This is a genomic window from Roseibium album, assembly GCF_001404515.1.
Taxonomy (GTDB): Bacteria; Pseudomonadota; Alphaproteobacteria; order Rhizobiales; family Stappiaceae; genus Roseibium; species Roseibium album.
Map to the genome: position 1 here is coordinate 287,486 of NZ_CXWE01000006.1, position 57,157 is coordinate 344,642.

56 protein-coding genes (3 of these 56 running past the window's edge) are annotated in these 57,157 nt (G+C 56.0%); 29 read left to right on the plus strand and 27 right to left on the minus strand.

Translation table 11 applies throughout. From position 1 onward, the window contains the following. Positions 1-110, plus strand: partial view of an NUDIX hydrolase gene (locus LA5095_RS21065; protein WP_055118484.1) — the 3' portion only. It extends 637 nt beyond the left edge of the window; 110 of the gene's 747 nt are visible here — the last part of the coding sequence; its start codon lies off the left edge, out of view; its stop codon occupies positions 108-110. Positions 111-298: 188 nt separating this feature from the next. Then, positions 299-466 carry a 50S ribosomal protein L33 gene (gene rpmG, locus LA5095_RS21070; protein ID WP_029061434.1) on the plus strand — a complete coding sequence of 56 codons (168 nt, stop codon included), beginning with the start codon at positions 299-301 and terminating at the stop codon, positions 464-466. 533 nt (positions 467-999) lie between these two features. Here the strand turns inward: rpmG and LA5095_RS21075 are convergent. Continuing rightward, the gene (locus LA5095_RS21075; protein ID WP_029061433.1) at positions 1,000-1,371 is read right to left on the minus strand and encodes a response regulator; all 372 of its coding nucleotides are present in this window, start codon (positions 1,369-1,371) and stop codon (positions 1,000-1,002) included. A 135-nt stretch (positions 1,372-1,506) separates the two neighbouring features. Between LA5095_RS21075 and LA5095_RS21080 the strand changes: the two genes are divergently transcribed. Genes LA5095_RS21080 through LA5095_RS21090 form a run of 3 tightly spaced genes read left to right on the plus strand, consistent with a single transcriptional unit; the run spans position 1,507 to position 3,814 of the window. Then, positions 1,507-1,806 carry a DUF3572 domain-containing protein gene (locus tag LA5095_RS21080; protein ID WP_055118486.1) on the plus strand — a complete coding sequence of 100 codons (300 nt, stop codon included), beginning with the start codon at positions 1,507-1,509 and terminating at the stop codon, positions 1,804-1,806. Continuing rightward, the gene (locus LA5095_RS21085; protein WP_055118488.1) at positions 1,799-2,500 is read left to right on the plus strand and encodes a hypothetical protein; all 702 of its coding nucleotides are present in this window, start codon (positions 1,799-1,801) and stop codon (positions 2,498-2,500) included. Before LA5095_RS21080 ends, LA5095_RS21085 begins: the two co-directional genes overlap by 8 nt. 9 nt (positions 2,501-2,509) lie before the next feature. Further along, positions 2,510-3,814: a DNA polymerase IV gene (locus LA5095_RS21090; RefSeq protein WP_055118490.1), complete on the plus strand. Its 1,305-nt coding sequence runs from the start codon at positions 2,510-2,512 to the stop codon at positions 3,812-3,814. 6 nt (positions 3,815-3,820) lie between these two features. Here LA5095_RS21090 and LA5095_RS21095 read toward each other — a convergent pair whose 3' ends face one another. Next, a complete protein-coding gene (locus tag LA5095_RS21095; RefSeq protein WP_208992798.1) occupies positions 3,821-4,693 on the minus strand; it encodes a cell envelope integrity EipB family protein in 873 nt (290 codons plus the stop codon). 278 nt (positions 4,694-4,971) lie between these two features. On the opposite strand from LA5095_RS21095, the gene LA5095_RS21100 reads away from it, so the two are divergent. From LA5095_RS21100 to LA5095_RS21110, 3 genes are all read left to right on the plus strand, one after another. Further along, positions 4,972-5,436, plus strand: coding sequence for a RidA family protein (locus LA5095_RS21100; protein ID WP_055118491.1), 465 nt, complete (start codon positions 4,972-4,974; stop codon positions 5,434-5,436). Positions 5,437-5,490: 54 nt separating this feature from the next. Continuing rightward, a complete protein-coding gene (locus tag LA5095_RS21105; protein WP_055118493.1) occupies positions 5,491-6,267 on the plus strand; it encodes a glycerophosphodiester phosphodiesterase family protein in 777 nt (258 codons plus the stop codon). Between the two features lie 111 nt (positions 6,268-6,378). Continuing rightward, on the plus strand, positions 6,379-7,710 hold the full coding sequence (locus tag LA5095_RS21110) for a GNAT family N-acetyltransferase (RefSeq protein ID WP_055118495.1): 1,332 nt from the start codon (positions 6,379-6,381) through the stop codon (positions 7,708-7,710). A gap of 83 nt (positions 7,711-7,793) precedes the next feature. On the opposite strand, the gene LA5095_RS21115 is transcribed toward LA5095_RS21110, so the two are convergent. Continuing rightward, positions 7,794-8,402, minus strand: a complete 609-nt coding sequence (locus tag LA5095_RS21115; RefSeq protein WP_055119027.1) for a response regulator transcription factor — start codon at positions 8,400-8,402, stop codon at positions 7,794-7,796. 246 nt (positions 8,403-8,648) lie between these two features. On the opposite strand from LA5095_RS21115, the gene LA5095_RS21120 reads away from it, so the two are divergent. The 5 genes from LA5095_RS21120 to LA5095_RS21140 all read left to right on the plus strand — a co-directional run bounded on the left by LA5095_RS21120 (position 8,649) and on the right by LA5095_RS21140 (position 14,116). After that, positions 8,649-9,893, plus strand: coding sequence for a pyridoxal-phosphate-dependent aminotransferase family protein (locus LA5095_RS21120; protein WP_055119028.1), 1,245 nt, complete (start codon positions 8,649-8,651; stop codon positions 9,891-9,893). Positions 9,894-9,902: 9 nt separating this feature from the next. After that, complete coding sequence (locus tag LA5095_RS21125) at positions 9,903-11,102, plus strand: malate--CoA ligase subunit beta (protein WP_055118497.1); 1,200 nt, start codon at positions 9,903-9,905, stop codon at positions 11,100-11,102. After that, positions 11,099-11,989 (plus strand): succinate--CoA ligase subunit alpha, encoded by an 891-nt coding sequence (sucD, locus tag LA5095_RS21130; protein ID WP_055118499.1) that lies wholly within the window; start codon positions 11,099-11,101, stop codon positions 11,987-11,989. The genes LA5095_RS21125 and sucD overlap by 4 nt, the downstream gene beginning before the upstream one ends. Continuing rightward, positions 11,989-12,960: a 2-hydroxyacid dehydrogenase gene (locus LA5095_RS21135; protein WP_055119030.1), complete on the plus strand. Its 972-nt coding sequence runs from the start codon at positions 11,989-11,991 to the stop codon at positions 12,958-12,960. Before sucD ends, LA5095_RS21135 begins: the two co-directional genes overlap by 1 nt. 178 nt (positions 12,961-13,138) lie before the next feature. Further along, a complete protein-coding gene (locus LA5095_RS21140) occupies positions 13,139-14,116 on the plus strand; it encodes an HpcH/HpaI aldolase/citrate lyase family protein (RefSeq protein WP_055118501.1) in 978 nt (325 codons plus the stop codon). A 33-nt stretch (positions 14,117-14,149) separates the two neighbouring features. Here the strand turns inward: LA5095_RS21140 and LA5095_RS21145 are convergent, their stop codons facing one another. The 5 genes from LA5095_RS21145 to LA5095_RS21165 form a co-directional block, all read right to left on the minus strand. Beyond that, positions 14,150-15,004, minus strand: a complete 855-nt coding sequence (locus LA5095_RS21145) for a GNAT family N-acetyltransferase (protein ID WP_144436140.1) — start codon at positions 15,002-15,004, stop codon at positions 14,150-14,152. Between the two features lie 200 nt (positions 15,005-15,204). Continuing rightward, the gene (locus LA5095_RS21150; protein WP_144436141.1) at positions 15,205-15,576 is read right to left on the minus strand and encodes a hypothetical protein; all 372 of its coding nucleotides are present in this window, start codon (positions 15,574-15,576) and stop codon (positions 15,205-15,207) included. Between the two features lie 258 nt (positions 15,577-15,834). Then, positions 15,835-16,155, minus strand: coding sequence for an antibiotic biosynthesis monooxygenase family protein (locus LA5095_RS21155; protein ID WP_029066400.1), 321 nt, complete (start codon positions 16,153-16,155; stop codon positions 15,835-15,837). Positions 16,156-16,248: 93 nt separating this feature from the next. Then, a complete protein-coding gene (locus LA5095_RS21160; protein WP_055118507.1) occupies positions 16,249-17,460 on the minus strand; it encodes a trans-sulfuration enzyme family protein in 1,212 nt (403 codons plus the stop codon). A 30-nt stretch (positions 17,461-17,490) separates the two neighbouring features. Beyond that, a complete protein-coding gene (locus LA5095_RS21165) occupies positions 17,491-18,426 on the minus strand; it encodes a LysR substrate-binding domain-containing protein (protein WP_055118509.1) in 936 nt (311 codons plus the stop codon). Between the two features lie 122 nt (positions 18,427-18,548). Here LA5095_RS21165 and LA5095_RS32120 point away from each other — a divergent pair, with 122 nt between their 5' ends. Together LA5095_RS32120 and LA5095_RS32125 are read left to right on the plus strand one after the other, a co-directional pair. Further along, entirely contained in the window at positions 18,549-18,734 is a 186-nt protein-coding gene (locus LA5095_RS32120) for a YdcH family protein (RefSeq protein WP_082442853.1), read from the plus strand. A 36-nt stretch (positions 18,735-18,770) separates the two neighbouring features. Then, a complete protein-coding gene (locus LA5095_RS32125; RefSeq protein WP_082442826.1) occupies positions 18,771-18,968 on the plus strand; it encodes a hypothetical protein in 198 nt (65 codons plus the stop codon). A 115-nt stretch (positions 18,969-19,083) separates the two neighbouring features. Here the strand turns inward: LA5095_RS32125 and LA5095_RS21175 are convergent, their stop codons facing one another. The 4 genes from LA5095_RS21175 to LA5095_RS21190 form a co-directional block, all read right to left on the minus strand. Then, positions 19,084-22,182 (minus strand): efflux RND transporter permease subunit, encoded by a 3,099-nt coding sequence (locus tag LA5095_RS21175; protein ID WP_055118512.1) that lies wholly within the window; start codon positions 22,180-22,182, stop codon positions 19,084-19,086. A gap of 33 nt (positions 22,183-22,215) precedes the next feature. Continuing rightward, positions 22,216-23,310: an efflux RND transporter periplasmic adaptor subunit gene (locus tag LA5095_RS21180; protein WP_055118515.1), complete on the minus strand. Its 1,095-nt coding sequence runs from the start codon at positions 23,308-23,310 to the stop codon at positions 22,216-22,218. A 19-nt stretch (positions 23,311-23,329) separates the two neighbouring features. Beyond that, on the minus strand, positions 23,330-23,884 hold the full coding sequence (locus LA5095_RS21185) for a TetR/AcrR family transcriptional regulator (protein WP_055118517.1): 555 nt from the start codon (positions 23,882-23,884) through the stop codon (positions 23,330-23,332). 165 nt (positions 23,885-24,049) lie between these two features. Continuing rightward, positions 24,050-25,660: an EAL domain-containing protein gene (locus LA5095_RS21190; protein WP_208992799.1), complete on the minus strand. Its 1,611-nt coding sequence runs from the start codon at positions 25,658-25,660 to the stop codon at positions 24,050-24,052. A gap of 188 nt (positions 25,661-25,848) precedes the next feature. Between LA5095_RS21190 and LA5095_RS21195 the strand changes: the two genes are divergently transcribed. Further along, positions 25,849-26,745 (plus strand): sugar kinase, encoded by an 897-nt coding sequence (locus LA5095_RS21195; protein ID WP_055118521.1) that lies wholly within the window; start codon positions 25,849-25,851, stop codon positions 26,743-26,745. A gap of 142 nt (positions 26,746-26,887) precedes the next feature. Here the strand turns inward: LA5095_RS21195 and LA5095_RS21200 are convergent, their stop codons facing one another. Both LA5095_RS21200 and LA5095_RS32130 read right to left on the minus strand, forming a co-directional pair. Continuing rightward, positions 26,888-27,643, minus strand: coding sequence for a zinc metalloprotease (locus LA5095_RS21200; RefSeq protein WP_055118523.1), 756 nt, complete (start codon positions 27,641-27,643; stop codon positions 26,888-26,890). Next, positions 27,640-28,548 (minus strand): VPLPA-CTERM sorting domain-containing protein, encoded by a 909-nt coding sequence (locus LA5095_RS32130; RefSeq protein ID WP_082442825.1) that lies wholly within the window; start codon positions 28,546-28,548, stop codon positions 27,640-27,642. Before LA5095_RS32130 ends, LA5095_RS21200 begins: the two co-directional genes overlap by 4 nt. Positions 28,549-28,788: 240 nt before the next feature. Here LA5095_RS32130 and LA5095_RS21210 point away from each other — a divergent pair, with 240 nt between their 5' ends. From LA5095_RS21210 to LA5095_RS21220, 3 genes are all read left to right on the plus strand, one after another. Beyond that, complete coding sequence (locus LA5095_RS21210) at positions 28,789-29,754, plus strand: sigma-70 RNA polymerase sigma factor region 4 domain-containing protein (RefSeq protein WP_144436142.1); 966 nt, start codon at positions 28,789-28,791, stop codon at positions 29,752-29,754. Between the two features lie 400 nt (positions 29,755-30,154). After that, a complete protein-coding gene (locus LA5095_RS21215; RefSeq protein WP_055118529.1) occupies positions 30,155-30,640 on the plus strand; it encodes a RidA family protein in 486 nt (161 codons plus the stop codon). Between the two features lie 274 nt (positions 30,641-30,914). Beyond that, a complete protein-coding gene (locus LA5095_RS21220; protein ID WP_208992800.1) occupies positions 30,915-32,090 on the plus strand; it encodes an aq_1923 C-terminal domain in 1,176 nt (391 codons plus the stop codon). Between the two features lie 66 nt (positions 32,091-32,156). On the opposite strand, the gene LA5095_RS21225 is transcribed toward LA5095_RS21220, so the two are convergent. Together LA5095_RS21225 and aspS are read right to left on the minus strand one after the other, a co-directional pair. Continuing rightward, the gene (locus LA5095_RS21225) at positions 32,157-33,944 is read right to left on the minus strand and encodes an ABC transporter ATP-binding protein (protein WP_055118531.1); all 1,788 of its coding nucleotides are present in this window, start codon (positions 33,942-33,944) and stop codon (positions 32,157-32,159) included. A 120-nt stretch (positions 33,945-34,064) separates the two neighbouring features. Continuing rightward, positions 34,065-35,846 (minus strand): aspartate--tRNA ligase, encoded by a 1,782-nt coding sequence (gene aspS / locus LA5095_RS21230; protein ID WP_055118533.1) that lies wholly within the window; start codon positions 35,844-35,846, stop codon positions 34,065-34,067. Between the two features lie 195 nt (positions 35,847-36,041). Between aspS and LA5095_RS21235 the strand changes: the two genes are divergently transcribed. From LA5095_RS21235 to LA5095_RS21240, 3 genes are all read left to right on the plus strand, one after another. Next, positions 36,042-36,332: a hypothetical protein gene (locus tag LA5095_RS21235; protein ID WP_055118535.1), complete on the plus strand. Its 291-nt coding sequence runs from the start codon at positions 36,042-36,044 to the stop codon at positions 36,330-36,332. Positions 36,333-36,447: 115 nt separating this feature from the next. After that, on the plus strand, positions 36,448-36,603 hold the full coding sequence (locus LA5095_RS32925) for a DUF5993 family protein (RefSeq protein ID WP_173937385.1): 156 nt from the start codon (positions 36,448-36,450) through the stop codon (positions 36,601-36,603). A 12-nt stretch (positions 36,604-36,615) separates the two neighbouring features. After that, positions 36,616-37,203 (plus strand): disulfide bond formation protein B, encoded by a 588-nt coding sequence (locus LA5095_RS21240; protein ID WP_055118537.1) that lies wholly within the window; start codon positions 36,616-36,618, stop codon positions 37,201-37,203. Positions 37,204-37,219: 16 nt separating this feature from the next. On the opposite strand, the gene LA5095_RS21245 is transcribed toward LA5095_RS21240, so the two are convergent. Beyond that, on the minus strand, positions 37,220-37,846 hold the full coding sequence (locus tag LA5095_RS21245; protein WP_055118539.1) for a nucleotide-binding protein: 627 nt from the start codon (positions 37,844-37,846) through the stop codon (positions 37,220-37,222). 144 nt (positions 37,847-37,990) lie between these two features. Between LA5095_RS21245 and rnd the strand changes: the two genes are divergently transcribed. Further along, a complete protein-coding gene (rnd, locus tag LA5095_RS21250; protein ID WP_055118541.1) occupies positions 37,991-39,175 on the plus strand; it encodes a ribonuclease D in 1,185 nt (394 codons plus the stop codon). 22 nt (positions 39,176-39,197) lie between these two features. Here the strand turns inward: rnd and LA5095_RS21255 are convergent, their stop codons facing one another. From LA5095_RS21255 to LA5095_RS21270, 4 genes are all read right to left on the minus strand, one after another. After that, the gene (locus LA5095_RS21255) at positions 39,198-40,718 is read right to left on the minus strand and encodes a Ppx/GppA phosphatase family protein (RefSeq protein WP_055118543.1); all 1,521 of its coding nucleotides are present in this window, start codon (positions 40,716-40,718) and stop codon (positions 39,198-39,200) included. A 1-nt stretch (position 40,719) separates the two neighbouring features. Beyond that, entirely contained in the window at positions 40,720-42,930 is a 2,211-nt protein-coding gene (locus LA5095_RS21260) for an RNA degradosome polyphosphate kinase (protein ID WP_055118545.1), read from the minus strand. A 109-nt stretch (positions 42,931-43,039) separates the two neighbouring features. Continuing rightward, the gene (locus LA5095_RS21265) at positions 43,040-43,720 is read right to left on the minus strand and encodes an HdaA/DnaA family protein (RefSeq protein ID WP_055118546.1); all 681 of its coding nucleotides are present in this window, start codon (positions 43,718-43,720) and stop codon (positions 43,040-43,042) included. A gap of 11 nt (positions 43,721-43,731) precedes the next feature. Then, positions 43,732-44,817: an AI-2E family transporter gene (locus tag LA5095_RS21270; RefSeq protein ID WP_055118548.1), complete on the minus strand. Its 1,086-nt coding sequence runs from the start codon at positions 44,815-44,817 to the stop codon at positions 43,732-43,734. Positions 44,818-45,056: 239 nt separating this feature from the next. On the opposite strand from LA5095_RS21270, the gene purM reads away from it, so the two are divergent. Both purM and purN read left to right on the plus strand, forming a co-directional pair. After that, the gene (purM, locus tag LA5095_RS21275) at positions 45,057-46,139 is read left to right on the plus strand and encodes a phosphoribosylformylglycinamidine cyclo-ligase (RefSeq protein ID WP_055119033.1); all 1,083 of its coding nucleotides are present in this window, start codon (positions 45,057-45,059) and stop codon (positions 46,137-46,139) included. Then, on the plus strand, positions 46,136-46,783 hold the full coding sequence (purN, locus tag LA5095_RS21280) for a phosphoribosylglycinamide formyltransferase (protein ID WP_055118550.1): 648 nt from the start codon (positions 46,136-46,138) through the stop codon (positions 46,781-46,783). The genes purM and purN overlap by 4 nt, the downstream gene beginning before the upstream one ends. A gap of 27 nt (positions 46,784-46,810) precedes the next feature. Here the strand turns inward: purN and LA5095_RS21285 are convergent, their stop codons facing one another. After that, the gene (locus tag LA5095_RS21285; protein ID WP_208992802.1) at positions 46,811-47,650 is read right to left on the minus strand and encodes an amidohydrolase family protein; all 840 of its coding nucleotides are present in this window, start codon (positions 47,648-47,650) and stop codon (positions 46,811-46,813) included. A gap of 249 nt (positions 47,651-47,899) precedes the next feature. Between LA5095_RS21285 and LA5095_RS21290 the strand changes: the two genes are divergently transcribed. The 3 genes from LA5095_RS21290 to LA5095_RS21300 all read left to right on the plus strand — a co-directional run bounded on the left by LA5095_RS21290 (position 47,900) and on the right by LA5095_RS21300 (position 51,254). Then, positions 47,900-49,060 (plus strand): WD40/YVTN/BNR-like repeat-containing protein, encoded by a 1,161-nt coding sequence (locus tag LA5095_RS21290; protein WP_055118554.1) that lies wholly within the window; start codon positions 47,900-47,902, stop codon positions 49,058-49,060. Between the two features lie 243 nt (positions 49,061-49,303). Then, entirely contained in the window at positions 49,304-50,695 is a 1,392-nt protein-coding gene (locus tag LA5095_RS21295) for an aminotransferase-like domain-containing protein (protein WP_055118556.1), read from the plus strand. 151 nt (positions 50,696-50,846) lie between these two features. Beyond that, a complete protein-coding gene (locus LA5095_RS21300) occupies positions 50,847-51,254 on the plus strand; it encodes a DUF983 domain-containing protein (RefSeq protein ID WP_055119035.1) in 408 nt (135 codons plus the stop codon). 98 nt (positions 51,255-51,352) lie between these two features. On the opposite strand, the gene LA5095_RS21305 is transcribed toward LA5095_RS21300, so the two are convergent. From LA5095_RS21305 to ndk, 4 genes are all read right to left on the minus strand, one after another. Beyond that, complete coding sequence (locus LA5095_RS21305; protein ID WP_055118558.1) at positions 51,353-52,072, minus strand: hypothetical protein; 720 nt, start codon at positions 52,070-52,072, stop codon at positions 51,353-51,355. A 39-nt stretch (positions 52,073-52,111) separates the two neighbouring features. Next, positions 52,112-54,211: a molybdopterin-containing oxidoreductase family protein gene (locus LA5095_RS21310; protein ID WP_055119036.1), complete on the minus strand. Its 2,100-nt coding sequence runs from the start codon at positions 54,209-54,211 to the stop codon at positions 52,112-52,114. A gap of 113 nt (positions 54,212-54,324) precedes the next feature. Then, positions 54,325-55,437, minus strand: coding sequence for a YHYH protein (locus LA5095_RS21315; RefSeq protein WP_055118561.1), 1,113 nt, complete (start codon positions 55,435-55,437; stop codon positions 54,325-54,327). Positions 55,438-55,613: 176 nt separating this feature from the next. Beyond that, complete coding sequence (ndk, locus tag LA5095_RS21320; protein ID WP_029066429.1) at positions 55,614-56,036, minus strand: nucleoside-diphosphate kinase; 423 nt, start codon at positions 56,034-56,036, stop codon at positions 55,614-55,616. 268 nt (positions 56,037-56,304) lie between these two features. Between ndk and LA5095_RS21325 the strand changes: the two genes are divergently transcribed. After that, positions 56,305-57,157: the 5' portion of a DUF4344 domain-containing metallopeptidase gene (locus tag LA5095_RS21325; protein ID WP_055118563.1), read on the plus strand. It continues 17 nt past the right edge of the window; the window shows 853 of its 870 coding nt (coding positions 1-853); it begins with the start codon at positions 56,305-56,307; its stop codon lies beyond the right edge, outside the window. Then, positions 57,114-57,157, minus strand: partial view of a helix-turn-helix domain-containing protein gene (locus LA5095_RS21330; protein WP_055118565.1) — the end only. 1,024 nt of this gene lie beyond the right edge of the window; only the last 44 of its 1,068 coding nucleotides appear in the window; its start codon lies off the right edge, out of view — the gene reads right to left on this strand; it ends in the stop codon at positions 57,114-57,116. The genes LA5095_RS21325 and LA5095_RS21330 overlap by 61 nt on opposite strands.

Genomic DNA, 57,157 nt, shown 5'->3' on the forward strand with positions numbered 1-57,157 from the left:
TCCTTGCAGATCTCGAAGAGAGATTGTCCAGGGATCCCGATCTTTCACCAGCGACAGAAATCCCCTACTATTTTTTCAGGAAGGGTTCTTTCGTACGCGAAGTGATCTAGTGGGGCTATGCCTCACGGAACAGCCTTTTCGTAATGGGCATTTATTGGCTCGACGCCAAGCAAGCGCTTGACTTTCACGCTCCGATGAGTAGTTTGCGCGCTGATTTCAGACATTGGGGCAGATTCACCGCCAGCCAATCTGGCCACCCGAACCCTATGCCCGACAACCGAGAACAGGATCCAAGGCCATGGCCAAGGCGACAACAATCAAAATCAAGCTCACCTCCACGGCGGACACCGGCTTCTTCTATGTCACCAAGAAGAACTCCCGCACGATGACCGAAAAAATGGTCAAGAGGAAATACGACCCGATTGCCAAGAAGCATGTCGAGTTCAAGGAAGCAAAAATCAAGTAAATCCGGGCGTTTCCGGTAAACCAAAAAACCCGCCATTGCCGGCGGGTTTTTTTGTTGAAAAAATCGATCTTTAAACCGGTGACAGAGACAATCTCGCTATTGTCACGGGCATGATCCTGGTTTTGCGAAGCAATGAGATAGTGGTCGGCGGGAACACGGCATTCGAGGAGGCCACTCTTCGGCCGGTTCCCTGCCGACCTACCCCACGGACCCAGGAGATGCGGCGGACCTGAGCACTCCGAGGGGAAACTTTTGTCATACTTAACGTAAGGACAAAAAAGTTAACGTCAAAGACGCGATCAGAAGCTACTCTAATCTGCGGTCACACTACCCTATTGGAACCTGATTGCAATAAATTCCGCAAAATATGCACAGATACAATGATATTTTAGTAAATTCGTAACCTTAACGTGAAGCAGGATCACCTAATCGAAAGACTACCCTTGAGGACTACTGAAGCCTTGAACACCCCTTGATTGTACCAGATCTTCAAGTTTGTTTGCCGGTAAAATTGTCTGGCCCGGAGAAGACAATCAGGCTTCGCCGAGATATCCCCGCACGGTTTCCAGAAATTTCGCGACTGAAATCGGCTTCGAAATGTAAGCCTCACATCCGCCCTGGCGAATGCGCTCTTCGTCACCTTTCATGGCAAACGCAGTCACGGCAATGATCGGTATCGAGGAAATGGTGTCGTCTTCCTTGATCCACTTCGTCACTTCCAATCCAGACACTTCCGGCAATTGAATATCCATCAGAATCAGGTCCGGGTGGTGATCACGGGCAAGCTGCAGCGCTTCTATACCGGTTCGGGTCTGCAGCGTATTGTAGCCGTGAGCTTCCAGCAGATCATGAAACAGTTTCATGTTCAGCTCGTTGTCTTCCACGATCAATACGGTTTTTGCCATATAGTCCGGTCCTTTGCCCGGCGGTTCGCCGGTCCCACTCTCTCTCGACGCAATTTTCTATGCGGTAGAACGCCACCCCCGTCCGCAGTAGATTTGTTGTAACCCGGAATCGTTTCAGAAAGGCAAAAAAACACAATGAAAAATATGCAAGGAAAGTCATTATCCGTTGAAGAAGCTCAAGGAATTGCCACTGAAGCTCTCCTCCAACTCAGTCGCGATCCGGAGCAAATAGGCCGTTTCCTGGCATTTTCGGGAATCGGTCCCGACATGATTCGAGCAGCAGCCAGCGAACCAGGCTTCCTTGCCGGTGTCCTGGAATTCTACATGATGGACGAACCGCTCCTGCTCGCGTTTTGCGAAAACTCAAGCATTCGACCAACCATGATGGCCGCAGCAAGATATGCGCTCGCAGGAGGATCTCCCGACGATGCCTGAACCGTCACCGGTCCTTCCTGAAGTCCTGGCGCAGATAAAGGGACTACCCGTTTCCAATCGCCCGTTGATCATCTGCGACGTGGATGAAGTCATCCTTCATCTCATCAAACACCTGGAGGTCTATCTGAATGAACGCGACCTTGTTTTCCTGAATCACGAGTATCGGCTAACGGGTAACATTGGTCACCGCAAACATCGTGCTGCGATCCCCGCCATTGAGGTCCGCAAGCATCTGTTGAATTTCTTTGACGAGGTCAGTCACAGGCAAGACATGGTTCAAGGTGCCGACGCTTCACTACAGGCCCTGGCAGAAACATGGGAGATCGTGTTGCTGACCAACCTTCCCGGTGGTCACAACAAACCGGCACGTGAAAAGTTGCTGTCAGGCATGGGCATCCCTTACCCCGTCGTCACGAATTCGGGACCCAAAGGTGGTGCCGTCGCAGCTCTCGCCGCTGGCCGCCCAACCCCTGTCGTGTTCATCGACGACAGTCCGACAAACCACTCCTCGGTTCATGCCAGCCTGCCAAGTTCGATCAAGATCCAGTTCATTGCGGACCACAGGTTCCGGGCTGCGACCGAAAAGGAAACACATATTGACCTGCTGACCGGGGATTGGCACGAGACGGCTGACTTCATCACGGCTATCCTTCAAGAAGCAGTCGAAACCGGTGGCAATCAACCGCAAAAGTGACACCTCAAAGTGACCGGACACCCAAAAGACCAGAAAGCACTCTGCCGGGACTGCGGTGCCAGGCCTGCTGCCTCCATTTCGCGGTGCTCGTCCTGCGGCAGTCCGCGAATGGTGTCACACGCCGAACTTGATCTTCTGGCGATCGCACATATCGATTGCGACGCCTTTTACGCGTCCGTGGAAAAACGCGACAATCCCGAGCTTCAGGATGTACCCTTGATTGTCGGAGGCGGCCAGCGTGGTGTTGTTTCCACCTGCTGCTACATTGCCCGTATCTACGGTGTGCGATCTGCCATGCCCATGTTCAAGGCCCTCGAGGCCTGCCCGGATGCCGTGGTCATCAAGCCGAACATGGAAAAATACTCCAGGGTCGGAAAGGAAATCCGGGAGCGCATGCGGGCATTGACCCCGCTCGTCGAACCGATTTCGATTGATGAGGCATTCCTGGACCTGACCGGTACTGAGCGACTGCACCAGGCTACACCTGCCGAAACACTGGCGAAATTCGTCCGCGGAATCGAAGCGGACATAGGCATTTCCGCCTCCGTCGGCCTTGCGCCAAACAAGTTTCTGGCCAAGCTCGCGTCCGATCTTGAAAAACCGCGAGGCTTTTCCGTTATCGGTGCCGAAGAAGCCGAAACTGTGCTGGCGCCAATGCCTGTCGGCCGTATCTGGGGAGTTGGCAAGGTGTTCCAGAAAAAACTGGAAAAGGACGGGATCAAGACCATCGGCCAGTTGCAGACAATGGAGGCCGCCGAACTCGCACGGCGCTACGGTTCGATCGGCCTGCGTCTGGCTTCACTTTCTCATGGGGATGACAGCCGGTTGGTGAAGCCGGAACGTGGGGCAAAGAGCGTCTCGACGGAGACAACGTTCAGATCGGATATCTCCAGCTTCGAAACGCTCCGCCCGATCCTGCGGAACCTGTCTGAAAAGGTGTCTTCGAGGCTGAAAAAATCCGACCTTTCAGGACGCGGAATAACACTCAAGCTCAAGACAGCCGATTTCAGGACCATCACACGCGCCCGGCATCTTGGTGACCCGACCCAGCTGGCAGACAAGATCTATGCAGCAGGAGAATCGTTACTCGAAAATGAGACGGACGGGCGCCGGTTCCGATTGATCGGTATCGGTGTCAGCGACCTGGAACCGGCCGATCGGGCCGATCCTGAGGACTTGCTCGACGTTTCAGCAGAAAGACGCAAGAACGCCGAGATCGCAGTAGACAAGCTTCGTGACAAGTTCGGCAATTCAGCTGTCGAACTGGGCCTTACGCATGCCGCCAGATCGTCAGACAAACCTCGAAAATCCTGACGCTTGCTATTGAGGACAACCGGTATCTTCGTGAAGTTCCAGCGCAGCCATCTTGCCCTTGATGGTGAAATCCCCGTAATCGAGCGTCAGGTGCCCGCTGACACCATTTTGAAAGAGCCAGAACGACAACTGGTAGACCGGTGTCAGTTCCCCGGTTGCATCTTCTGCACCCGGATCGAAATACGCCACTGTCACCGGCCAGTAGTTCAAACCTGCCAGGGGTGCATCCGGATCCTCGGTATCGGCTTTGACCGGGCTGACCGTTTTCGAGCCGATGACGGTTGTCGTTGCATAGACCTTCTCGCCGGATTCGGCGCCGTCGTAGATATCGGCGGAAATAAACGGAACACCGTTTTCAGCTGACTCCAGAATGGTCAGCAGATGCTCGGTCGGAAAAAGAACTTCGTGCCCGATCTCAAGTGACTTCTCGGAAGGCGCTTTCAGATTGATCGTCTTGGTCTGCGTCCCGGCGGTTGCCTTGCCCTTAGATTCCTCCACCAACTCCTGGTCCACAAAGGTTTTGGAAAGAAACTGGTAGCTCTCTGCCTGCGGCTCTTCAAAGGAAGTCGTCTGCAGATCGGTCACCTGTGATCCGCCGTCGGCATTTTGAAAGCGTGTCACAAAGCGAAAGTTGACGCTGTAGCCCTCGCAGGCGTTTCCGGTAAACTCGTAGACCATCCGGCCGCTCAAGCCGGAAATTCCGGAATTGTCTTCTTTTTCGCCAAGCTTCATGTCGTAGACCGCCTGGTGCGGAACCAGCTTGTAGCCAGCGGATTTGCCGACTGTTGCTCCGGAGGCCGTTCCCGAAACAAGGCACGTGGTGACAATGATTGCGAATGCAGGACCTGCCAAAGACCCCGACATGAGAATGCGCTGCATCTGTAATTCCTCAGTTTCACGCCAACGGTACAGCCACCGTCAGGGCCCTGGCAGTCATTATGCGATTATCTGCACCTTACGCCACAGCGAAAATCAGCAGGTAAACGAAAATCAGGAAAGGGTGACTTATTTCATAAAACCGGCGGTTAAGAGACCTTCGTGAAAACAATCCAATCTCCTCCACAGGTTCATTTTCAGATCCGTGACTGATTTGGCCTTGTCAGCATTTCCAAATTGCGCCAAGACACCGACACATCCATCCGAGCCGGAGCGAACCAATGAGCATCATCGAAAACCGTCTTAAGGACCTCGGAGTTTCCCTGCCCGAAGCAGCCGCACCGGCAGCGAACTACGTCCCCTTCGTGAAAACAGGAAACCAGCTCTATATCTCAGGACAGCTTCCCATGATGGATGGCAAGATACAGGTCACGGGCAAGCTCGGTGCCGATGTTGACCTTGAAAGCGGAAAGTCTGCAGCCCGGTTCTGTGCCATCAATCTTCTTGCACAGGCCAAGGCCGCGACCGGTAATCTCGACAAGGTTACGCGCCTTGTGAAAATTGTCGGCTTTGTGAATTCTACCGATGATTTCACAGATCAGCCTCAGGTCATCAATGGTGCCTCCGACTTCCTCGTGGAAGCGATGGGGGACAAGGGACGACACGCCCGATCCGCCGTCAGCGCGGCCTCCCTGCCCTTTGGCGTTGCGGTTGAAATCGACGCTATTTTTGAAATCGAAGACTGACCTGCCGCTTCGCAATTCCTCCATCGGCGCAGCCACCCGGACTGATCCTCATCCATGACAGCAGACCTCGAAGCCATTTTCGCCCGCCCGATTGCGCATCGCGGATACCATGATGCCGACAACGGCATTATTGAAAACACGCCGACGGCCATTACAGCAGCGATCGGGAAAAACTTCGCCATAGAGGTAGACGTCCAGGAAACGGCCGATGGCAAGGCTCTGGTCTTTCACGACTATACCCTGGACCGACTGGCCGAGGGCACGGGCAAGGTCATCGACCTGCCGTCAGGCGATCTCGCCGGGATCCACATGAAGACCGGCACCGACAAACTCTGGTTCTTGCAGGACCTGTTCGATCTCGTAGACGGAAAAGTCCCGCTTGTCATAGAGATCAAGTCCCTCATGCGGCGTGACGCGCAAGGCACATTCGTGCGCGATGTCACTGATCAGGTCGCCAGGTACCGTGGCCCGGCCTGCATCAAGACCTTCGATCCGGACATGCTGTCCCATGCGCGGCGTGCAAATCCTTCCGTTCTGCGTGGAATTGTGGCCGACGGGGCAGAGTCCGGTCCGGGCTATGCCCGCTATGGACGCACCGATCGCTTCATCCTGCGTCATTTGCTGCACGCTCCGCGCACGCGTCCGCATTTCATCTCTTACGGCGTCAAGGATCTGCCCAGAGCCGGACCCAGCCTGCTCAGGTCCTTGTTCAAGCTGCCGCTCATGACATGGACGGTCAGAACCAGAGACCAGCGCGAAACCGCTGCCCGCTATGCGGACCAGATCGTGTTCGAAGGCTTCGACCCGGACATCGACAACACCAGTCCCTGAACGGGCCGCTTTCTCCTCGCTTCAAACCATTGATTTTCGCTGCCCTCTTGCGATGCAAGGCAACAGCGCTACATTCCGAGAATGGTTCCCAAAATTGGCTGCTGTTGACGCATGAGTTCTTCCCATTCTGAGGAAAGCAAAGATCCGGACGCTGACGGCGGCGGACCGACCGCATCCCTGCGCATCCTTTCATCGCTGAAGGATGTTTCATCCGATGCCTGGGACGCAGTGGCCAATCCGGGGTGGAAGCTCTCGGAAAGCGGCGCTCTTGAGAAAACCGACCAATGCCACCTACCCGGTCAATCAACCGCTTCCGAACTTGCTTCCCTTCTTGGGTCTGAAGTTGAACCTTTTTCTGAAGATAAGTCTTTTAACCCATTCCTATCGCATAGCTTTCTTTATTCTCTGGAAGAATCGGGATGTGCTACAAATGCGACTGGCTGGTTGCCAAGACATATGCTTCTGGAAGACGAAACAGGCGCTGTTCTGGGAGCGGTTCCGGCTTACCTGAAAAGCCATTCTCAGGGAGAATACGTCTTCGACCACAGCTGGGCGGATGCCTTCTACCGTGCCGGCGGCGACTATTATCCCAAACTCCAGATTTCGGTCCCTTTCACCCCTGCGACGGGCCGCAGGTTTCTGATCGGACCCGGGATCAACCGGGAAGCCGGTCTGCAAGCGCTTGCCGCAGGCCTTGTACAGGTTTGCCAGCGCACTGGCGCCTCGTCGGTCCATGCCACCTTCCTTACAAAGGGAGAATGGGACGGTCTGGGCGAACTGGGTTATCTCCAGCGAACCGATCAGCAGTTTCACTGGGAAAATCACGGCTATGAAAGTTTCGACGAATTTCTGACCGATCTTGCCTCAAGAAAACGGAAGGCTATCAAGAAGGAGCGGCGCGAGGCGCTTTGTGCCGACGGCATAGAGGTGGAGTGGGTAACCGGACCGGATCTCACCGAAGCTCATTGGGACGCGTTTTACGGTTTTTACATGGACACGGGTTCTCGCAAATGGGGACGGCCGTATCTCAACCGGAACTTCTTTTCCCTGATAAATGATAGACTTGCGGAGCGAACGCTGCTGATTCTGGCCAAGCGACACGGGCGCTATATCGCGGGCGCTCTCAATTTCATCGGTTCGGAAACACTGTTCGGCCGTCACTGGGGATGTTGTGAAGACCATCCCTTTCTGCATTTCGAGCTCTGCTACTATCAGGCCATCGATTTCGCAATTGCCAACGGATTGAAACGTGTCGAAGCCGGGGCACAGGGTGCCCACAAACTTGCGCGCGGATATCTGCCGGCAACGACCTACTCCGCCCACTGGATCGCCCATGAAGGGCTGCATCAGGCTGTCGCTGACTACCTGGAACAGGAACGTTTCGCGGTGGAGCGCGAAAACGAGGCGCTTGCAGACCAGGCGCCCTTCAAGAAAGGTGACTGAGCGGGTTCAGACAATCAGGCAGCGCAATTTGACGCTCCGGAAAAACTGGCACCAAGCCCCGTTCGAACGACTGGCTTCCTAACCTAGTCCCGATCCTTCATGCCGGCAGTCTGGGAAGAGTAATAATAGACAATCGCCTGCGCGCGGTTTTTGACCGATAGCTTTTCGTAGATATTCGAAAGGTGGAACTTGACCGTGTTCGTCGATATCTGCAGAGATTTCGACAATTCGCGATTGGACATGCCGCTCGACAGAGCTTCCAGGATCACTTTTTCCTTCCGGGAGAGACTATAGATCGGATCCTGCTGCATCTGGCGAACGTCGATAAACGGAAACACCATTTTTCCGGCGGCCACGTCAACACAGGTTTCCACCAATCCCTCAATTTCACCGGATCTTGGTGCGAATCCAGCGGCACCGGCCTGCATCGCCAGCCTCGGCAAATCTCCGGCGGCATCTCCGTAAACGACAAATCGCGGCGCGGCTTCGTTTTCCCGCAGAACCTCGATCAGCTTCGCGCCACCAAGGGCCGGCAGGTTCCATTCGACGACGCCGACCTGCACCGGCACGCGCATGACCGTTCCAAGAAACCCTTCAGCTGTTGCGGACGTTGCCACGAGCGAGAAACGGGTGTCCTTGTCGAAAATCTCGGACATTGCCGACAGAACCAAGGGATTGCTGTCCGCGAGCATGATGTTTATCGGAGAGCCGGGATTTTCAACCAATTGTTTTTACACCACTATTGAAAACAAACTACCCAAACAGATAGCTGATTATCTGGTAGAATTACCATCTATTATCCGAATGAGTAGGTTTTTTCCCATTCGATTAGATGTCCGAAAGCAGTAGTAACTTCCATTGCGCAAACACGCAAGCCGAGGTTTTCCTAGGGGAACATGGGCCACCGGCTCAAACGATCAGCGCGGAGGAAACTGCAGATGCCGACAGAGATTTTTCCCCAACTGGACATTCCCGAAACCCTTGCGGCTGGCCCAGGGCCAGGTAACACAGATGCCCGCGTGCTTCATGCCTTCGCACGGGCCGGTGTTGCTGATCATATGCACGCTGACGTCCTGCGGGGCATGATCGAGTGCAAACACATGTTGCGTGAAATCTGGGGTACCACCAACACCTATACCTTTGCCATCGCAGGTACGGGCTGGAGTGGTCTGGACGCGATGTTCTCAGCGATCATGCCTGGAGACAAGGTTGTTGCGTTTTCCAACGGCACATTCTCCGGGATCGATGCCTTGACCCTTCGCATCAAGGCAGCAACTCCTTGCGAACTGGCCGCCGATCCTCTTGATCCCTGCCCGGCGAGCGTCGTCGTCATCAATGTGCCACACGGCCAGCCGGTAACCGGCGAACTGGTGGAGGAAGTCCTCGACGAACACCAGCCAAAATGGGCATTCATGGCGCATTGGGAAACCGGTTCCGGCCGTGTCAACGATCTGCGCGGCTTTTCGGATGCCTGCATACGCCATGGTGTCATGGGGCTTGTGGATGCGGTATCCTCTCTTGGGGTAGATGATTTTTCGATCGATGACTTTCCGGGTGTGGCAGGCTGGGCCTCCTGCCCTCAAAAAGGTCTGTGCTGCCTGCCACTGACCTATGCACCCGTCAGCTTCCGCGACACGTACATCGAAACGCTCAAGACAACCGGTGCCTATACCTACGTGCACAATCCCATACTTGAGGCGCGGCACTGGGGAATTGTTGACGGGGCAGATGTCGACAAGGGAACGTATCACCGCACGCATTCCGGTTACGCCGTTGCAGCTTTCCATGAATCGCTGCGCCTGACCCTGCAAGAGGGCCTTGCGAACCGGGCAGCTTCCTACCGTCTCCACGAAGCAGCCCTGCGTGACGCCGTTGCCACTCTGGGCTGCAATGTGACGTCCGACATGACCAGTCTGGTCGTTCTCAACCTGCCGGACCATCTGGCTGGCCGCGAGATGGAACTGGTACAGAACTGCCGTGCGGAGGGTTTCGGCATCTGGCCGACACTTTCGGCTCCGGTTCAAATTCGTATCGGCATTTTGAACCAACTGAATGCCGGGGCGATCTGGGACATTGCCAACCGCTTTGCCGAAGCCATGCGCAAGCTTGGGGCCGACGTCGATCCGGAGGCTCTCGAAACCTCGCTACACAAGCATTACGGCACATCGGTCGCGGCACAATAGGAGGCCGGAATGGACATCCATGAGTATCAGGCGAAGGAAATTCTCGCCAAATTCGGCGTCGAGGTGCCGAAGGGGGCCCTGGCCTACAGCCCGGAACAAGCCGCCTATCGCGCGCGGGAACTCGGTGGCGACCAATGGATTGTAAAAGCCCAGGTTCACGCCGGCGGGCGTGGTCTGGCAGGTGGTGTGAAAATCTGCCAGACGCAGGACGAAATCCATGATGCCTGCGACAACATGTTCGGGCGCAAGCTGGTGACGCACCAGACCGGTCCGGAAGGCAAGGATATCTACCGGGTCTATGTGGAGACCACGGCCCAGATCGAGCGAGAGATCTATCTTGGGTTCGTGCTCGACCGCTCCAGCCAACGTGTCATGATTGTCGCCTCTTCGGAGGGAGGGATGGAAATTGAGGAAATATCCTCCACGCGGCCAGAAAGTATCGTTCGCTCCACCGTGGAACCTGCTGTCGGCCTTCAGGAATTCCAGGCCCGGGAAATCGCGTTCGAACTAAAGGTCGAACCGGGACTCGTGCAGCACATGGTGCGCACTCTGCAGGGGTGTTATCGCGCGTTTCTCGATTTCGATGCCACCATGGTGGAGGTCAACCCGTTGGCCATCACTACCGACAAGCGCGTTGTTGCCCTCGACGCCAAGATGAGCTTCGACGACAACGCACTCTACCGGCATCCCCAGATCAGTGAATTGCGCGACAAATCGCAGGAAGACCCGCGAGAGAGCCGTGCAGCGGATCGCGGCCTGTCCTATGTCGGGCTGGACGGCAACATCGGCTGCATCGTCAATGGTGCAGGTCTTGCGATGGCAACGATGGACACGATCAAACTGGCCGGAGGAGATCCGGCAAACTTCCTCGATATTGGAGGTGGAGCCTCGCCGGAACGCGTCGCCAAAGCGTTTGGCCTCGTCCTTTCCGACAAGAATGTCCAGGCCGTCCTGGTCAATATCTTCGCCGGGATAAACCGCTGCGACTGGGTCGCCGAAGGGGTTGTTCTGGCGCTGAAAGAACAGCAGATCGATATTCCCGTGGTGGTGCGCCTTGCCGGCACGAACGTGGAAGAAGGACAAAAGATCCTGGCCAAGTCCGGCCTGCCGATCATCCGGGCGACCACCTTGATGGAAGCTGCCGAGCGCGTTGTAGGCGCCTGGCAACGGGACCTGTCGCAAGGCACCAGATTGAGGGCCGCGCAATGAGCATTCTAATCGACCGTGACAGCCGCGTCATCGTGCAGGGTATTACCGGCCGCATGGCGCGCTTTCATACCAAGGACATGCTGCGCTACGGCACAAATGTCGTCGCCGGCGTTGTTCCCGGCAAGGGTGGCGAAACCGTGGAGGGCGTGCCCGTTCATGACACGGTGAAACAGGCTGTCGCTGCCACTGGCGCCGACACAAGCCTTGTTTTCGTACCGCCTCCGTTTGCAGCAGATTCGATCATGGAAGCGGCCGACAGCGGTGTCCGCTACTGCGTTTGCATCACGGATGGCATCCCGGCGCAGGACATGATCCAGGTGAAACGGTACATGTACCGGTATCCTCGCGAAAAACGCATGGTTCTGACGGGGCCTAACTGCGCCGGTACGATCAGCCCGGGAAAGGCGCTTCTGGGGATCATGCCCGGCCATATCTACCTGCCCGGACATGTCGGCATCATCGGACGGTCCGGAACGCTCGGATATGAGGCAGCAGCCCAGTTGAAAGACAATGGCATAGGTGTGTCGACCAGCGTCGGTATTGGTGGAGATCCGATCAACGGATCGTCATTCAAGGACATCCTGGCCCGTTTCGAACAGGACGACGACACGCATGTGATTGCCATGATCGGGGAAATCGGCGGGCCGCAGGAATCGGAAGCTGCCGAATACATACGGGACAACATTTCCAAGCCCGTCGTGGCATATGTCGCGGGCCTGACCGCCCCGAAGGGCCGGACAATGGGGCACGCCGGTGCAATTATCTCCGCTTTCGGCGAAAGCGCTTCCGAAAAGGTCGAAATCCTTTCATCGGTCGGCGTCACGGTTGCCGAGAACCCGGCTGTCATCGGCGATACCATTGCGCGTGTTTACAAGGAAGCAGCATGATGACCAGACCCACTGTTCTTGTGACAAGACGCTGGCCGGCAGCCGTCGAAGCTGTCCTGAGCGAGCGTTACGACACGGTCCTCAACACTTGCGACGTTCCCTTGTCTCCTGCCGAGATCCGCAGGGCACTCAAAACCTTCGACGCGGTGCTGCCCACAGTTACCGACAGGTTGGATGCCGAAGCACTGGATGTGCCGGACGCCAGAACGAGGATTCTGGCAAATTTCGGCTACGGCTATGCCCACATATGTGAACCGGCGGCGCGGCAGCGTGGACTGACGGTAACGAACACGCCGGACAACCCGTCGGAATGCACCGCGGATTTTGCCATGATGCTGCTGCTCATGGCCGGGCGGCGAGCGTGCGAAGGCGAGAGGAACCTTCGTGCCGGTAACTGGTCGCGATGGTGCCCGGACCACCTGATCGGCACCAGGGTCAGCGGCAAGACGCTCGGTATCATAGGATTTGGGAATGCCGGGCAGGAACTGGCGCGCCGCGCCTACCACGGTTTCGGCATGAGGATCGTGGTTCAGGATGAAGAAAGGATCGATCCCGCTATCCTGGAACAAGTCGACGCGACACAGGCAAAAGATGTCGATGACTTGCTGCCACTTTGCGATTTCGTTTCGCTCCACTGCGCGGAAGCCCGCTCGAACGAACCTCTCATCGGTGCCCGCAGACTGAACCTGATGAAAGCGGATGCGTTCCTGATCAACACGGCCCGGGGCGACCTTGTCGATGAAGCGGCACTTGTCCATGCCCTCATTTTCGAAACGATCGGAGGCGCCGCTCTCGATGTCTTTGTCAGGGAGCCCCGGATCAACGCCGACCTGCTGAATTGTGACAATCTGGTCCTCTTGCCTCATCTGGGTGGTGCTACGCGAGAAAACCGCGAGGCAATGGGGTTTCGTGTCCTTGAAAACCTGTCGGACTTTTTTGACGGACGGGATCCGAGAGATCGCGTGATCTGACAATCAGCTTCCCTGAAAACCAGTTCCAACCGCGTGATCCTGCTTCCCCAGGTGCCCGCGAGCGGGGGATGGTGCGCCCGACCGTCCAACAATCCGGCGCGAAAAATGCCGGCTGCACTCAGCATCATCCCGGTGGAAGGCAACGGCCACCGAAAAATCGTACCCCAAGGAGATCGAAATGAGTTTTTTCCCCGTTGAACAGGCGCCGGCTCGCCTGAACCGCAGCGAACTGGCGGTGCCCGGCAGTCAGCCGCAGATGTTTGAAAAGGCTTCCCGGTCCAATGCCGATGTCATCTTCCTCGATCTTGAGGACGCAGTCGCGCCTGACGAGAAGGAACAGGCGCGCAAAAACATCATTCAGGCCCTGAACGATATCGACTGGGGCGACAAGACAATGTCGATCCGCATCAACGGACTGGATACCCACTACATGTACCGAGACGTCGTGGATATCGTTGAACAGGCCGGAGAACGGCTGGATCTCATCATGATCCCCAAGGTTGGCACGGCCGCGGACGTCTACGCCATCGACATGCTGGTAACGCAGATCGAGGATGCAAGGGGATACAAGAGGCGGATCGGCTTCGAACACATCATCGAAACGGCACTCGGCATGCAAAACGTGCATGAAATCGCTGCAGCCTCCAGACGCAATGAAAGTCTCCATTTCGGGGTCGCAGACTACGCCGCCAGCACGCGTGCGCGCACCACGATCATCGGCGGTGTCAACCCGGACTATGCAGTGCTGACGGACCCTGCACTTGACGGCGGCAGGGATGTGCATTGGGGCGATATGTGGCACTACGCGATCGCGCGCATGGTCGTGGCAGCGCGCGCCAATGGATTGCGTCCCATCGATGGTCCCTTTGGCGACTTTACGGACAAAGACGGCTACCGGGCAGCAGCTGGACGCGCGGCTGTTCTTGGCTGCGAAGGCAAATGGGCTATCCATCCCGGCCAAATCGAACTGGCCAATGAAGTCATGAGCCCCTCAGACTCTGAAGTGACCAAAGCCAAGCGCATTCTGGAGGCCATGGCCGAAGCAGAAGCTGCGGGCAAGGGAGCTGTTTCGCTTGATGGTCGATTGATCGACTACGCTTCCATCCGGCAGGCCGAGGTTCTGGTGGACAAGAGCCGTCAGATTTCGGCAAGCTAATCCCAAGCGTGGCCGGTTTCGGCGCAAGCGACATCAGAAGGTCAGTTGCATGTCGAACTGCTGCAAGAGGTCTTCAGCCCCTGCCCGGTCCAAAAACGCATTGACGCCCGTTGCACTCACATCGACATTCACAAATGTCAGGTGGTCGGTATCCACCGACTGCCCAAGTCCCTCGAGCAGCACGCTGCCGATGCCGTTGCGGCGAAAGTTGCGGTGAACGGCGATCTGGGCAACCGAACCATCGGGGTTGGCTGCGCCCCAGCCGAGAAGCCTTCCGTTTTCCGATACACCGATCAGGTTCATTCTGCCACGCAGGGCCGTGAGCGAGGCACGACTGTTTTGAGGTGTCGGGAGCGTATCGAAATAGTCGTTCTCATCATCCGGGAGCTCCTCGACAGTGAGAGCATCAATTCTCAGGTCATTCCGGCGGGACACAGGCAGACTGTGTTTCGGCAACCTGCATACCCGGACCGTCCTCTGATGCTTGTATCCAAACAATTCATAGGCTCTGAGGGCCCTTTCATTGGTCGAGATGACTTCCAACTGCATTCCATTCGCGCCATCGGATTTCTGCTTTTCGACAACAGCCTTGAACAGGTTCTTCAATATACCCTTGCGCCTGTGCCGGGGATCCGTTCCAACCGAAACAGCATAGCCTCGGGAACCATACGAGGCGGATGGTGCTGTGGAATACCAGAACCCGGCAATGTCCGAGCCACTCATGGATACGAATGAATGCTCTGCGGAAAATCCGCGCTGCTTCTGGAAATAGAGAAACTTGTCGACCGTCAGCGAAAGCGGAACGCAATAGTCCGAAAAGGCTGAATTCATCGCCGCGCACAATTGTCCTGCATCAAGTTCACGGCAATCGATGATGTGATATGACATGGTTGCTTGTTGCCTGGCTCCGCTTGGTTTGTTGCCTGGTACGCAATGTTCAGAAGATGAATCAGTCTGAATTGCAAGGGCGGGACGGTTATCGTAGTTGCTGAAATATCTATGCACAACTCGCGGCGCTGAAGATGGCAGTGATCGGTTGAAATTCGTCTCCGAGCCGTTGGCTTAAGGTCCGCGCATTTCTTTCGTTATCAGTCGGCCCTTATGGATCTGACATCCTCTTTCGACGCACCGATCCTGATCCTGTCGCCGACCGAAACGTCGGTCGACCGCAGTTGAGCTGATGCTTCATGCAAACGATTGTCGGCTGGGGAACGGAACCTGACCTTTATCTGGCTGGTCTTTGCCAACACATACCCCTGTTCCTGCAATCCTTCTCCGAGCGATGTCTTGAAACTGCTGCAGGGCAACACGATCCGTTCGGTTTCGAATAGACCTGTCCTCGTTCTGCCGAGGTGAGTTTTCTTTGCCTCACACACAATTTCGGCAAAGGTTACAAGGGCGGTTGTATCCTCGAAATCCGACCGGCCGAAGAAAAAAGCTGCAGCAGTAGTCACTATCATTACTGGTAGAACGACCAACTCAAGAACAAGGCGCGCGTTCATCCACCAGGCAATTTTTCTCTTGTGATCGTACAAGCAGCGCCCTTTCCGCAACCTGAAACGCATATCATGTCTGTTTCCGGAAACTTCAACATCAAGTCAGAACTCCGGCACATCCCACAATCGGCTCTTGTCTGCCAAATTATTGGCGTGTGATAATTTCAACAATACCTGTACGCTACTGCTCAATAGTGGGCTAGGTTATGTCACTTATCAAATTCAGTTGAAACTCTCCGCGACGTCATACATGACAGGCTCGAAACTCTTGCAAAGAGCATGGATGCTGCGGTTGCGGTCGCGCATTTCCGGTGTCCGCAACATGGCAAGAAAATCTTCGCGCCTGCGCCACTGGGAATAGTTGGCAATTCGGGTTTGGGCGTCGTTGACATGGAGCCCTGCGCCTATGAACCCTGGCTGATGCCGTATGAAGTTGTCATATGCGTCTTTCAGCTCATCCAGGAGGTCGTAGCAGGTGCCCGGCGTCATCTCGAAGGTCGTGATTACGGTCTGGCAATCGCTGTTGCTGGAAATCTCTGGCATAGCTCTCCTCCTCTGCCTTTGTATGAAATGCTGGCATGAAACTCGAGGAGCGGCAACAAAGAGTACACCATCCCCGGGTTTTTTGGACGTGCTTCAACCCAATGCCCCGTCAAGGTCGGCAATCAGGTCTTCGGCATCCTCCAATCCCACGGACAGACGAAAGATGCCGTCACCAGCAAATTCCCGGTATGAATTCAGCTGATCTCCCTGAAGCCGGAACGACGTCTCCATCAAGAGATCGGTCTCCATCCAGAAAACGAGCGAACGATGGTGCCCCAGAGAAACCGCATAGTGGATCACCTCCAACCGGTCGATCATCTGCTGCGCGACGGTTCGCCCAGTTGGTGCGTTGCCAACCTGAAAGGAAATCATCCCGGAAAAATTCGTCATCTGGCGCTTGGCCAAATCGACCTGCGGATGCGACGGCAATCCCGGATACATGACCCGCGTCACCTTCGGATGGGTTTCCAGCCATTGGGCAACCGACAACGCGCCTGCCTGATGTGCCTTCATGCGCAAGGGCAAGGTCGCCGCGCCGCGCGCAATCAGCCAGGCGTTGAACGGCGACAGGACACCGCCGTGATGTATCGCGGCTTCGTTTCGCATCCGCGCAATCAAGTCAGCCTTGCCGGCAACTGCACCGCCAACCGCGTCGCCGTGACCGCCAATATACTTGGTGATCGAGTGCATGACGAGATCGACACCCAGCCCGATCGCATCCATCCCGAGAGGCGAGGCAAATGTGGCGTCGCAACTCAGCAGCGCTCCAACCTGACGTGCAAGAGCCGAGACCGCTGAAAGATCCGTCAGGCGGGTGATCGGATTCACAGGTGTTTCGGTGTGAACGAGTGTCGTATTCGGTCGAAGTGCCGCCGAAACAGCTTCCAGATCCGACATGTCGACAGTTGTGACTTCAACGCCCATGCGCGGCAGGGTATCGCGTGCGAGTTCCGCGACACCGGCATAGGAGACGTCGGAAATGACAACATGATCGCCCGAAGACAGAAATGTCATGAAAATTGCGGTTGCCGCAGCCATTCCCGACGCCAGGCAAAGACAGGCTTCTGCGCCCTGCATTGCCGCGATCTTTTTCTCCAGCATCGCAACCGTCGGATTGTTCCATCTGGAATAGATGAAACCGCCCTCCTCCTCCAGATCGTGCGCTGAAAATCCGGCCAACCGGTCACTGACAAATGTCGAACTCATGTGCAACGGGGGGCTTGAGGCACCTGTCGCAGGATCCGGCCCCTCACCAGCATGAATCGCCGTGGTCATCGCACCTTTGGTTCGATTGGTCTTCGACATACCGGTTCCCTTGCTCTTTGGGTACACCGATCAGGTGTCCGCGGCCTCCACACCTTCTGCCTGCATACTCTTAACCGCCTCCAATGCAAGGGAAAGCAGTTTTTCATAATGCGCTGCGCGGGAACTGCCGTCGCGCCAGACGAGATACATTACCCTGTGCATGGCGATCCCCTCGACCTTCTTCAAAAGGAGGTTCGGCTCCTTGGGAAACTCGGAAGCAATATAGGCTGCCGGAAACAGTGCAAGGCCCATTCCGATCGATGCCATCTGGCGCAATGCATCGAGACTCGTCCCCTCGTAATCCTGCAGAAATTCAGCACCGGCTGCGCGGGCAAGCGCCTGCACATCGTTGTGCAAACGGAACCCGTGACCAAGCGAAAGGAGCTTTTCGCCCTTGAGAAGGGAGACCGGGACGACTTCAAGGCCAGAGAACGGATGGCCGCGCGGAACAGCGAGCGATACGCTTTCGTGACAGAGCTCCCGCTCAGTCAGTTGTCCCGATGGAGCAATATCCGGTGTGATGATGCAATCCAGTGCCCCGGCGGCCAATCCCTCTTCCAGCAGATTGGGACGGTCTTCGCGGATGTAAAGCTCCAGATCCGGAAAGTTCCGCTTCAAGATCGGCAGCAGGTAAGGCATGAAATATGGCCCAAATGTGGGTGACACACCAAGACGGATCAGCCCGCCGAGATTTTCACGGCCCGCATGGGCAACGACCACAATTTCGTCCAAACTTTCAAGAGCCTGCCGGGCGAGTGGCAACAGGCGTTCGCCAGCCGCCGTCAAGCTGATGTCGCCACTGCCGCGTTCCAGCAGGCCCGCGCCCAGGTTTTCTTCCAAGAGCCTGAATTGTGAGGACAAAGTGGGCTGGGAGACATTGCATTTTTCAGCGGCCTTGCCAAAATGCAGTGTCTCGGCAAGGGCTATAAAATAATCCAGCTGGCGCGGGGACGGTCTGAAGCGCATTGTGGCCTACCTTGCAATTGATTTTTTCTATCAACCCAATACAAACAATGTATTTCTTCTATACATAAACAACCCCATATCCTGGGTGTCAACACGAACACCCAACGATGTGGAGGTAGATGATGTATAACCGCTTGAAATCCTTGCGCAGCCAGCACAACACCCTGGATTCCCTGATCCGCAGGGAGCACCTACATCCCTATCCCGACTCGCAGCACATTCGATCCTTGAAGAAGTTCAAGCTCCGCCTTCGCGACGAGATCTCGATGATCGAAAACAGGTTGAACGCCAGCCAGTTCGCCCATTGATCCGAATAGTATCGTTCCCAAACGAGGAATAGAACCATGAACCCGTTCTGGCCCTTTACGGCCCTACCTGCTTTGCAACCTAAGTTTACCCGCCAGACTAGGTTGCAAGACCTGGAAGCACGTATGTCTTCCTTCCTGTCTGAAAAGCAGGCGTCGAGCACCAGCTGCCCCAAGGTGCTCGACAATATCAAGGTCGCCAAGTCGACCGTCCAGCGTGAGTTGGCCACCGGCTGATTGCCCGGCCCGAGTTTCTCCTTCCGAAACCGGAAGTGCCACAGCAGCTGGATCAACCCGCCCGCGCAGGCCCCGCGGGCGGGTTTCATCTTTTGTACCAACGCACTCTTTCTCGCTACCCAGCCGTGACCGGGGCCGGTACCTGTTCACTCATGGTGTCAGCCTTTTTGGGCGGGCGTACCCTGAAAAACAGAGCGTACAGCACCGGAGCTGCGATCAGCGTCAGTATCGTTGCAAACGCCAGTCCCCCCATGATCGTCACAGCCATGCCCCGGAAAAACGCGTCGGAAAGCAAGGGCGCCATGCCGAGAATTGTCGTAACTGCGGCCAGCATCACGGGACGCATACGCGAAACGCTTGCTTCGACAATTGCAGCATATTTCTCACGGCCATCTTCAATGAGCCTGTCAATCTCTTCAAGCAAAACGATCGCGTTCTTGATCAGCATTCCGGAGAGCGAAAGAAACCCGAGAAGCGACATGAAGCCGAAAGGTGTATCGGTTGCCAGCAATGCGATCGCAACGCCGTTTATGGACATCGGCACCATCAGCCAGATGATCAGGGGTTGACGTACCGAGCCGAACAACAGGATCGAGATGATCAGCATAACCAGGAACCCGAGCGGCAACTGCGCACCCAGGGAAGCCTGTGCATCGTTCGTGCTTTCGTATTCACCGCCCCATTCCAGCGAATAACCGGGCGGCAGCGATATCGCCTCAATCTGAGGACGCACCCGCGCGAGCGCCGCCGTCGCCGTTTCGCCCGCAGTCGTTTCCGCCTTGACTGTCAGCGTCCGGACCCGGTCGCGACGATGGATGAGTGTGTCCTGCGGCTCCATGGTGAACTCGCTCACGACCTGATCGATCGGAACGTACCGACGCTGACCGGCACTCCAGACCAGGGAGTCCGACACGCTTTCGTTGACCGAGATACCTTCCGGGCCTGCCTTGCGGGCGACAATCGGAATGCTTTCGTCAATGTCACGATAGGAGCCGACCTGAACGCCTTCTGTCGCGAATTGTAGCGAAAGCGACAGTTCTTCGCGGGTGACACCGGAGATGCGTGACCGATCCTCGTCGAATATTGGACGAACCACGAGTTCGCGTTGGCGCCAATCCGTATTGACGTCTGCAAGCTTGTTCTGTGGCAACAAGAAAATCGCTTTCGCCTCGTCGCCCAGACGTTTGAGAACATTTGCATCGGGACCGGAGAACCGGGCCTCCAGCTTGGCGCCGCCGCCAGGTCCGAACACAAGACGTTTGGTGATGATCTGGGCAGATGGAAAACGTTCAGCGAACTTTGCACGCAGATCGAGAGCCAGCACGTCAATGTCGTCCCGGCTGTTGGTCCGTATGAGCATGTGACCATAGGCCGGATTTGCGTCCTCAGGTGCGTAGGTCAACATGAATCTGGTCGCGCCGCCACCGGCAAAACTGGTGACTGTGGCGACCCGTTCGTCTTCCAGAACGATTTCTTCCATGTCCTTGAGATCCGCTTCGGTCCCACGAATATCAGTCCCCTGGGGCGACCAGTAGTGGACGTAAAAGATCGGTGTGTTGCTGTCCGGGAAAAATGCCTGTTTCACGTTTCCGAACGCCATGACGCAGGCAACGGTGATGCCAACAAGTGCCAGGACGGTCAGCAAACGGACATGCAGTGTGCCGACCAGAAATCCGCGGTAGATCGTATAGAGAATTCCCTTGTAGGGATCGTGATCATCCAGGTTGCCGCTTGCGGTACGGAAAAAGTACTTCCCGAACAGCGGCGTGACCGTGACCGCAAAGACCCAGGACAACAACAACGAGATTCCGATCACCGCAAAAAGCGAAAACAGGAATTCACCGGTCGCATCCGGAGAAAGACCAATTCCCGAGAATGCCATGATGCCGATGACCGTCGCACCAAGCAGCGGCCACATCGTCTGTTTGACCACGCGGCTGGCCGCGTCTATCGCCTTCTGGCCCCGCTGCATGTTGATCATCATGCCTTCCGCCACGACAATGGCGTTGTCAACCAGCATGCCCATGGCAATGATCAGGGCTCCAAGAGAGATCCGCTCCATTTCGATGGCAAAGATACGCATGAAAAGGACGGTTGCCATAACGGTGAGCAAAAGAACGGTGCCCACCACCACGGCCGCGCGCCATCCCATGAAAAGCGCGAGCACACCGATCACAATAACGACCGAGGCAGCCAGATTCAGGATAAAGCCGTTTACCGAGGCGTCGACCACGACATTCTGTTCGTAGATCGGGTGGATCTGCATACCGATGGGCAACTGCGCTTCGATTTGCGCAAGTTTTGCAATGACCCGGTCACCGACATCGACGATGTTTGTTCCGTCAACCTGGGAAACACCGATGGTAACGGCTTCATGACCGTTATGACGTATCAGTCTGCCGGGCCGCTCCGGCTCTCCGAGTTCCAGGGTCGCGATATCGGACAGACGTATCATCGCGGTTGAACCCGGGCGCCCGACGACAAGGTCCTCGATCCCGCGGAAATCGTCGAATGCAGACGGTGTCATCAGGCGTATACGTGACTGGCCCGAAACGGCCGAACCGTTGGTCTGAATACGGTTTTCCGCGTCAAGGACACCGACAATATCGGTCATGGAGATCCCGAGACCCGCCATCTTGTCCTGATCGACGTCCAGATAGATAACATCATCGGGTTCGCCGGCGACCTCGACCTTGCCGACACCGGTCACAGCCAAGAGTTCGCGCCTGATACGCTTGACCGTGTCGCGAATGTCGCGATTTGTATATCCGTCGGCGGTGAACGCGTAAAACAGACCGTAGACGTCGCCGAAACTGTCATAGACAAGTGGCGTCCCCGCACCTGACGGCAGATTGCGAACTTCATCCCCAACCTTGCGGCGCAGTTCGTCCCAGACCTGCGGCAGCTCGGAACCGTCGTATGTCGGCTTGATTTCCACACTGATGCGCGACAGGCCCGGTTCGGAGACGGAACGGATCTGGTCAAGCTGCGGCATCTGCTGAATGGCCGTCTCCAGAACCTCTGTGATTTCATTTTCCACTTCGGCCGCAGTTGCCCCGGGATAGCCGGTGATAACCTGGGCTTCCTTGATTGTGAAAGCGGGATCTTCCAATCGGCCGACGGAGGTCAATCCCCAAAGACCGCCGAGAAGTGCCATAAGGACGATCATCCAGGTGTTGACAGGTTTTTCGATGGAATAGCGTGCAATGTCCACGGCTTCTGATCCTCTTAACGTAGTGGAACTGGATCAGCGCAAACGGCGCACGACCTGGCCGTCACTCAAATAGGCGACGCCGGCGGAAACGATTTCATCTCCCGGTTCAAGGCCGGTACGTACGGGGATGTAGTCTCCCATGATGGTACCGATCTCGACAGGTTGTTTTGAAACGCTGCCCGTGTCTCCGGCAAATTTCCAGACATACGTCTCGCCCTCCCCGTCAATGGCAACCGAAGCTGTTGGAACGAGAAACTGTTCGCCGAGTTCCAGGCCTTCAGGAACGAGTTTCACGATTACCGAGGCCGTCATGCCAGGTGCGAGCTGGCTGACACCCTCACGCGGCATCGCAAGCGTTATCCGGTAGGTCTGGGCGACATCGTCAACCTGGCTGGAGTGTTCACGGTACTCGAGCGGAAACAGTTTTTCGCCATATGCGGGAAACTTCGCTTCTATGGAGGACACTTCCGACGCGGTCACGCGGCCAAACAGAGCTTCGGCGACGTTGATGTCGACCTGCACTTCCGAAACGTCATGCATCCGGACAACGGGTGTACCGACGCTGACCGTTGTGAAGTTGTCAACAAGGCGCAGCGACATGATGCCGTCGAATGGAGCCTCCAGCGACGTATATTCAAGGTTTTGCCTGGCTTCCCTGAGCCGTTCGATGGCGAGGTCGTATTCGTTCTTTTGCTCGTCGTAAGACGACTGGGAAATCACGGAGCGATCCTTAAGCGTCCCCAGGCGATCCAGCTCACGCTTTGCCTGTTCGACATTGATTGTCGCCTCACGCACGGCCCGGTCGTAGTCTGTTGTATCAAGACTGGCGATCAGATCGCCTTTCTTTACCAGCTGGCTTTCCAGCACCGGCAACTGAAGCAGTTTCCCCGGCACCTGGAATGACAAGTCAACAGTCTGAACCGCGGCGACACGTCCGGCAAATCGGCGCTCAACCAGGCCGATCTGATCGGTTACGGTAAATATTTTTGCAGGTCTCGGCGACGCGTGAAGCTTGGCTTCAGCCTCGGCGACCGGATTTGCAGCATCGTCCTGACAGGCAGCCAGAAGGCCGGCGCCCAGCAGGAGCCCGGTCCAGCGGACAAGGGGAGCTCTTTCAAGTGCAAACATCTGTTTTTCCGTCCTGGTGTTAGTCCTGCTCGAGGCGGTGGCGAAGTTCCTTCAACACCTCAGCCCGTTCATCTTCCGTCAGTATCGAAACGCAATGGGCAACGGAGAAATGCAGCCCCTCCAGGCTCGCCCAGATTGCCATAGCCTTTCCGAATTGATCGGTCTCCCGTGCAATTGCGTTTTTCAGTCCAGTCTTGACCCTCAGGAACGGTTCGCTGAGTTCGGGCCGGTCCGCGGTCGTTGCCAGGACGGCCTGCGCCACGTCGCGTTTTGTCTCCAACCACCTTTCGGTCACGTCGATCATTCCACAAAGGGTTGGCGACCGTGATTGTAGGTTTTTCGTTCTTGCCTCGAGCACATCGGCTTCGAACTGGCCGACAAGAAACTCCACCATGCCGGTGATCAGGGCATCCTTTGTCGGAAAGTTGTAAAGAACGCCCCCTTTTGAAAATCCACTTTCTTCAGCGACGGCGTCAATCGTCAGGCTCGGCGCTCCAGATCGCCGAATGACTTCAATTGCTGCGGTCAGTATTTCAGATTTCGAGGTCTGTGCATTCCGCGAAGGTCGGGCCATTTAGTATACCGTCCAGTCAGTACAGTTCGCAGTCAAATATACCGTCCAGCCGGTACAGTAAAGCGTTTTTATGCAAGGCTGCATTGAAGCACGCGAGACGCTGCCCCCAGACGAACAAGCTGACTACGGGAAATGGTTGTCAAAGGTGCCGGTATTGCAGGATGATCAGGCAGCTGCGTCCGCAAGAGCGGCTTCGTTGGCGGCCTGTTCCGCCGCGGCTGCCTCAGCAGCCAGACGCCCTCGTTCACGGGCTTCTTCTTCCGTACGTGCAGCGAATTCGATGAATTCATTCGCCGGCATTGGCTTGGCAAAATAATACCCCTGGGCAGCGGTAACACCCAGTTCGAGCAGACGTTCGATCTGCTCTTCCTGTTCGACACCTTCGGCAATGATGCCCATCCCAAGATTGTCGGCAAGTTCAACCATGGAATCAACAATCGTGGTGGAGTTGTCGTCGGAACTGATCGTGTCGATAAACATCTTGTCGATCTTGATGATGTCGACGCCGAGCTTCTGCAAATATGCCATACCACCGTGACCGGTGCCGACGTCATCCAGCGCAATGCGAACACCGAGCGCCTGCAGCTCTGCCATGATCTTGCGGGCCTGTTCCATGTCTTCCAAAGGGTGCCGCTCTGTTACTTCCACGACGATCTGCTGGAACGATATATTCGAATTTTCAAAAATGGACTTGATGTCGGCAACGACCTCGCGATCCTGGAAATGGCCTGCAAATAGGTTGATCGACAGCTTGAAGTCCGGATTCTCGCCATAGAGCTCGCCAACTTCCTCACAGGAAACGCGCATCATGTGCCGAGTCATGTCAAAGATATGACCGTTGTTTTCAGCGTAAGCCATGAACTGGCCCGGCGACACGATCGTGCCATTGGGACGGCGCCAGCGCATGAGCACTTCACAACCACGCAACCGCAGGCTCTCGATATCCATAACAGGCTGATAAAAAGGAATGAATTCTCCATTGCTGATCGCTGCAATGAATTCGTCATTGGCCTCGCTCTCTGGCCGCCAGGACAACCAGATGCCGATTGCGACGAACAAAACCGCGATCCCGGCGCAAGCTGCTGCCGCAACGACCTTCAGATCCTTGACCACATAAAGGGCCGCCGATGCCGGCGCGGTGATCCTGGCAACGAGCGGGTAAAGCTCTGAGTTGACATCAACGCTGAGAACACTTTCCGGACTCGATTCCTCGGAATTGTAACCGCCGACATTGTACCACAGCAGATTGTCGCCAAGACGCAGCTCCGCCCTGCGGTAGGAACGCAGATATTCCGGTCCGGGGTCCATCGCTATGACCGCCGGGGTGACTTCGGCGAACAAGCGTGTCTGATCTTTCAAGTCCCAGCTGATTACCGCCGCCCGGGCTCCCAGGTAATCCCGGTCCAGCATGCCGATACCGACCAGCGGCCCGTCTGTCCTGACCGGTGGCAAGATGATCTTGCCGGCCAGTTCACGATCCGGAAAGATGCACATGCGTTGCCCCGCGGCATCCGCCAGACCGATTGCATCGATCATGCCGTGTTCGACAATCAGCTTTTCATAGATCACCCGATCTTCGGCACTACATGTCTGCACACCGTCGCGGTCAAGCCGTTGAAGGAGCGATACGGTCGTGCTGATGGCTTCCTCGGCGCGATGGATCGACACCTGGCCCATCGCCTCCATCTCGGTGATGGCGCGCCGCTCGGCGAACTGGTTCAAAATGATGTTGATCGCAAAGAGCGGAGTTGTCGCCAGAACGAGGGCGATCAACACCGTCTTTGCAAAGCCAACGTACCGGAAGGACAAATCAGGGCCTGTTTACCAATATACTCTTTGTGACCATGGCCGATCTGGGTAAACAAGGACTGAATGTATTGCAGTTTCATCGAGATCAAGGCAGCCTGCGCTCAATATGCGATCAGGTGCTGTTATCGAAACTGACTTGGTGATGGGAGAATCTCATGCAGGCGCTGTTTATCGGACAAGCCTATATCGACGTTACGTTTTTGACCGACAGCTTCCCGACTGGCGACGAGAAGACCATCGCCAAGGACTATGCAATCAGTTTTGGCGGAAACGCCGTAACGGCCGCTTTTTGTTGCGCGAAGCTGGGGGGCAAGCCCGATCTATTGTGCTCGCTAGCAGACGATTGGCTGGCTCGCATGTTCCTGGACATGGCGTCCACCTACGGGATCTCCGTTCACGGCAGGAAAGTGAAGGAGTCGTCCTTGTCCTTCATCATGCCCAAATCCGGAAAGAGGGCCATCGTCAGGTGCCGCGACAACGACTTCCTGCACCCCTTCCCGCCCCTGACACTAACGGGCATGAAGGCCTTGCATCTTGATGGCCATATGCCCGACGCTGCGCTGCATTACGCGGCAACGTGCAAGAACCTCGGCGTGCTGACCTCCCTGGACGGTGGCGCTGTCAGGGAAAACACCGATGAATTGCTGGAACACATCGATATCGCTGTCGTATCGGATCGGTTCTGCCAGCAACTCGGCAAAACAACGGGGCAAACGCTCGAATACCTGCGATCCAAGAACTGCCCTGTCGGGGCCGTGACGCTCGGAGAACACGGCATGGTCTGGTATGAAGCCGGCGGACCGGACAAACTTCTGCCCGCGCTCAACGTGCCCATGCAGAAGGTTGTCGATTCCAATGGCGCCGGCGACGTCTTTCATGGCGCCTATATCGCCTCTTATCTCCGCTGGCCGGAACGCAGCTGGACAAAGCATTTCGAGTTTGCGCGCGGGGCTTCGACGCACGCCATCCAGCATCTTGGCAACGAAGCCAGTCTTCCGACACTGGAAGACGTCGACACGGCCAGCGGCGACTTTCCCGAAAAGGCGGCTTGATCAGGGGCAGAACCCATTAATCCTGAAGGCCGCAATGCCCGCTTCGAGCCCATATTACCGGACGCTGAGAGCTGCGCGAACAGGTGCATTGCACGGTGAGCAGACGTTGGCCTGAACGAAACAGCTCACCAGTTCACATCATTCATCCAGAAGAGTGTCCTTTGACTCGCCCCCCTCCAAGAAACCCAATTCCGAACAGTGAGAAAATCAGAAGAAGCCCGCTTGCGGGCAGCGGAACAGCGGCAAATTCAGCTGCTTCCCCAACCAAAATCGGCCGCACTTCCAAGAAAAAACCTGTATCCTGTGCGCCCTGCAGTAGAACCGAGTTGAATATCGTTTCAACTTGACTTGCATTCAAAGTGGTATGTCCATTTGGTATTGCTGACATCAGATTTTCGATGTCGAAATTAGTTTCGAAAAACGGCGGTTGCCCTTGACCCTCGTGTTCAAGTCCAAGCAAATGTCCAATTTCATGTGCGATAACTTCGTCTTGAACGTTTAAGAGTGGCCTTGTAATCGCAAAGCTGTTCCCGCTGCCGATGCCTTCTGCGATGCCAAATGCAAATTGACCGTATGCGCGGATCGAATCCACCAAAAACAGATTGATCACTGGTTCTGGATCGCCCAATGCAAACAAGTCGAAGAGATTCCCAGTTTCGCGTATTTGCGGGGAATTGAATGGGCTGCCTGTGAAAGAGAAATCCAACCGAACGCTTAAAAGGTCGGGTCTTGCAAGCGTTTGGGCCGGCAGCACACGGATATCGATGGGTGATTGGCCAAAACTTGACTGGCCGTAGATCGCATCCAGCGCGGCCTCATCCAAAATGACTGCATCTATTGTGGCCGCCTGCGCGTGAACTGCAAAAAACAGCGCGAAAACCGTGAGCAAGCGTTTCATTTTGCAGCCTTCCTGCACACCGTTCCGAGCCCAGCCAAAGCACCAACAAGCAACCAGGCGCTAGCAGGCAATGGAACCGGTGTTGGGCTATCGGCAAGCGAGTAGCGGTTGTCCACGATCCACGGTTCGTCAATATCGATGAAATACCCCTCGGGCACATTGAAGACGTCGCCTTCAAGAGCGAAGGAAACGCTGTTGCCCCCATTGGCAAACCCGACTGCTTCAAGACCTGCCAACAAACCGCCCGCACTGCTGGCCAATCCAAAGGTAACTGATCCTGTTTCACCGGGCCGCAAAAGCACTTTTGGTGTGGTTATTGCCCCGGACAGAGCTTCAAATTCGGAGTCTTCCCCTGCATTTACCGCCACACTGATGCGTTCTTCGAAAGTATAGGAAAGTGCGCTGTCGGAAATCGCACCAAAGGCGCGCAAGCTTGCTGATGTCCGCTGCCCCGGGTTGAGAAAGGCTCCTTGATCGCTGAAGAGTGCTTTACTGTCTGCAGTCACGCTTCCGCTCGCATGCAAATTTATCGAGACCGGAACGGGCGCAACACCGACGAAGCCGGAGCGGAGGGTGAACTGATATGTGACCCAAGCAGACGCGTTTGCACTTCCTAGATTTTGCTGTAGGACATTATCTGAGCCGGGGTTCACCACCAAAGACTGTACCCGCACCGTTCCGGAATTGACGCTTGCTATAGCCGATATAGCACATGCACCCGATGGCCCGGTTCCTCGACTGGCGGCAAGTGAGAGACCCGTTGTCGAAAGCGTAGTGCTTTGAGAATCCGGGGAGCCTAAACCACACGATGCAGTAACGCTCGCGTTGTGCAATGTCGCAGCAGATGACGCTGATGCTAGGGAAATCGTAAAACCAGAAACCAAACAAAGAAAAATCGCTTTCATAACAAGGCCTTCAATTTAGCAGCGATGCAGTTGCCGTGTTAAAGATCGAGAGGAATTTGTGATCCGCATTCCCTCGTCAATTAACTCACACACACAAATTTCACGCTCCGTGCTTCCACAATTTTTCTGGCTCGCCGTGTCACCACAAATTGCCCGACAGCCCCTGCCAGTTGTGTGCCTATCCACAATTCACTATTCGTTATTCACTATTCAATCCTCTTAAAGGGTAGGTTTTGACTTATGGCGGAAACACTTAGAGCGCGCGCCATGCGGGCAGGTGATGGCGCGGCGGTGGTTGAGTTGTGGAAACGATATTTGCCGAACACCGAGAACTGGGATGCGTGGTTACCTGATCTTCTGGAGCAGCTGGTCCAGAAGGACATTGTTCTCGGCGGTGTGGTTTTTACCGACAGCACGCAACCGCGTTGTGTCGCGGCTGGAATTACGTGTTTTTTGCCGCAAAGCACGGTCGACGATTTTGTTGCACGCCCCAAACCTTATCTGAACCGCAGATTGCTGGTTCGGTTTCGCGACGGTGACACATCCGTTTTCCTGTCTCCAGAAGAACAGGCGCGCCAAAACGCTGATGCTGGGTTGGAGATGTTTGTGCTCGAATACTGCCAAGAGACGTTTGACTTCGAACAGCAGTGGGCTCATGAGATTTTGAACGCGATTGTTCCTGTCTATATTGCGTCGCATACCGGATTTAACATCAAGCGCTGCCTTCATGAAACCGAGCTTGTCGTCGGACATATACAGGAGGCAGGAGGTAATCCGTTTCTGTTCGAAGTTGCCCCACAAGACCCATTCAGCCTATCGGATATCGGGCATGGCCCGCGCGGAGTTTATGGCGTGTCTCGTGAAAGTCTGACTGCGGACAAAGCGACGGGAATTGCAAAGTCCCTGTTGTATTGTCAGTCTCCCAAATTCCAATTGGTGTTGCAGGAACAAAAGCTTGTCCATCACGCCCTTGAGGGACTTACGGATGTTGAGATTGCAGAAGCCATCGGAGTGTCCCGAGACCGGGTCCGGCAGATTTGGCAGCGCATCTATGCGCATCTTGAGGATGTTGATCCTGAGTTCTTTTCATCTGTTGCATCACCCGTTGAAGGCATGAAGCGAGGCGGGGAAAGGCGGCGCGTCTCCGTCGCGTACTTAAGATCCCATCCGGAAGAGCTGAGGCCACGAGTCTTGCGCCGAAACTAGAGTGGTCGGGGATTTGCTTGCAGCTGCAGTTCTTTGCAAGGCCTGCCTGGGACCTGAAGGTGACACAGTTAACAGCGTCTTGGTGCACGATCCGGATTTGTTTACATCGCTTTGGCTCGGCTTTTTATGAACCGACGCACAGTGTTTGGTATCAAGTCACTTTCGATTCTTCGGGCAAAACCTGATCAACTCTTGGCATTTCCTGCCACCTTGGCGAAGAGCTCAAAGCAGCCATTCTATTTGGAAACATCAATGGCAGCTTCGTCCGAGTTGCCGTGATTGGAAACCGCCAAGCACAGATTTACCCAGCAGAATCGGCTAGATGACCGGTAGTGGCCCGTTGCAGACACATGAGACATTGATTGTTATGGTTCGGGCACACTGAAAAGGAAAATTGCGAATGTTTTCGCCAGAACAAAGACTTCAGGATCTCGGATTACAACTGCCCGCGGCAGCAAAACCGCCACCTGGCGTACACTTGCCGTTCTCATTCGTAAATGTGCGTGGCAACAGGCTGCTGTTCTCCGGCAGCCCCAAGAGCGCAAACGATGGAAGCATTACAGGTCCATTCGGAGTGGTCGGAACAGATTTCAATACCGACCAGGCATATGCTGAAGCTCGCGATATTGCGCTATCGGTGTTAGCCAATATCAAGGCCGAAATCGGTGATCTTTCCAGGATAGCCGGTTGGACACGGGTCTTCGGCATGGTCGCTTCAACACCAGGATACTCTGAGCAGCACCTGGTGATAAACGGCTTCAGCGATCTCATTATTGACGTGTTTGGACGTGACGTGGGTCGCCATGCCAGATCCGCGATTGGAGTTGCGGGACTTCCATTGGGTTTTGCGATGGAAATCGAGGGGGAAGTTGAGATTTATCAGTGAACTCAACAACAGGTTTGTGCGCCTTGCTTTCCTTGACACTTGATGCAGCAAATGTCGTATTCGAGCCGATGTTCCGCAACACGCGCGAATGTCGGCATTTTGCGTCGCAGCAACTGTCTTCTTTTGGATCAGTCAATGAGGCCTGACCCAAATTTGTTTGAAGAAATGGCCTCCGTTGGTTGCATCAGACCGGTGCGGCACGGTCCGGCTTTGATCTTGCCTCTGCTTCAAACATGGAGCAAGGTGAGCGCGCCTTATCATGGTGGAGATTTATATGATGTTTTTTCCCGCGCCCCGCATTGCCATCGGCCTTAGCGCCGCAGTCAGCCTGATCGCGCTTCAGGTCACGGCCGCCAATGCCTTCGACCCGACCGGCAACGAGGTCGCAGATGCCTTTCTGTCCGTTCTCGATGCTCAGGAGGGTACCGTTGAAAGCTACGGGTCTGTCAGCGAGTCCGGCAACGCGGTCACGATCCAGCAACTCGTCATCAAGGACGAAAATGACAAGGACACGAGCGTCACGATCGCGTCGACAGTCCTGACCGGTGGAGAATTCCTCGACAACGGTCGGCTCAAACTCGAAAGTCTCGGACTAGAGAAGCTGGACCTGAACGCGGATGATGGAGGCATGTCGCTTGAGACGATGAGCGTCACGGGTCTTGTCCTGCCATCGGCCAAGGAGTCCGCCGCCAACGCCTCGCCCGTCAGCCCGGGTTACAAGACCTTCGACGTCAAGAATATCCAGGTGCGGGATGAAGATGGCAAGATAGCCGACATTCAGGCGATTTCCTCTTCCATTGACAGCATGGACGGCGACTTGCCGACAGCAGGAAGCTTTTCCCTTTCCGGTGCGACAATAGACGTGAACGAACTTGAAGTGGAAGAAGCCAAATCTCTCAAGGATCTTGGATACGAGACCCTGACACTGGACGTCTCCGCTTCGGGCCGGTGGGATCCTGAAGCAGCGATCATCAACATTCCGGAGCTGAAGATCGACGCGAAGGATGCAGCCAGCCTTTCGCTTGCCTTGTCCCTGGGCGGGGTTACCCGTGAAGTGGTCGAGCAGCTTGAAGAGAAATCCGAAAAGCCTGAAGAGGCCATGGCACTGTTGCAGAATGTCACGGTCATCAATGCGAAGATCCGCCTGGACGATGAGACCTTGACCGGGCGCATTCTTGACCAGGAAGCACAGAAGGCGGGTGTCGAAGTGCCGGTCTATGTCGCAGGATTGACGGGAAGCCTGCCCTTGATGCTTGGCATGCTCCAGAACAAGGAACTTGAAGGACAGGTTGCACAGGCTGTTACCGAATTCCTGACGACGCCCGGTTCGCTTCAGGTTGTTGCAGCACCTGCAACACCTGTTCCCTTCTCGCAAGTGATGGGAACGGCAATGCTGGCCCCCCAGATGATCCCCCAGATCCTGTCAGTCGGCATCACTGCAAACCAGTAGAAAACAGATCTTGAAAAACAAAAAGCCCGGGCGTTCCCGGGCTTTTTCTGTTTTCCCTGGCTGCGACTATTCTGCTGCCTCTGTCTTGCTCTGGAACTGCAGCTCGCACAGGCGGCGATAGATGCCATCGTGTTCAAACAACTCATTGTGGTTGCCGCTTTCAATCACCTTGCCGTCGCCCATGACATGAATCTGATGAGCGTGACGAACCGTGCTCAGTCTGTGAGCGATGACCAGGGTCGTGCGGCCCTGCATAAGTTTTTCGAGTGCGGCCTGTATCTTGTTTTCCGACTCTGCATCCAGAGCAGAGGTTGCCTCGTCCAGAAGCAGTATCGGGGCATCAATCAACATCGCACGCGCGATTGCGATCCGTTGTTTCTGGCCACCGGACAGATTGCTGCCGCCCTGGCCCGCCCTCGTTTTGTACCCCTCCGGCAAGGCGCTGATAAAATCATGCGCATTTGCTCCGATGGCAGCAGCTTCGATTTGTTCCTGCGTTGCATCCGGCCGGCCGATCGCGATGTTTTCACGGATCGAGAGGTCAAACAGAAACGAATCCTGGCTGACATAGGCAATCTTGTTCCTCAAGGAGACCTGGGTGACGTCCCTGATAGGTTGGCCGTCGATGAGAATCTCTCCGGACTGCGGATCATAGAACCGCTCCACCAATGCAAATACGGTCGATTTTCCGGCACCAGATGCACCAACCAACGCCGTCATCTTGCCAGCTTCAGCCTTGAAGCTGGTTCCACGAAGAGCTGCGTTTTCGCCATATGAAAATGCCACGTCGCTGAAGACGATTTCTCCGTTCTCTATTTCGAGATCCCGCGCATTTTCCGCATCATGAAGCTCTGGTTTCCGGTCCACGAGCGCATACAGTATGCGCAATCCGACCATCTGCTTGCCCAGGTTGATGTTCAGGCGGGCCAGCCGGCGCGCAGGGTCGTAGGCCAGCAACAATGCCGTGATGAACGAGAAAAGAGCCCCCGGATCCTGCCCGAGTTCAATCACGGCATATCCGCCATAGAAAATTACGAGCGCAATGGCGCATCCGCCGAGCGTATCCATCAACGGAGAAGTGCGCGCCGTCAGGGAGGCAATCTTGTTGGACTGCTTTTGAATTTCAAGAAGCCCGACTTCCATTTTGTCGCGCATGACCTTTTGCATTCCAAATGCGCGCACTATTCGGTTTCCAAGAACGGTTTCCTGCGTGACGGCACTTACCTTGGCGCTCGAAACCACCTGCCGCTTCACATACTCCTTGACCCGCCGGATCAGGAAAGTAACTCCGATGACCGCCGGTGGCATCGTGATCAGGGCAAAGACGCTCAGAAGCGGGTTCTGATAGATCATGACAAAGGTCAGCCCGATCAACGTCAGGACATCGCGGCCGAGGCTGGTGACGATCAGATCCAGCGTGGCGCGTACCGCTCCCACGCCCTGCCCTACCTGCACGCCAATTTCAGCTAGCGAATGCTTGTCATAATAAGCTTGATCCTGACGCAGCAAAACATCGAACATTCTGCCGTTGAGATCTTTTGTAATCTGGTTCCCGACGCGGGACAAAACGACGATCTGCCCGTAAGTGGCAACTCCCTTGACCGTGTAGACCACCAGAACGAACACGCCGATTGCATAGACCATGAAAGGGTCTTTGTTCACAAACACTTCGTTGACGACATCGCGCATGATCCACGCGCTTGCAGCTGTGGTCGCTGCGATCAGTCCCATGAATACGAAAGCCAGCAAATACTTCGGAACATAGGTCCGGAAATTCTCGCTGAACACGCGCTTGATCAGCTGCACCGTGCCTTGCGGATCGTCCCAGGAGTCGGATTTGAACGGATTGCGCACGAAGCGTTCCCTTTCTAAGGGCTTCGATCACCCAGTATAAGCGAGGTCGGTCAAAGCGGCCCCTCTTTTCTCGCACAAAGGCGTACCCCCAATCGAGGGGTTTCCGCAAGTCGGCCGAATTTACTCTTCCGGCAGGTTCAACCGCAAATGCAATTCACGCAGCTGAGACGGTGCCGGGTCATTCGGTGCTCCCATCATCAGGTCTTCCGCTTTCTGGTTCATGGGGAAGAGCATCACCTCACGGATGTTTGCCTCATCGGCAAGCAACATGACCATCCGGTCAATGCCGGCCGCGCAGCCACCATGCGGCGGAGCACCATACTGGAATGCGTTGACCATGCCGCCGAAGCGTTTGTCGACTTCTTCCGCGGGGTATCCTGCAATTTCGAAGGCCTTGTACATGATCTCCGGCTTGTGATTCCGAATGGCACCGGAAAGCAGTTCGTGCCCGTTACAGGCGAGATCGTATTGCCAGCCCAAAACATCGAGCGGGTCGCCCTCCAGAGCTTCCATTCCGCCCTGGGGCATGGAGAACGGATTGTGCTCGAAGTCAATTTCGCCGGTTTCCTCGTCCCGCTCGTAAATCGGGAAATCAACGATCCAGGCAAACTCAAAACTGTTCTTGTCCGTGTGACCGAGTTCCTCGCCGATAATCACACGCGATTTTGCAGCGACCGGTTCGAACTGCTTCGGCTTTCCACCCAGGAAAAAGGCAGCATCACCAACTTCCAGCCCGAGCTGGACGCGAATGGCTTCGGTCCGCTCCGGCCCGATATTCTTGGCAAGCGGACCGGCAGCCTCAGTCGACCCGTCTTCGGCCTTCCGCCAGAAGATATAGCCCATGCCCGGCAATCCTTCGCCTTGCGCAAACTTGTTCATCCGGTCGCAGAATTTGCGGCTGCCGCCCTTGGGTGCAGGAATCGCCCGAATTTCGGTGCCGGGCTGTTCAAGCAACCTGGCGAATATGGCAAAGCCGGAGCCGGCAAAATGTTCGGACACGATCTGCATCTTGATCGGGTTTCGCAGGTCCGGCTTGTCGGTGCCGTACCAGAGCGCCGAATCCTTGTAGGAGATCTGCGGCCAGTTGCGGTTAACCGCGCGGCCATTGCCAAATCTCTCGAAACAGCCAGCCATCACCGGCTCGATCGTGTCGAAGACATCCTGCTGGGTGACGAAGGACATTTCAACGTCGAGCTGATAGAAATCCGTCGGCGAGCGGTCGGCGCGCGGATCCTCGTCGCGGAAGCACGGCGCTATCTGGAAGTACTTGTCGAAACCGGACACCATCAGCAACTGCTTGAACTGCTGGGGAGCCTGTGGCAGCGCATAGAACTTGCCCGGATGCAACCGCGACGGCACCAGAAAGTCACGCGCACCTTCTGGTGACGAAGCTGTTATGATCGGTGTCTGAAATTCGTTGAAGCCGATGGACCACATGCGATCCCGAAGGTCACGTACGACCTCGGAGCGCAGCATCATGTTGTTGTGCAGCTTCTCGCGGCGCAGATCGAGGAAGCGGTACTGCAGGCGAACTTCTTCCGGATAATCCAGATCGCCGAAGACCGGCAAAGGCAGTTCCTTGGCGGACCCAAGTACCTCCATTTCGCGAATGAAGACTTCGATCTCACCAGTCGGAAGTTCCGAATTGATGGTTTCGTCCGTGCGTTTTTTCACGTTTCCGTCGATGCGGATGCACCATTCGGAGCGCACCGTTTCCGCGAGCGCGAACGCACCGGAATCCGGATCCACAACGCATTGCGTCACGCCGTAATGGTCGCGCAGGTCGATGAACAGCACTCCACCATGATCACGGACCCTGTGGACCCAGCCGGATAGACGGATGGTCTGGCCTTCGTCGGACAGACGAAGATCACCGCACGTGTGACTACGGTAGGGGTGCATTCTATTTCCTCGGTATTCTTCTTGGCATGAAAAATCGTTACGGCCCGCCAAAGGCAGGCCGTGTCGGGCTGCAAAAGCCATGTTGCGAAGCGAAAGTCAAGGGAGAGGCATTGCTCAGCGCTTGTCGCGTCGCACGAGATGTATATCAATCGATTGGTGTTTTCGTCCAAACATCAACGAAAGTCCGCCCGCGCTATGCCCGACACTGTGACCGAAGCCATTCTTGATGCTCTAACATGCATGGAAGAAGAAGAGGAACTGGTTATCACGACATCGGTTCCGCTGCAGCTCGCAGGCAGGATTCGCAATCGGATTGCGAACGAGGTACCTATTCCGCCGATTTCAAAGACGGAGCGAACAGCCATTCGGTCTCTCATTTATCGGGCCGTCAATGATACCCGCATTTTCGATTTTGAAATGCCTACGCTGACGGGGCTGACAGCAGAGGAGTTTAATGATCTTGCGGCAAAACTCCCCATCGAATGAGTTTAGCCGGATTTGTCGGAATTCCTCGGCACCAATTTACCGGATTGGTTGAACGATTGCCGGTATACGACCCCTGCTATAGACTGGTTTTCGTCGAATCTTAAGGGGACTGGATGTGATTTCACTGCTCTTCGCGCTCATGACCATCGCGATCATTCTGGCCTGGAGAGATCGCTGGCGGCTTTCCTATGTTGTTTTCGCCATCACCCTCGCAATGAGTATCTACTGGCTGGATTTCCACGCGACCTCACCGCTGACAATCAAGCTATAGGAGCCCTGGTCCATGATCATTCTTGCTCCACACCCTTCCAGAACGCTCAACGCAGTCGGACTGCTTGTCGTTTCCGGGATCCTGATTGCCGCCTACGCCTTTCAATTCGCGCTAGACGAGTTGCCCTGCCCGCTTTGCCTGTTGCAACGGGTTGCTCTCGTCGGCGTCGGCTACGGGTTGTGTCTCAATCTGGTTTACGGCGCGAAGCCGCATCACTACGGGATCATGCTGCTTTCGGCGATTTACGGCGGTAGCGTTTCGGTTCGACAGATCCTGCTGCATATCGTTCCGGGAACGGGCAGCTACGGATCACCGGTTCTGGGCTTGCATTACTATACCTGGGCCGGACTCTGCTTCTTCTTCGTGATCCTCGGAACGGCGGTCATGTTGCTCTTTGAAGGGCAATACAAGAAAACCCTTGTCGACAAACCCGAGCATGGGCGTTTCGGTGGCCAGCCTCTCGCGAAGTTCGCTTTTTTCCTGATGCTGTTTCTGGCAGCGGCGAACATCGTCACGACCTTTCTGGAATGCGGCCCGGGCATTTGCGATGATCCGCCGACAGACTACAAGCTGCTTCAGGAACTCAAACCCGACGGTTGATTGCAGTTTTCCTACACTAGCTGTCCACCGCCTGCAGCACAGGATGCCATTGTCCGCGAATTTCGTAGGAGCCTGCATCCGAATAATCGAACACACCCGACCCGGCCGCAGCATGTCGTGCGTATAAAACGCGGTCGGAAATCCGGGCAAGCAGCGGGTACCCGTTTTTTGAAAGCGTCTGTTCCAGGTCGGACACCTGGGTCGATCGCCGATTGATCCGATTGGCGACGACATGGATATCCGCCTTGCCTTTTCGGACCTTCTTGATATCGGAAATGTTGTCCAGAAATTTCAGTGTTGCATTCCAGTCGAAGGCAGACGCCAGAACCGGAACAATGATATCCGAGGCCTCCGCGATCAGGTTTTTCGCCAATTCGGACCGCAGCCCGCCGGGCCCGTCGATCACAACGGCATCGAGTTGCTTGCCCTTGTCGCCAATTGCGCCTTCCTTGCTCCAGTTGAGCCCCTCGATCTTCATCAGATTTTTCGGTCGGCGCCTCACCCACGAAAGGCTGGACTTCTGCTTGTCGGCATCCGCCAGCGCGACGTCCTCGCCTCTTGCTGCGAGCGCTACTGCAAGATTCGTGGCGATGGTCGTCTTGCCGCATCCTCCCTTGGAGTTCACCACAAGTATCTTGCGCATACACACCCCCCTTTTGAAACCAGGCTCTCCTTGAGCACACCTTACCATAGGCGCACTTATTGCGCCTTTTCAAGGGGCAATACTTCTAAAGATTCCATTTCGTGGCGACAAAGCGGCAGAACTCGGTTATAGCTGTGTCTCACCATGCATGTGATTACAAAAACAAAAGATCTCGCCGCAGCCTGCCAGCGTCTTGCAGCCAATGACTACGTTACGGTGGACACGGAATTTCTCCGCGAAACCACTTTCTGGCCCAAGCTCTGCGTAATTCAGATGGCCGGGCCGGACATGGCCTTCATCATCGACGCTCTTTCGGAAGGTCTTGATCTCGCTCCCTTTTTCGACCTGATGCGTGATGACAGCGTCACGAAGGTGTTTCACGCAGCCCGTCAGGACATCGAAATCATCTACCATCTGGGTGAACTGATTCCGGCTCCGCTGTTCGACACCCAGGTCGCCGCGATGGTGTGCGGCTTTGGTGATTCCATTTCCTATGACCAACTTATCTACAAGGTCACTGGCGCCAGAATCGACAAGTCGTCACGGTTCACGGACTGGGCCCGCCGTCCCCTTACCAACAAGCAACTGGACTACGCACTTGCCGACGTTACGCATCTGCGGGACGCCTATCAGTTCCTCAGAGCCAATCTGGCGGAGCAGAACCGCAGCCATTGGGTGCGAGACGAAATGGAGGTCCTGACGTCGGTGGGAACCTATCGCGCTGATCCGGACCAGGCCTGGAAGAGACTCAAGCTTCGGGTGCGCAAGCCGATCGAACTTGCCGTCATGATGGAAGTTGCCGCATGGCGTGAACGTGAGGCACAAGAACGCAATGTCCCGCGCAACCGCGTGGTCAAGGACGATGCGATTTACGAGCTTGCTGCCCAGCAACCACAGGATCCGGAAGCGATCAGCCGTCTCAGAACGATCCCGCGCGGCTTCGAGCGCTCACGATCCGCCGATGAAATCATCAAGGCGATCCGGCGTGCACTAAACCTGCCGAAAGACAAACTGCCCCGACTTCCCAAAGGCCGGCAGGCGCCCGACGGGTCCGCAGCGGCAGTCGATCTCCTGAAAGTTCTTCTGAAGATGGTGAGTGAAGCCAACGGCGTCGCTGCCAAGGTCATTGCAACGGTCGACGATCTTGAGAAGATCGCCGCTGACGACGCGGCAGACGTTGCCGCGATGAAAGGCTGGCGGCGGGAACTGTTCGGTGAACTTGCCCTGAAACTCAAACGCGGTGAAGTTGCCCTTGCCTTCCAAGATCGGCAAATCGTTGCATTGCCGCAGTCCGATCAGGCTGACATCAAAACGCAGGCAGCCGAGTAACAGGTGATCCGGGCCGCACGATTCAGGTGGTCTTTATTTGAACGTCTGCCTGGATAACCTTACCCAGCTGACTTGCGCGTTTGCGCAAACGTTCGCCGTCGAGGTTTGCCAGTTCGTCGCCGAGTTCGATCAGAAGACCCGTTTCCGTCCTGACCAGACCAACCTTCGGAAGCAGGCCCGCCATTGACGCGCTCAGGAGCGAGGCAACCCGCATGGTTGCACCCAGCACCTTTGCCCGAATACGCAACCGGTCGGTGAACAGCTGCCGGATAACCTGCGACAGGGCGCCCTCGCGCAATCCCATGTGCCGGTAAAACACGGCCGCTGCCACGTAAGCGCGGCTGGAATGGTCCAGACCGACAAAGGATGCGTTCGAGATGATGTTCAGGCTCTGCTCGCCCCGGTAGTCCGGATGCGCCCGCCAACCGATATCGGAAAGCAGGCACGCGGCATGGCGCAATCGTCTTTCGTTTGCGGTTTCCTCAATTTCCAGCTCGTGGAACAACAGATCGGTCCAGGCAATCAGCTCCTCGGCATGGTCGGGTGACCGGGCCCTGAGAACACACAGTTCACGCGCCGCCTCGATGACGGGATCTTGCGCCTGCATCTCGGGCGACAGTTTTTCGTGCAAAAGTCCTTCGCGAACCCCGGTTGCCGAAAAGACCAGGCGTTCGGCCTTCATTGATGTCAGAACCTGTTCAAGCACGACGGCTCCGATCGGCACCAGGGGCCGGCGCTGCTTGGACACCACTTCCGCCAATTCAATTCCCTCAAGGCTGGGCACCGCGATCTTGCGGCAGAATGAAATCGCCTCCTCTGCACTTATCTCGTAGTTGTGCATCACGTGCAGCGGGTAATTGTTCTGCATCAGGTGCAATCGCCCCAGAGATCGCCACGTACCACCGACCGCATAGAACGTTCGTTCGCCGGGGTGAAGTCCCGGCCATTCATAACCGCCGAGAGCTTCTTCCGTGATTTGCCTTGCTTTGGAAATGTTTCCACCGGCTTCTTCGGAAAGGCGCAATCCGCCAAGCGGGAAAGTCGATCCCTTACCGGGTTTCTTTCCCTCGATTTCAACCAGCTCCAGGCTGCCGCCGCCCATGTCACCGACAATTCCGCGTGGCTGCCAGAAACCGGCAACTACCCCGAGAGCCGAATAGAAGGCTTCTTCGCTTCCGTCGAGAATACGGACAGGAGCTTGCAGTATCCGTTCCACTTCACCGACAAATTCATCACCGTTCGCCGCGTCTCGTGCCGCAGCTGTGGCAAAGACATAAAGTTCCTTGCAGGCGGTGTGCTCAATCAGTGCCCTGAAGCGCACCAGTTCTCCCAAGGCGAGTTTCACGGACGCATCCGTCAAGCGTCCGGTCGCCGCTATTCCGCGTCCGAGACCGGCCAGAAGCTTTTCGTTGAACAGCATCGTGGGCGTGCGCGCCTTGCGTTCGTAAATCACAAGGCGCACCGAGTTGGAGCCGATATCCACGACCGCCACCGGTCCTGTTCCATTGAGCCGGCCGCGTGCAGGCTTGAACTGGCTTGTCATGCTATCCTCGTTTTTGCCGTTTCAGAAACGGCTTCGGACGATCGCTCTTCAGGGATTTGCCCCTGCCGGAGAGCGATGGATTGGTCATGAAATATCTATGCGCGTTGAACGGTTCCTCGTTTGGCCCCGGTTCGATACGCTCGTGACTGCCATCCGAGCGGATGCGCCAACTTTGCTGATTGTCCTTCAGGTTGGCAACCATGATCTGATCAAGGACCTGTTCATGCACGGTCGGTGTCATCAGGGGAGACAGCACCTCAACACGCCTGTCAATGTTTCGCGGCATCAGGTCGGCCGAACCGATATAGACGTGGGCCTCAGGCGACGGCAGCCCCTGACCATTGCCGAAGCAGAAGATCCTTGAATGTTCCAGGAATCTGCCGACGATGGATTTCACCCGGATATTTTCCGACAGGCCTTCGATGCCAGGCCGAAGACAGCAGATCCCGCGGATGACCAGGTCGATCTGCACCCCTGCCTGGCTTGCGCGATAGAGCGAATCGATGATCTCCGGATCGACCAGAGAGTTCATCTTCATCCAGATCTGGGCAGGACGCCCCTGCCTGACATGTTCGATCTCGGCTTCGGTCAATTCAAGCATGCGCCGCCGCAGGTTTACCGGTGACACGAGGAGGTGGTTGAGTTCTTCCGGCTCGGCATAACCGGTGATGAAATTGAAAACTCGGGCCGCGTCCTCGGCAATTCCGGGATCGTCGGTGAAGAAGGAAAGGTCCTCATAAATCCGCGCCGTAATCGGATGGTAGTTGCCCGTACCGATGTGGCAATAGGTCTTCAGCTGGCCGTGCTCGCGCTTGATTACCATGGAAAGTTTCGAGTGCGTTTTCAATTCGATGAAGCCGAATACCACCTGAACCCCTGCCCGCTCCAGGTCGCGAGCCCATTTGATGTTGGCTTCTTCATCGAACCTGGCTTTCAGCTCGACAAGTGCCGTAACCGATTTGCCGGCTTCGGCGGCCTCTGCCAGGGCCTTGACGATCGGCGAGTTGTTTGAGGTTCGGTAGAGCGTCTGCTTGATGGCAACCACATCCGGGTCGCGCGCGGCCTGCCGCAGGTACTGGACCACCACATCGAAGGATTCATACGGGTGATGGACCACGATATCCTTCTGGTGAATGGCCGCCAGACAATCGCCGCCATGTTCGCGAATGCGCTCGGGAAACCGCGCCGTATAGGGCTCGAACTTGAGGTCCTGGCGCTCGAGATCGACGATTTGAGAAAGGTTGTTCAACGCGAGCAAACCGGTGGCCAGGAAAATCTCGCTTTCGCTGACATCCAGTGCGTCCGCAACGAATTCCCGCAGAGCCGGCGGGGTCGTTTCCTGGATTTCCAGCCTGATGACGGACCCGCGGCGACGGCGTTTCAGCGCACTTTCAAACAGTCGAACGAGGTCCTCGGCTTCTTCTTCGATTTCAAGATCGCTATCGCGAATGACCCGAAAGGCGCCCTTGCCTCGAATTTCATATCCGGGAAACAGCCGGCCGATAAACATGCTCACGACATGCTCGATTGCAATGAAGCGGGCGGCTCCGTCGCCACCATTCGGCAGACGGACGAACCGATCGACCTGGTTGGGAATTCTGAGCAACGCAATCATTCCGCGGCTGCCGGACGTCGGCACCAGCTCGAACACGATTGAAAAACCAAGGTTCGGGATAAAGGGGAACGGATGCGCGGGGTCGATTGCCAGTGGCGTTAGCACCGGGAAGACATAGGCCAGAAAATACTCCTGAAGCCAGGTCTTGTCCGCCTGGGTCAAGGCGTCGCTCAGAAGGATTTCAATTCCCTTCGCAGCTATCTCTCTGCGGATTTCACCCCAGATCTGCTGCTGCGATGCCTGAAGATCACGCACGGCGGCACTGATCTTCTCCAGTTGCTCGGTGGGGGTCAGTCCGTCATCGGAAAGATTGGTAACCTCGGCACGCTGCTGTCCACGCAGGCCCGCGACGCGGACCATAAAAAATTCATCCAGATTGTTCGCCGAGATCGACAGGAACCGTACCCGTTCCAACAACGGGTGGCGATTGTTCATCGCTTCTTCAAGAACACGCAGATTGAACTGCAGCCAGGACAATTCCCGATTCATGAACCTGGCAGGCGACCTCGCCAGATCTTCCTCCGGCATCTCGTCTTCAACACCGCGCAGATCCGAGGAAGCGGAAAGAATGTCTGAAAGATCGGTCGTTTCATTCATGGCATTTTTCCTTCGCCCCCGCTTCCGGCGATCTCTGTCTCAATGCATGCAGATTGAGTAACACGGCGTGAGCGGCAGGCAAATGACACCATTGTCGCAAGCAAACAACTCACTGGCCTTTATGCACATTTTCCAATACCCGGCCAACAAGCGGCTTGGTTATCTTCACACGACCGGCCAGAGCTTCCCGGTCAATGGCCTGCACCGCCTGCATCGCCACCTCCAGTGATCTTTCCATGCGGACGACAAGATAGTCCACAACGCCGATATCAACCGATATCTGCCGGTCGGCAAAAAGCTTGACGAGCACGCGGCGCAAAAGGTCGTCGTCCGGTTCCAGAATTTCCACCGGTGTCGCCGCACGCAGGCGCGACATGAGGTCAGGCAACGTGATCTTCCAGCTCGCCGGCCACGTCCTACTGGTGATGAGCACCTTTTTGCCAGCTTGCCGCGAAGCATTCAAAAGGTGAAAGAGTGCAGTGTCATTGACACCGAGATGCGTATCTTCAATCACGGCGGCGGGCGCTACCAAAAGGTCTTCCACGACATCCGCCGCAAGCTCCCTGGCCGATATCACGGACGCCCCGCTTTCATCCTGAAACGCGCGGACCAGATGCGTTTTTCCCGACCCCACCGGCCCGGCAAGGACCACGACAGGTGACGGCCAGTCAGGCCACCGCGAAAGCAGCTCGAATGCCGCCTTGTTGGAGACGCCCACCAAGTAGTCGTCGCGCGTGAGAGCAGCTTCGTGCGGTAGCTCTAACGGTAGCTGGCGCGGAGGTTCCGCCATGATCGTGTCACTTACTCTTCGGCTGTCGTCTTCGTACGGCCGATACCCTTGTAAACCGGGCTTGCTAGGTACTGCCTCAGAGCAAAACGTGCAAGCACCCCGATCATGGCCGCGGCGGGAACGGCAATCAGCATCCCTACAAATCCAAAGAGAGATCCGAAGGCGAACAAGGCAAACATCAGGGTGACCGGATGCAGCCCCGTACTTTCGCCGACGAGTTTTGGCTGCAGCACATTGCCTTCCAGGAACTGGCCGACCGCAAACACAGCTCCCACCACAAGTATCCACGGCCAGTCCGGCCAGAACTGCACCAGTGCAACGCCGACAGACAACACAAAGCCGAGTGCCGCTCCGACAAAGGGAATGAAACTCACAAGCCCTGCCGCCATGCCGATCAGCAAACCGAAATTGAGCCCGACCAAGGCGAGCGATACCGCGTAAAAGAACCCGAGGATGACACAGACCGACACCTGACCGCGAACAAATCCGGCGACCGCTCCGTCCATTTCCTTTGCAAGGCCGCGAATTTCCCCCAGGTGATCGCGCGGGATCCAGCCGTCGATCCGCTCTACCATATGATCCCAGTCCAGCAGCAGATAGAAGGCAACCACCGGCGTGATCACGAACAGTGACAGGATGGACAGAAGGGCCTGACCTCCGCTCCAGATGGATTGCGCCAGCTTGCCGATAAAGGACGCCCCCTGCCCGAGCAGATCGGTCATGGAGGATTGCAGGTCCTCCGGCGACAATCCGGCCAGACTGGCAAGATTGGCCGGGAAGTATTCCGCAAGCAGCGCCTGAAGACGCCGAACAAGGTCAGGGAAGTTTTCCAGAAAGGCTGCCAGCTGGTTGCCAAGGACAGGCAACAGCAGGACGAAGAACAGCGCCAGGACAAAAATGAAAGACAGCAAGATGGTCAGCGTCGCCCAAAGGCGGCTCATTCCCAGATTCTCAAGCCGGTCGCAGACCGGGTCGAGCAGGTATGCCACGGCCATACCGGCAACGAAGGGCAGCAGAACGCCTGAAAAAATGTAGAGAAACACGCAGGAAACAAGCAGGGAGATCAACCAGAATTGAACCTGACGGCGCAAAGTCATGAAATTTCCTCCCAACGAGAAATCTGACGCGTTTCGGAAAGTCCGCGGCACGATACATAATTCGGAACAGGGTTCAGTCCTCCTTGCACATAGGTTGAGCGACCTTGTCCGGTCAAGGGGCGTATTTGACGTTGAAGACATCCGGCAGCTCTTGTGAAAAGCGCTGCAAGGCTGTATGCGCGGCAGGGATATTCAAGCACGCCGTCAGCGAGCACATGGAAAACCAGACTGGAGCTGTCATGAGCCATTCCAAGCCTTCAGGAAGCAATGGTCTGACCTACGCCGACGCCGGCGTCGACATCGACGCGGGCAACGCGCTGGTCAATCGTATCAAACCCCTTGTCAAGGCAACATCACGGCCAGGTGCGGACAGTGACATAGGCGGATTTGGCGGTCTGTTCGACCTCAAGGGCGCCGGCTTCGACGATCCGATCCTTGTGGCGGCGAATGACGGTGTTGGCACCAAGCTGAAAATCGCCATCGAAACCGGCCAACATAGAACGGTCGGGATCGACCTGGTTGCCATGTGCGTCAACGATCTTGTTGTCCAGGGTGCCGAACCGCTGTTCTTTCTCGACTATTTTGCGACCGGTTCACTTGATGTCGACATCGCGAGCGATGTCGTGGCCGGGATTGCGGACGGCTGCAAACTGGCAGGTGCAGCCCTGATCGGCGGCGAGACCGCCGAGATGCCCGGAATGTACAAGGAAGGCGACTACGACCTTGCTGGTTTCTCCGTCGGTGCCGTCGAACGAGGGCAAATCCTGCCACGCAAGGATGTTGCTCAAGGCGATGTGCTTTTGGGCCTGGCCTCCTCCGGCGTTCACTCCAACGGTTATTCCATGGTGCGAAAGATCATGGAACTGGCTGGACTTTCCTGGTCCGACGCGGCTTCGTTCGAGAACGGCAAGACGCTCGGAAGTGTCCTGATGGAACCGACGCGGATCTATGTCAAACCCTTGCTTTCCGCCCTGAAACAAACCGGCGGCATCAAGGCGCTCGCGCATATCACCGGCGGGGGGCTGCCTGAAAACCTTCCTCGCGTCCTGCCGGAAAACTGTTCGGCACGGATCGACCTTTCTTCCATCGATGCACCCGCGGTTTTTTCCTGGCTCGCCAAAACAGGTGGTGTTGCGGAGAAGGAAATGCTGCGCACCTTCAATTGTGGTGTCGGCATGGTGATCGTGGTTGCCGACGACGAAGCAGATGACGTCGCCAGAGTACTGGAAAACGAAGGGGAGCGCGTGACTAGGATCGGCAGGATAGAGGCCGAGGGTGACGCACCGGTTCTTTTTGACAATTCCCTGGGCCTGTCGGCATGAACCGCAAGCGTACAGCCGTCCTGATTTCGGGTCGCGGCTCGAACATGGGTGCTCTGATCTCGGCGGCCATGGCTCCCTCCTATCCCGCGGAAATCACGCTGGTCATTTCCAACCGGCCGGATGCCAAGGGGCTTGAACGTGCGGCCGAGTTTGGTATCGCGACGGCAGTTGTCGATCACAAAGACTTTGCCGGAGACCGGCAGGCGTTTGAAAAAGCAATCGACGACGTCCTGAAAGAGCACAGGATCGATCTTGTCGCTCTTGCCGGTTTCATGCGCATCCTGACACCCTATCTAGTCAACGCGTGGTCGGGCCGCATGATCAACATTCATCCGGCTCTGCTTCCCTCCTTCAAGGGACTGGCAACTCACGAACGCGCGCTGGAAGAAGGCGTAAAGCTTCATGGCGCGACGGTTCATTTCGTTTCGGCGGAAATGGACGATGGTCCGATCATCGTACAGGGCGCCGTCCCGGTTCTCGATCATGACACGCCCGATACGCTCGCCGCGCGCGTGCTTGACGTCGAGCACAAGATTTACCCGAAGGCGCTGGAACTCGTTGCAACCGGCAAAACGAAGGTGACCGGAGCACGGGTCGTCACAGGTGCTGAAAACAACAATTCAGCGGAGCTTATCTGGCCCTGAGAGGACCAGCACCCTTGTGGCCAGGGCCTATTTTGTGCCGATCTGATCCATCGTGATTTCGCGACCGAAATACCTTTCGGCATTCTTGTAGGCGATCTTCTCGGCGACTTCCCGCGGCAGTTTTGACAGCCAGAGCCGGTTCGTTGTCATGATCTCGGAATAGCTGTCCCATTGGCTGTTGACCCAGGTATCGCTGCCGATCATCAACCTGTCCTGAAAATCGAAAATGATTTCAAGCCATTGCGGATCGAGCGTCTCACCGCGACCCAGAATATTGTACTCGCGCAGGGATGTGTCGGCGAGCAGTTCCGGAAATTCATCCATCAACGCATAAACCTCCGGCGCAGGTGATCCAAGACCCGCATGCGCCCAGATGATCTTCACTTCGGGGTCCAGTCCGTAGAGCCAGCGGATCGGCTCAGTGCCGGAATGAACATGAAGATAGATGTCCCGTTCCTTCGCCATCGCAATGATCTTCCGGAAAAGTGCCTCGTCCGAGGTATCAAGCTGGCGGATGTGAAATTCACCAATGCCTTCATGCGGATAGCTTTCAAGTCGCTCTTCCAGATAGCTGTCCATGCCATCCATCTTGGTCCAGTTGGAAGATCCGGCAGCACCGTGATAGGGGCGCAACTCCGGGACAATCCGGTTGGGTGCATATTCCCACAACATGACCGTGCCCTCATCGGGTGTCGAAGAGACCAGCGCCATGGCAACACCGTTCTGGTCCATGAGCTCGACAATGCTCTTGACCGGATATCGATCCCACGCCGGTTCCTTGTAGTGCACATGCGCATCGAACAACGGCAGCTTCCAGACATCCTCTCCGATCGCCTCGTGGTCACCATCAGCGTTCGCAGTCGTCAAGGAGAGCATCAAGGATATGACACCAAATACCGGGAACAAATATCTGAAGCACGATCCGGGCATAAACTGACCTTTCATTTCACCAGCACTCTGTCAGAACTTATCCTAAAATATCGATTTTTCTATACCCATTATCATAATTTGGATTAATTCGCCCTTCATGAGTTGCATTCGAAAAAATGACATCCCCGGCACTTACCGGGTGCAATTACATGCTAAAATTGCACATCAACGGGAGGAGACCATGAGATGCGCACTGGCGAACTCACAATCCTTGTCGGTACCACCAAAGGTGCCTTTCTGATTTCCGGAGGCCGTGACAGGTCAGGATGGGCCGTCAAGGGACCACTATGCGATGGCTGGCCGGTCAACCACGTTGTCGGTGACGCTGAGAGCGACACATTGTGGGCAGGCGGAGGCAGTGACTGGAACGGTGCGGGGATCTGGCGATCCGACGATGGCGGCGATACCTGGGAGCTGACAAAACTCACAAGGGGTTCAATGGACGACTGGGCCGCGAATGATCCTGATTTTGCGAAGCTCATCGGCTGGATCGATCAACCCCAACCATTCGGCGATGATTTCTCGCAAATCTGGTCGCTTGGTTTCTTCCATGGAACACTCTATGCCGGCACCAAACCGGCCAAGCTTCTTGCCAGCCGTGACAGGGGCAAGAGTTTCGAGCATGTGGACAGTCTTGCCAATCACCCTTCCGCTGACAGCTGGAATCCGGGTGCCGCAGGGCTCGTTCTGCATACGATTGTTTCCGATCCCAAGGATCCGGCGAAGCTCTGGATCGGCATTTCAGCGGCCGGTGTCTTTGCGACGGAAGACGGAGCCAGAACGTGGGAGCGGCGGAACCGGCTTTCCAACGCGGCTGCCTGCGAGGGTCATGACCATCCTGCCGCACCGAGAGACGGCGATACAGGTCATTGCGTCCACAACATGATGCGTGCGCCCGGCGACGGCGATCTTCTTTACCAGCAAAACCACCATGGTGTATGGCGCTCCTCGGATGGCGGCCGGAGTTGGGACAGCATCAATGACGGCCTCCCCTCCACATTCGGTTTCCCGATCCGCGTTCATCCAAGGGATCCTCAGACCATCTGGACCATTCCACTCAACGGCGATGCCGCCGGCCGTTATCAACCCGATGCCTCGGCGGCGGTCTGGAAATCGTCGGATGGTGGTGAGAACTGGGAGGCGCAGCGAGACGGCCTGCCCCAGGAAGCCTGCTTCTTCACCGTTCTTCGCCAGGCAATGTCCGGCGATGACAGAGACCCGGCCGGTCTTTACTTCGGTACCAATTCAGGGTCGATCTTCGCCAGTTTCGACGAAGGCGATCACTGGCACGAAATCGCACGGCATCTGCCGACGGTGCTTTCGGTGGAGGTGATGGACCGGGCGTGACCTGCAGGCGGCGCATTTCAGTTACGAAACGCAAATGCCCATTGCCCCGCTTCCGTTTCTGATTTTTCCAGATCTTCCTGTTCACTTACCGAACGGACCAACTGATGAAACCCGGTATTCTCTGCTTGTTGTGCAGAAGCGCTGCCCGGTGGGTATCCAGCATCTTGTCTGACCGGGATGACAAACCAATTCACATTAGATATACAGTCAATATGCAGTCAATTTTGAAAGACCCCACCGCGCATGACCAATTGGCACCCCGACCTTTCAAACAGTAACGCGCCACGTTACATCGCCATAGCCGACAGCATCGAAACCGATCTTTCGACCGGCCGCCTGTCGCCGGGTGACAGGCTGCCTGCGCAACGACACCTGGCGAAACTGCTCGGCCTGGATTTCACCACCGTCGCCCGCGGCTACACCGAAGCCCGCAGACGCGGCCTCCTGTCTTCGCAGGTTGGGAGCGGAACGTTTGTCACACATCCCCATGACGGCGACAAGAAGAACACCGGAGGTCATTCGAGCCGCATCGGCATTCCCGATTTCTCCATGAACTTGCCGCCGGAGCCCGAAGGCACGGCTCTGTTGTCCAAAATGCAGTCGGGTTTTTCCGCGCTTTCATCAGATTTGACACCGTTGTTGCGTTATCAGAGCTTCGAGACGTCCGAGCCGGACCAGAACGCTGCAGTCAGTTGGCTCAAAAGCGCTGGATTGACCGCAAGACCAGAGCAAATTCTGTTTTCGCCAGGTGCCCAGGCAGCTCTGACAAACATTCTGGCAACGCTTACGGCCCCTGGCGATCAGATTGGCAGCGAGGCGATCACCTATCCTGGCATTCGTTCTGTCTGTGCGCAGCTTCACCTGGAACTCAAAGGACTGGAAACGGACGAAAACGGTATCATCCCTGAAATATTTGAAGCAGCAAGCAGAACCGGCGGGCTGAGAGCCCTTTATCTCAACCCGACCCTGCACAATCCGACCACACGCACCGTGCCCTACAAGCGTCGGCGGGAACTGGTTTCTATCGCCGAGAACCACGGCATCCCCATTCTCGAAGACGATGCCTACAGTCTACTCAGCCGAACGCCTCCAGTTCCGTTTGCCACACTGGCGCCCGAGATCACCTGGTATGTCGGCTCGCTGTCGAAGTGCCTTGGCGCCGGTCTGCGGCTCGCCTACGTTCTTGCACCGGACCAGGGTGCATCCTGGCAGTTCTCACGTGCAGTACGGACATCGCAAGTCATGCCGTCTCCGCTGACGGTTGGGCTCGCAACGCGCTGGATCGAAGATGACACGGCGGCCGCTCTTCTCGACCAGATCCGCTCCGAAAGCCGAACACGGCAAACCATTGCAGCCAACTATCTCAAGGATCATGCATTTTTAGCCGACCCGGACGGATTCCACCTGTGGCTCAACCTGCCGGACGGCTGGAACCGGTCAGCCTTCGTCAGCCAGATGCGCAATCTGCAGATAGGTATTGTCGAAGCTGACGCCTTTACCGTTTCAGGCCAGCCACTGGAGGCTGTCCGGATCGGACTTGGTGGCCCTATCAACCATGCGCAACTCAGCCAGGCCATGGAAATCATCGCTCAAACGCTGCAAGCTTCCCCTGCAAGGGCGTCGGTCTATTTCTGATGCCACAAGCCAATTTGCCGCAGCGGGATGGCTTGACTTGCTGCAGTAATTTCATAAATTGAATGCAATCACTTCCTATCAATATTGAAGTGACGGGATATCAATCCACATTCAGCTGCGACCGCAAGCTCCCCAGAGAATGGCAACGCCAATGAACGCACAACAGTCCTGGCCCAAGCTCCCACCGATCCAGACCGGCATCAAGGGCCGCTGCCCGCGCTGCGGGGAAGGCAAGATTTTCGACGGGTTCTTGACCCTGAAACCGCGATGCAATCACTGCGGACTGGATTACAGTTTCGCGGATCCCGCGGACGGGCCGGCCTTCTTCGTCATCTGCTTCGGCTGTGTTCCGGCTGTCGCTTTTGCCATCTGGCTGGAAATCGCGTTCACGGCTCCCTACTGGGTGCACCTTGTGACCACCCTGCCCCTGATCCTGCTCACCTGCATTCCCATGCTGCGCCCGCTCAAGGGCTGGCTCGTTGCCAGTCAATATTTCTACAAGGCGGAAGAAGGCAAGCTTGCGAATGCGGACCCGGAGCCTTCGGAAAACCAGACCTGACCAACGGGAGCCCCAAACCTGCAATCAGGTCTGGCAAGGCAGCGCACCCGGACGGGGTCTGCGCTGCCTTTTTTTGAAAAAATTCAGTGTTTACGAAGTCATCTTGTATCAAAGTCGGCGCTATTCGGATCAATCAACCATTGTCCTGAGTCCCAAATCGGCTTCCAGTCCAAGAACTTCCTTTCGAGGTCAATTTCCACTCTTGTGAGCTCCTGCTGGCTCCACCCTATTTTGAATGAGTGTCGGATGCAGGCATAGTTTGCGATATCGGTGCAATGGAAATTCTGCAGAACGTTTGACTTTTCGTTCCATTTCAGCCAACCGTGGTAGTCATGAACAACTACCGTCCAACCTTGATCCAGCTGCTTCAGCTTCGGTAAATACAACGACTTCCAATTCTCAAACTCAAGCGCAGACTTTTGTCCGCTTCTCAAATTCAAGAGCACTGCTTTCGAAAAATAGTCGCCGGTTTTGTCGGTCACGACCACAAGGAAAATCCAGGAACGGATTTCCTTCGAGAACCCGCTGAATTCGTCCTTATGCCAGTTGTCATCAATTCCTAGATGGCGACGTATTGCATCGGGGAAGACATCAAGATCTTCCAGCGCCAAGCTGTACTTTTCATGGAAATTTGCCCGAAACTCACCTCGCTTGATTGGCGTAGGTTCCCAGCTTTCAACCGGCTGCAGCTGCTCGAGCAGAGGGCTTGAACTCGCAGGCATGATTGCGATCGCCTGAATTGCCGCGATCAAAATACCAGCTTTAAGCAACTTCCTCAGCACGCTCACCATCCCATCAAGCAACTTGTCCGAACGCATTCCAGATGGGAGTATCGAGATCAATTGACAAGGGAATTGCTATTCAGCCCTTATCCAAACAGCCGTATCGTGGAACGCTGCACCGCCATAAGGCGCAACCGGGTCGGCGCCGGTCAGCGTGTTGATGCCCTTGCCATCTTCAAAGGATGCGTTCGGCCAGATACCTTCTGAAATCACTGTGCCGGGTGCAACGCTCGGCACGTGCCGTGCATGCAGCGTAACGGCTCCACGTTCGTTGCCCATCCGGACCTTGGCCCCGTCTTCAATCCCGAAACGCGCCGCTTCGTCAGGCCTGATCCAGACTTCCGGCCGGCCTTCCTTCTTCAGTGATGTCTCCGTTTCATTGAAAGACGAGTTGAGGAAGGAACGCGCAGGCGATGTTGCCAGGCGGAACGGGTGTATCTCGTCGGCCTGTTCGATGCTGTCCCATTGGTCAGGCAGATCCGGCATGGTATCGCACGGGCCGAAGACAGCATCCCCTTCAGGCTTGTTCGGTGCCTCCGCCCTGCCCCAGTCGGGTCTGAAGTGAAACTTGCCGTCCGCGTGTCCAAAACCGTTCAGGTAGTGCGAGGTTTCGAAATCCGGCTGAAGGTCGCGCCACTTTTCCGCTTCAAGTTCCACCAGTGTTCCAAAGCCAGAATTTTGCAACATCCAGTCGATTTGATCGCGTGCGCTCATATCGAATCCGGGGTGAGACTTTGAATCAACGCGCTTTGCGATCTCATTGATGACAAATATGTTTTCTCTGGGACCTTCCGGCGGCTCAACCGCCTTCGGACCGAGTGACAGATATTGATGACCACCACCCTTGTAGATGTCGTCATGCTCCAGAAACTGAGTGGCAGGCAGAACAATATCCGCCATTTGAGCGGTTTCCGTGAGGAACTGTTCGTGCACGACAGTGAAGAGATCATCACGCGAAAACCCTTCCCTGACCAGTTCCTGCTCCGGTGCAACGGACATGGGGTTGGTGTTCTGTATGAAAAGTGCCTTGACCGGTGGACCGTTGAGCAGCGCCTCTTCGTCACCGGTCAGAATACGGCCGATCAGACTCTGGTCGAGAGTACGTGTCGAAGCATCCTTCAGCGAGGTCGCCTCGATCATCTCCTTGTTGAACCTGAACAGGCCGCCATTGTTGTGGAACGCTCCACCGCCTTCATACTTCCAGCAACCGGTCACACTGGCGATGGAAGCTGCCGCATGCATGCCGACAGCGCCGTTGCGCGATCGGGTAAAGCCGTAACCAAGTCTGAAAAAGGTCTTTTTCGTTTCCCCGATGTGATTTGCGACTTCCTCGATCTGCCGGACTTCGAGCCCGGTGATCGCCGCCGCCCATTCAGGAGTTCTGGTCTCAAGGTGAGTTTCCAGTTCCTGCGGACAGTCCGTATAGGCGTTCAGGTAGTCCCGATCTGCATGGCCGTCGCGGAAGAGAACATGCATGATGGCACAGGCAAGCGCGGCGTCTGTTCCCGGTTTCAGGATGAGGCCGATGTCGGCCTGTTTCATGGTTTCGGTTTCGTAGACGTCAACCACGATAACGCGGGCACCACGTTTTTTTCGAGCTGCGATGACGTGGGTCATGACATTGACCTGGGTCGCAACCGGATTGGTTCCCCAGATGACGATCTGATCCGAACGCGCCATCTCGCGCGGATCTGGACCCGTCAGGCTGCCGGTTGCCGCAACATATCCGGTCCAGGCCATGTTGGTGCAGAAGCTGTCGAACTGGCGAGAATATCCCTTGGCATGCCGCAAACGGTGGATACTGTCCCGCTGCACCAGGCCCATCGTACCGGCATAGTGATATGGCCAGATGCTCTGTGCACCGAACTCGGCTTCGACTTCCAGGAATTTCTCGGCGATCAGATCAAGGGCAGTTTCCCAGGAAACTTCCTCGAACCGGCCCTCACCCTTGCGGCCGACACGCCGCATGGGTTTGAGAAGGCGCTCTGGGTGATAGAGACGTTCCGGATATCGGGCAACCTTGGCGCAGACTACGCCCGCCGTATAGTCGTTGTCCTTGGCCCCATTCAACCGCCTCACGTCGCCATGCGGATAAAAGTGCACTTCAAGTGAACACGACGAGGGACAATCGTGCGGACACGTTGAGAATGTGCTTTTTGGCGGTTGCTGGTTCATGCCGCGTCCGATCCGGAGGATTGTTGTGAACAGGTCTACGATCATGCGTTATGAAAAACAAAGGGAGGCGCCGTCAAGCGCCTCCCTTTCAATTCAGGCAATCGTGTCTTTACTCAGCTGCCGCTGCACGGTGCACGTCGGCCTTGTCCGCCACCGCCCTGCCGGGGACCGCGTTGACCACGCTGCCCCCTTTGCGGAGGCGGACCGCCGGGCCGCACTCGTGGCGGCTGACCGCCTTGTACCTGGATCAGGTGTCCGGCTGCTTCCGAGTTGTCCGTCATGGTGGCAAAGTCAATTGTCGGGCTGACTTGTTCCATCTCAACGTCGCCGCGGCGCTGTCCTCGGCCTTTCAGCCGCGTGAAGCTGGCATCCGGTTGCCCCATCCAGCATCGGGGAATGAAGGGAAACGTGTCAGTCAGGACATAGTGGTAGGTGCCGTCCGGATATTCCGGTGTGACCGCAAAACGACCATTGCACTGGTCCAGGTCTCCCGCACCGGAGACGAAGGCCCAGTCCTGGGTAAACTTGCCATTATAGGATCCCCCCGGACCATCCGGCCGGGTTCCGCTCTTGATCCGATAACTGCTCTTCAGCTTTTTCATCGATGATTTTCCGGCAGGATCCGAATACCCGTACTGGCCATAGACCGGAAAGCCGTCGGCTGCATAACCGATCATTGCAGGGACCGACCTGCCGCCGCTGGAGGCGACAACTCCCGTAGGTATGCCGTGATAGTGGTACGTGCCGTCCGGCTGGACGTGGGCATTGTATTTGTCCAGCCCAAGCTTGCAGGCGCCGCCCAGCGCTTCATAGTTCCAGCCTGAACGGCGATCGTTCTGCCAGAACTCCGCCGTTCCCGGGTCCATCACGACGCCATTGATGGCGATGCCGAAAACAGAACCTTGTGCGCTTGTTGCCCGGTTGGTCCTGCGCGGATTGAGAGGCACTTTCAAACTGTAGTTTTTCTTGGAAATCGCATGCGGATTGTTGCGGTTTGGAAACCGTCCTGGCGACTTTATCGGGTAGCCATTTGCGCGAATGCGCCTGGTGTTCCCCTGAACGGTGATATCCGCGCTCGCTTCAGCCTCAGGCAGAAGCAGATCCCAGATTTCATCCGCGATATGAGTGTGTTCGAGTGGTTCCTGACCACCAAGGGGTGCAGAGCTGTCATGTGCAGCTGCAGGGAATGCAATCAGAGCGCTCGCAAACGCAAGACCTAAACGCATTGTCTCTTTCTCCCGATTCCAATACCCCGACGGCGCCAATATGGTCGGTTCCTCACGGGAGCACATCAGTTTTTTGGTAAGAATGTGTAACTGGATGTGTCAGGAAACGGGTTCAGAAACAAACAGAAAAGCCGGCCCTCATGGACCGGCTTTTCAAGTCTCGTAAAGAGACGGATTTATCCGACGATTTCGGTGCCGGAGAACCAGAATGCGATTTCCTCAGCGGCCGTTTCAGGCGCATCGGAACCGTGAACGGAGTTTTCGCCGATGGAAAGTGCATGTTCCTTTCGGATCGTGCCGTCAGCGGCTTCTGCCGGATTGGTCGCACCCATGACTTCACGGTTCTTGGCGATCGCGCCTTCGCCTTCCAGCACCTGAACGACGGTCGGGCCGGAAGACATGAATTCGGTCAGCTCGCCAAAGAACGGGCGTTCCTTGTGAACAGCATAAAAGGCTTCTGCTTCCCGAAGAGACATCCAAACGCGCCGGGAGGCTACAACCCGCAGGCCGGCTTCTTCCAGCTTGGCGGTGATGGCGCCGGTCAGATTGCGCTTGGTTGCGTCCGGCTTGATCATGGAAAACGTGCGTTCAATCGCCATGGTTTCGTCTTTCTTGGTTCACAAACGGGCCGATCCATCGCCGGTCCCTCATTTTCAGAAATTTCGCGGCCTTCATAACTGTGCACCGCCTGCCCCGCAAGGGGGCCAGCGCATGACATTTTCATCTCGCTTGCGATATCGGCAATTGGAACCGCTCGATAACGCCCGAACAAGCTGGCATTGAAGCAAACGGATGCGTAGTCTTGCTCGGCATCGGATTTGTCTCGCCGAGCAAGTTCAACCGACCGGTTATCAATGGCAGAAACCCATGACATCGATAGTCAATCCGTTTTCCTTCCTTTTGATTGCGCTCATCCTGGCGATCAGCCTCGTCCAGGAAATCGCTTCGGCACAGACCGGTGCAGACGCGGACGGAGAACCCTATGCGGGTCTTGAAGCCAGTCTGGCGGAACTCTCATCCGACAGTCTCGGCGAACTGCTGGAATTCGTCTCGGGCAACACGCTCTTCGTGATCTATCACGAAGGTGGACACATGCTCGTTTCGGAGCTTGGACTTCCGGTCCTTGCTCAGGAGGAAGACGCAGTCGACAACCTTGCCACGATTTCCATGCTGGCCGCCGACACCGATGACATGGACCTCTTTCTCTATCATGCAATGACCGGCTGGTTCCTGATGTCGGAGGACAACCACGACGCACTGATCTTTTACGACGAACACGATCTCGACCAACAGCGCGGATATCGAATGCTTTGCATGATGGTCGGCGCGGACGAAGCTGCGTTTCTGGACCTTGCCCAAGACCTTGCACTTCCTGAAGATCGTATCGACAGCTGCGGCTTCGACTTTGACCAGGCGTCTGAGTCCTGGGAAGTCGTTACCGATCCGTTTGTTCGTGATGGCGATGAGCCGGCCGGCAAGATCGATATCATCTATGAAGATGCACCTGAAAACCTGAAGACACTGGCGACCTCCTTTCAGGAAAGCGCCTTGATGGACCAGGTCGCCAACGAACTCGATACATTCTACGACCTGCCCGAACAGGTGACATACCGCGCGACCACCTGCGGCACCGACAATGCTTTTTGGGATCCGGACCTGCGCGAAGTGATTATCTGTTACGAACTGCTCGGCGGATTTGCATCGCTATACCTTGATCTGC

Bases quoted from the DNA above. Each gene is read 5' to 3' on its own strand.
- LA5095_RS32125 (WP_082442826.1), top strand. From the start codon at position 18,771: ATGAACCCGTTCTGGCCCTTTACGGCCCTACCTGCTTTGCAACCTAAG.
- LA5095_RS21290 (WP_055118554.1), top strand. From the start codon at position 47,900: ATGCGCACTGGCGAACTCACAATCCTTGTCGGTACCACCAAAGGTGCC.
- LA5095_RS21215 (WP_055118529.1), top strand. From the start codon at position 30,155: ATGTTTTCGCCAGAACAAAGACTTCAGGATCTCGGATTACAACTGCCC.
- LA5095_RS21310 (WP_055119036.1), bottom strand. From the start codon at position 54,211: ATGAACCAGCAACCGCCAAAAAGCACATTCTCAACGTGTCCGCACGAT.
- LA5095_RS21160 (WP_055118507.1), bottom strand. From the start codon at position 17,460: ATGTCGAAGACCAATCGAACCAAAGGTGCGATGACCACGGCGATTCAT.
- LA5095_RS21145 (WP_144436140.1), bottom strand. From the start codon at position 15,004: ATGTCATATCACATCATCGATTGCCGTGAACTTGATGCAGGACAATTG.
- LA5095_RS21095 (WP_208992798.1), bottom strand. From the start codon at position 4,693: ATGCAGCGCATTCTCATGTCGGGGTCTTTGGCAGGTCCTGCATTCGCA.
- LA5095_RS21115 (WP_055119027.1), bottom strand. From the start codon at position 8,402: ATGCTCGCGGACAGCAATCCCTTGGTTCTGTCGGCAATGTCCGAGATT.
- LA5095_RS21295 (WP_055118556.1), top strand. From the start codon at position 49,304: ATGACCAATTGGCACCCCGACCTTTCAAACAGTAACGCGCCACGTTAC.
- LA5095_RS21185 (WP_055118517.1), bottom strand. From the start codon at position 23,884: ATGGCCCGACCTTCGCGGAATGCACAGACCTCGAAATCTGAAATACTG.
- LA5095_RS21080 (WP_055118486.1), top strand. From the start codon at position 1,507: ATGAAAAATATGCAAGGAAAGTCATTATCCGTTGAAGAAGCTCAAGGA.
- ndk (WP_029066429.1), bottom strand. From the start codon at position 56,036: ATGGCGATTGAACGCACGTTTTCCATGATCAAGCCGGACGCAACCAAG.
- LA5095_RS21220 (WP_208992800.1), top strand. From the start codon at position 30,915: ATGATGTTTTTTCCCGCGCCCCGCATTGCCATCGGCCTTAGCGCCGCA.
- LA5095_RS21270 (WP_055118548.1), bottom strand. From the start codon at position 44,817: ATGACTTTGCGCCGTCAGGTTCAATTCTGGTTGATCTCCCTGCTTGTT.
- LA5095_RS32130 (WP_082442825.1), bottom strand. From the start codon at position 28,548: ATGAAAGCGATTTTTCTTTGTTTGGTTTCTGGTTTTACGATTTCCCTA.
- LA5095_RS21210 (WP_144436142.1), top strand. From the start codon at position 28,789: ATGGCGGAAACACTTAGAGCGCGCGCCATGCGGGCAGGTGATGGCGCG.
- aspS (WP_055118533.1), bottom strand. From the start codon at position 35,846: ATGCACCCCTACCGTAGTCACACGTGCGGTGATCTTCGTCTGTCCGAC.
- LA5095_RS21135 (WP_055119030.1), top strand. From the start codon at position 11,989: ATGACCAGACCCACTGTTCTTGTGACAAGACGCTGGCCGGCAGCCGTC.
- LA5095_RS21100 (WP_055118491.1), top strand. From the start codon at position 4,972: ATGAGCATCATCGAAAACCGTCTTAAGGACCTCGGAGTTTCCCTGCCC.
- purM (WP_055119033.1), top strand. From the start codon at position 45,057: ATGAGCCATTCCAAGCCTTCAGGAAGCAATGGTCTGACCTACGCCGAC.
- LA5095_RS21255 (WP_055118543.1), bottom strand. From the start codon at position 40,718: ATGACAAGCCAGTTCAAGCCTGCACGCGGCCGGCTCAATGGAACAGGA.
- LA5095_RS21300 (WP_055119035.1), top strand. From the start codon at position 50,847: ATGAACGCACAACAGTCCTGGCCCAAGCTCCCACCGATCCAGACCGGC.
- sucD (WP_055118499.1), top strand. From the start codon at position 11,099: ATGAGCATTCTAATCGACCGTGACAGCCGCGTCATCGTGCAGGGTATT.
- LA5095_RS21235 (WP_055118535.1), top strand. From the start codon at position 36,042: ATGCCCGACACTGTGACCGAAGCCATTCTTGATGCTCTAACATGCATG.
- LA5095_RS21315 (WP_055118561.1), bottom strand. From the start codon at position 55,437: ATGCGTTTAGGTCTTGCGTTTGCGAGCGCTCTGATTGCATTCCCTGCA.
- LA5095_RS21180 (WP_055118515.1), bottom strand. From the start codon at position 23,310: ATGTTTGCACTTGAAAGAGCTCCCCTTGTCCGCTGGACCGGGCTCCTG.
- LA5095_RS21195 (WP_055118521.1), top strand. From the start codon at position 25,849: ATGCAGGCGCTGTTTATCGGACAAGCCTATATCGACGTTACGTTTTTG.
- rnd (WP_055118541.1), top strand. From the start codon at position 37,991: ATGCATGTGATTACAAAAACAAAAGATCTCGCCGCAGCCTGCCAGCGT.
- LA5095_RS21240 (WP_055118537.1), top strand. From the start codon at position 36,616: ATGATCATTCTTGCTCCACACCCTTCCAGAACGCTCAACGCAGTCGGA.
- LA5095_RS21105 (WP_055118493.1), top strand. From the start codon at position 5,491: ATGACAGCAGACCTCGAAGCCATTTTCGCCCGCCCGATTGCGCATCGC.
- LA5095_RS21265 (WP_055118546.1), bottom strand. From the start codon at position 43,720: ATGGCGGAACCTCCGCGCCAGCTACCGTTAGAGCTACCGCACGAAGCT.
- LA5095_RS21155 (WP_029066400.1), bottom strand. From the start codon at position 16,155: ATGCCAGAGATTTCCAGCAACAGCGATTGCCAGACCGTAATCACGACC.
- purN (WP_055118550.1), top strand. From the start codon at position 46,136: ATGAACCGCAAGCGTACAGCCGTCCTGATTTCGGGTCGCGGCTCGAAC.
- LA5095_RS21305 (WP_055118558.1), bottom strand. From the start codon at position 52,072: ATGCGTTCGGACAAGTTGCTTGATGGGATGGTGAGCGTGCTGAGGAAG.
- LA5095_RS21165 (WP_055118509.1), bottom strand. From the start codon at position 18,426: ATGCGCTTCAGACCGTCCCCGCGCCAGCTGGATTATTTTATAGCCCTT.
- LA5095_RS21245 (WP_055118539.1), bottom strand. From the start codon at position 37,846: ATGCGCAAGATACTTGTGGTGAACTCCAAGGGAGGATGCGGCAAGACG.
- LA5095_RS21075 (WP_029061433.1), bottom strand. From the start codon at position 1,371: ATGGCAAAAACCGTATTGATCGTGGAAGACAACGAGCTGAACATGAAA.
- LA5095_RS21200 (WP_055118523.1), bottom strand. From the start codon at position 27,643: ATGAAACGCTTGCTCACGGTTTTCGCGCTGTTTTTTGCAGTTCACGCG.
- LA5095_RS21140 (WP_055118501.1), top strand. From the start codon at position 13,139: ATGAGTTTTTTCCCCGTTGAACAGGCGCCGGCTCGCCTGAACCGCAGC.
- LA5095_RS21120 (WP_055119028.1), top strand. From the start codon at position 8,649: ATGCCGACAGAGATTTTTCCCCAACTGGACATTCCCGAAACCCTTGCG.
- rpmG (WP_029061434.1), top strand. From the start codon at position 299: ATGGCCAAGGCGACAACAATCAAAATCAAGCTCACCTCCACGGCGGAC.
- LA5095_RS21085 (WP_055118488.1), top strand. From the start codon at position 1,799: ATGCCTGAACCGTCACCGGTCCTTCCTGAAGTCCTGGCGCAGATAAAG.
- LA5095_RS21125 (WP_055118497.1), top strand. From the start codon at position 9,903: ATGGACATCCATGAGTATCAGGCGAAGGAAATTCTCGCCAAATTCGGC.
- LA5095_RS21150 (WP_144436141.1), bottom strand. From the start codon at position 15,576: ATGATAGTGACTACTGCTGCAGCTTTTTTCTTCGGCCGGTCGGATTTC.
- LA5095_RS21260 (WP_055118545.1), bottom strand. From the start codon at position 42,930: ATGAATGAAACGACCGATCTTTCAGACATTCTTTCCGCTTCCTCGGAT.
- LA5095_RS21110 (WP_055118495.1), top strand. From the start codon at position 6,379: ATGAGTTCTTCCCATTCTGAGGAAAGCAAAGATCCGGACGCTGACGGC.
- LA5095_RS32120 (WP_082442853.1), top strand. From the start codon at position 18,549: ATGTATAACCGCTTGAAATCCTTGCGCAGCCAGCACAACACCCTGGAT.